Annotated in this window: 45 protein-coding genes and 2 pseudogenes (2 of these 47 only partly in view); 3 read left to right on the top strand and 44 right to left on the bottom strand. The window is 48.8% G+C overall.

From position 1 onward, the window contains the following. The 11 genes from MKX70_RS21630 to MKX70_RS21680 form a co-directional block, all read right to left on the bottom strand. Window positions 1-754 carry the 5' portion of a sensor histidine kinase gene (locus tag MKX70_RS21630; RefSeq protein ID WP_340840700.1) on the bottom strand. Its footprint begins 599 nt before the window's first position, so only the first 754 of its 1,353 coding nucleotides appear in the window; it begins with the start codon at window positions 752-754; the stop codon falls past the left edge of the window. Then, window positions 747-1,451, bottom strand: coding sequence for a response regulator transcription factor (locus MKX70_RS21635; protein WP_042236616.1), 705 nt, complete (start codon window positions 1,449-1,451; stop codon window positions 747-749). The genes MKX70_RS21630 and MKX70_RS21635 overlap by 8 nt, the downstream gene beginning before the upstream one ends. Window positions 1,452-1,517: 66 nt before the next feature. After that, on the bottom strand, window positions 1,518-1,778 hold the full coding sequence (locus MKX70_RS21640; protein WP_340840702.1) for an FAD/FMN-containing dehydrogenase: 261 nt from the start codon (window positions 1,776-1,778) through the stop codon (window positions 1,518-1,520). A 659-nt stretch (window positions 1,779-2,437) separates the two neighbouring features. After that, a complete protein-coding gene (locus MKX70_RS21645) occupies window positions 2,438-4,747 on the bottom strand; it encodes an ABC transporter permease (protein ID WP_340840703.1) in 2,310 nt (769 codons plus the stop codon). After that, window positions 4,741-5,442 (bottom strand): ABC transporter ATP-binding protein, encoded by a 702-nt coding sequence (locus MKX70_RS21650; RefSeq protein WP_340790197.1) that lies wholly within the window; start codon window positions 5,440-5,442, stop codon window positions 4,741-4,743. Before MKX70_RS21650 ends, MKX70_RS21645 begins: the two co-directional genes overlap by 7 nt. A 21-nt stretch (window positions 5,443-5,463) precedes the next feature. After that, window positions 5,464-9,345: an AMP-binding protein gene (locus tag MKX70_RS21655; RefSeq protein ID WP_340840704.1), complete on the bottom strand. Its 3,882-nt coding sequence runs from the start codon at window positions 9,343-9,345 to the stop codon at window positions 5,464-5,466. Further along, complete coding sequence (locus MKX70_RS21660) at window positions 9,266-9,712, bottom strand: 4'-phosphopantetheinyl transferase family protein (RefSeq protein WP_042236609.1); 447 nt, start codon at window positions 9,710-9,712, stop codon at window positions 9,266-9,268. The genes MKX70_RS21655 and MKX70_RS21660 overlap by 80 nt, the downstream gene beginning before the upstream one ends. Before the next feature lie 458 nt (window positions 9,713-10,170). After that, window positions 10,171-10,473, bottom strand: coding sequence for a MazG-like family protein (locus MKX70_RS21665; RefSeq protein WP_197072934.1), 303 nt, complete (start codon window positions 10,471-10,473; stop codon window positions 10,171-10,173). Between the two features lie 106 nt (window positions 10,474-10,579). After that, window positions 10,580-10,759, bottom strand: coding sequence for an aldehyde dehydrogenase family protein (locus MKX70_RS21670; RefSeq protein ID WP_231637899.1), 180 nt, complete (start codon window positions 10,757-10,759; stop codon window positions 10,580-10,582). Continuing rightward, complete coding sequence (locus MKX70_RS21675; protein WP_081956543.1) at window positions 10,693-10,836, bottom strand: MerR family DNA-binding transcriptional regulator; 144 nt, start codon at window positions 10,834-10,836, stop codon at window positions 10,693-10,695. The genes MKX70_RS21670 and MKX70_RS21675 overlap by 67 nt, the downstream gene beginning before the upstream one ends. A gap of 17 nt (window positions 10,837-10,853) precedes the next feature. After that, window positions 10,854-11,105, bottom strand: coding sequence for a hypothetical protein (locus MKX70_RS21680; protein WP_042236606.1), 252 nt, complete (start codon window positions 11,103-11,105; stop codon window positions 10,854-10,856). A 196-nt stretch (window positions 11,106-11,301) separates the two neighbouring features. Between MKX70_RS21680 and MKX70_RS21685 the strand changes: the two genes are divergently transcribed. Then, window positions 11,302-12,519 (top strand): NAD(P)/FAD-dependent oxidoreductase, encoded by a 1,218-nt coding sequence (locus MKX70_RS21685; RefSeq protein ID WP_042236604.1) that lies wholly within the window; start codon window positions 11,302-11,304, stop codon window positions 12,517-12,519. A 333-nt stretch (window positions 12,520-12,852) separates the two neighbouring features. On the opposite strand, the gene MKX70_RS21690 is transcribed toward MKX70_RS21685, so the two are convergent. The 21 genes from MKX70_RS21690 to MKX70_RS21790 form a co-directional block, all read right to left on the bottom strand. Then, window positions 12,853-14,730, bottom strand: a complete 1,878-nt coding sequence (locus MKX70_RS21690) for a beta-L-arabinofuranosidase domain-containing protein (RefSeq protein ID WP_042236602.1) — start codon at window positions 14,728-14,730, stop codon at window positions 12,853-12,855. A gap of 319 nt (window positions 14,731-15,049) precedes the next feature. Further along, window positions 15,050-16,297, bottom strand: a complete 1,248-nt coding sequence (locus MKX70_RS21695) for an MFS transporter (protein ID WP_042236600.1) — start codon at window positions 16,295-16,297, stop codon at window positions 15,050-15,052. Between the two features lie 241 nt (window positions 16,298-16,538). Beyond that, window positions 16,539-17,534, bottom strand: a complete 996-nt coding sequence (locus MKX70_RS21700) for an alpha/beta hydrolase (RefSeq protein ID WP_042236598.1) — start codon at window positions 17,532-17,534, stop codon at window positions 16,539-16,541. A gap of 608 nt (window positions 17,535-18,142) precedes the next feature. Continuing rightward, a complete protein-coding gene (locus MKX70_RS21705) occupies window positions 18,143-18,946 on the bottom strand; it encodes a phosphoenolpyruvate hydrolase family protein (protein ID WP_442950521.1) in 804 nt (267 codons plus the stop codon). Window positions 18,947-18,992: 46 nt separating this feature from the next. Then, window positions 18,993-20,213, bottom strand: a complete 1,221-nt coding sequence (locus MKX70_RS21710) for a Tm-1-like ATP-binding domain-containing protein (protein ID WP_042236594.1) — start codon at window positions 20,211-20,213, stop codon at window positions 18,993-18,995. A 108-nt stretch (window positions 20,214-20,321) separates the two neighbouring features. Beyond that, window positions 20,322-21,521: a phosphoenolpyruvate hydrolase family protein gene (locus MKX70_RS21715; RefSeq protein WP_042236591.1), complete on the bottom strand. Its 1,200-nt coding sequence runs from the start codon at window positions 21,519-21,521 to the stop codon at window positions 20,322-20,324. A gap of 209 nt (window positions 21,522-21,730) precedes the next feature. Continuing rightward, complete coding sequence (locus tag MKX70_RS21720; protein ID WP_340840705.1) at window positions 21,731-23,443, bottom strand: hypothetical protein; 1,713 nt, start codon at window positions 23,441-23,443, stop codon at window positions 21,731-21,733. Window positions 23,444-23,506: 63 nt separating this feature from the next. Next, window positions 23,507-26,608 carry a family 43 glycosylhydrolase gene (locus MKX70_RS21725; RefSeq protein ID WP_340840706.1) on the bottom strand — a complete coding sequence of 1,034 codons (3,102 nt, stop codon included), beginning with the start codon at window positions 26,606-26,608 and terminating at the stop codon, window positions 23,507-23,509. Window positions 26,609-27,443: 835 nt separating this feature from the next. Then, window positions 27,444-29,294 (bottom strand): sensor histidine kinase, encoded by a 1,851-nt coding sequence (locus MKX70_RS21730; RefSeq protein WP_340840707.1) that lies wholly within the window; start codon window positions 29,292-29,294, stop codon window positions 27,444-27,446. A gap of 20 nt (window positions 29,295-29,314) precedes the next feature. Next, a complete protein-coding gene (locus MKX70_RS21735) occupies window positions 29,315-30,757 on the bottom strand; it encodes a response regulator transcription factor (RefSeq protein ID WP_042236585.1) in 1,443 nt (480 codons plus the stop codon). A gap of 120 nt (window positions 30,758-30,877) precedes the next feature. Beyond that, window positions 30,878-32,485, bottom strand: a complete 1,608-nt coding sequence (locus MKX70_RS21740) for an extracellular solute-binding protein (RefSeq protein ID WP_156123483.1) — start codon at window positions 32,483-32,485, stop codon at window positions 30,878-30,880. Window positions 32,486-32,599: 114 nt separating this feature from the next. After that, window positions 32,600-33,496, bottom strand: coding sequence for a carbohydrate ABC transporter permease (locus MKX70_RS21745; protein WP_081956541.1), 897 nt, complete (start codon window positions 33,494-33,496; stop codon window positions 32,600-32,602). Continuing rightward, window positions 33,490-34,440, bottom strand: coding sequence for an ABC transporter permease (locus MKX70_RS21750; RefSeq protein ID WP_042236583.1), 951 nt, complete (start codon window positions 34,438-34,440; stop codon window positions 33,490-33,492). The genes MKX70_RS21745 and MKX70_RS21750 overlap by 7 nt, the downstream gene beginning before the upstream one ends. 144 nt (window positions 34,441-34,584) lie before the next feature. Continuing rightward, entirely contained in the window at window positions 34,585-35,262 is a 678-nt protein-coding gene (locus tag MKX70_RS21755) for a glutamine amidotransferase (protein ID WP_340841683.1), read from the bottom strand. An 87-nt stretch (window positions 35,263-35,349) separates the two neighbouring features. Then, complete coding sequence (locus MKX70_RS21760; protein ID WP_042236581.1) at window positions 35,350-36,159, bottom strand: AAA family ATPase; 810 nt, start codon at window positions 36,157-36,159, stop codon at window positions 35,350-35,352. Next, complete coding sequence (locus MKX70_RS21765; protein WP_340785968.1) at window positions 36,156-37,706, bottom strand: right-handed parallel beta-helix repeat-containing protein; 1,551 nt, start codon at window positions 37,704-37,706, stop codon at window positions 36,156-36,158. The genes MKX70_RS21760 and MKX70_RS21765 overlap by 4 nt, the downstream gene beginning before the upstream one ends. Before the next feature lie 167 nt (window positions 37,707-37,873). Then, complete coding sequence (locus MKX70_RS21770) at window positions 37,874-39,067, bottom strand: Ger(x)C family spore germination protein (protein WP_340785970.1); 1,194 nt, start codon at window positions 39,065-39,067, stop codon at window positions 37,874-37,876. Further along, on the bottom strand, window positions 39,064-40,152 hold the full coding sequence (locus tag MKX70_RS21775; RefSeq protein ID WP_340840708.1) for a spore germination protein: 1,089 nt from the start codon (window positions 40,150-40,152) through the stop codon (window positions 39,064-39,066). The genes MKX70_RS21770 and MKX70_RS21775 overlap by 4 nt, the downstream gene beginning before the upstream one ends. A 25-nt stretch (window positions 40,153-40,177) precedes the next feature. Then, window positions 40,178-41,929, bottom strand: a complete 1,752-nt coding sequence (locus MKX70_RS21780; protein ID WP_340840709.1) for a spore germination protein — start codon at window positions 41,927-41,929, stop codon at window positions 40,178-40,180. Between the two features lie 154 nt (window positions 41,930-42,083). After that, window positions 42,084-42,950, bottom strand: coding sequence for a hypothetical protein (locus MKX70_RS21785; protein WP_042236577.1), 867 nt, complete (start codon window positions 42,948-42,950; stop codon window positions 42,084-42,086). A 135-nt stretch (window positions 42,951-43,085) separates the two neighbouring features. After that, the gene (locus MKX70_RS21790) at window positions 43,086-43,949 is read right to left on the bottom strand and encodes an alpha/beta fold hydrolase (RefSeq protein ID WP_042236575.1); all 864 of its coding nucleotides are present in this window, start codon (window positions 43,947-43,949) and stop codon (window positions 43,086-43,088) included. A 187-nt stretch (window positions 43,950-44,136) separates the two neighbouring features. Here MKX70_RS21790 and MKX70_RS21795 point away from each other — a divergent pair, with 187 nt between their 5' ends. Then, on the top strand, window positions 44,137-44,709 hold the full coding sequence (locus MKX70_RS21795; RefSeq protein WP_042236573.1) for a TetR/AcrR family transcriptional regulator: 573 nt from the start codon (window positions 44,137-44,139) through the stop codon (window positions 44,707-44,709). 47 nt (window positions 44,710-44,756) lie between these two features. Here the strand turns inward: MKX70_RS21795 and MKX70_RS21800 are convergent, their stop codons facing one another. The 4 genes from MKX70_RS21800 to MKX70_RS21815 all read right to left on the bottom strand — a co-directional run bounded on the left by MKX70_RS21800 (window position 44,757) and on the right by MKX70_RS21815 (window position 47,583). After that, window positions 44,757-44,945: a hypothetical protein gene (locus MKX70_RS21800; protein ID WP_042213975.1), complete on the bottom strand. Its 189-nt coding sequence runs from the start codon at window positions 44,943-44,945 to the stop codon at window positions 44,757-44,759. A gap of 114 nt (window positions 44,946-45,059) precedes the next feature. Further along, the gene (locus tag MKX70_RS21805; protein ID WP_340785981.1) at window positions 45,060-45,212 is read right to left on the bottom strand and encodes an RCC1-like domain-containing protein; all 153 of its coding nucleotides are present in this window, start codon (window positions 45,210-45,212) and stop codon (window positions 45,060-45,062) included. Window positions 45,213-45,305: 93 nt separating this feature from the next. Further along, a complete protein-coding gene (locus MKX70_RS21810) occupies window positions 45,306-46,658 on the bottom strand; it encodes an MATE family efflux transporter (RefSeq protein ID WP_340785983.1) in 1,353 nt (450 codons plus the stop codon). Between the two features lie 244 nt (window positions 46,659-46,902). Further along, entirely contained in the window at window positions 46,903-47,583 is a 681-nt protein-coding gene (locus MKX70_RS21815) for a MarR family winged helix-turn-helix transcriptional regulator (protein WP_052416413.1), read from the bottom strand. 222 nt (window positions 47,584-47,805) lie between these two features. On the opposite strand from MKX70_RS21815, the gene MKX70_RS21820 reads away from it, so the two are divergent. Then, the gene (locus tag MKX70_RS21820) at window positions 47,806-49,395 is read left to right on the top strand and encodes a bifunctional metallophosphatase/5'-nucleotidase (RefSeq protein WP_042236571.1); all 1,590 of its coding nucleotides are present in this window, start codon (window positions 47,806-47,808) and stop codon (window positions 49,393-49,395) included. Window positions 49,396-49,546: 151 nt separating this feature from the next. On the opposite strand, the gene MKX70_RS21825 is transcribed toward MKX70_RS21820, so the two are convergent. The 8 genes and pseudogenes from MKX70_RS21825 to MKX70_RS21860 all read right to left on the bottom strand — a co-directional run. Then, window positions 49,547-52,843, bottom strand: coding sequence for a chitinase N-terminal domain-containing protein (locus tag MKX70_RS21825; RefSeq protein WP_340840710.1), 3,297 nt, complete (start codon window positions 52,841-52,843; stop codon window positions 49,547-49,549). A gap of 153 nt (window positions 52,844-52,996) precedes the next feature. Continuing rightward, window positions 52,997-53,122 (bottom strand): annotated as a pseudogene (locus tag MKX70_RS21830) (phosphonate ABC transporter, permease protein PhnE); the annotation flags it as partial. A gap of 1 nt (window position 53,123) precedes the next feature. Further along, a pseudogene (locus MKX70_RS21835) lies at window positions 53,124-53,270 on the bottom strand (phosphonate ABC transporter substrate-binding protein); the annotation flags it as partial. 92 nt (window positions 53,271-53,362) lie between these two features. After that, complete coding sequence (locus MKX70_RS21840; protein ID WP_042236563.1) at window positions 53,363-54,673, bottom strand: ABC transporter substrate-binding protein; 1,311 nt, start codon at window positions 54,671-54,673, stop codon at window positions 53,363-53,365. A 66-nt stretch (window positions 54,674-54,739) separates the two neighbouring features. Further along, window positions 54,740-55,567, bottom strand: a complete 828-nt coding sequence (locus tag MKX70_RS21845; RefSeq protein ID WP_042236561.1) for a carbohydrate ABC transporter permease — start codon at window positions 55,565-55,567, stop codon at window positions 54,740-54,742. A 12-nt stretch (window positions 55,568-55,579) separates the two neighbouring features. After that, entirely contained in the window at window positions 55,580-56,458 is an 879-nt protein-coding gene (locus MKX70_RS21850; RefSeq protein ID WP_340785989.1) for a carbohydrate ABC transporter permease, read from the bottom strand. After that, a complete protein-coding gene (locus MKX70_RS21855; RefSeq protein WP_340785991.1) occupies window positions 56,455-57,546 on the bottom strand; it encodes an ABC transporter ATP-binding protein in 1,092 nt (363 codons plus the stop codon). Before MKX70_RS21855 ends, MKX70_RS21850 begins: the two co-directional genes overlap by 4 nt. A gap of 46 nt (window positions 57,547-57,592) precedes the next feature. Continuing rightward, window positions 57,593-57,671, bottom strand: partial view of a glycerophosphodiester phosphodiesterase gene (locus MKX70_RS21860; protein WP_340840711.1) — the end only. It continues 656 nt past the right edge of the window; 79 of the gene's 735 nt are visible here — the last part of the coding sequence; its start codon lies beyond the right edge, outside the window; its stop codon occupies window positions 57,593-57,595.

Below are 57,671 nucleotides of genomic sequence, written 5' to 3' on the forward strand. Positions count from 1 at the left end.
GGCTTTGAATTGTAGTTAAGGGTGTTCGCAGCTCATGTGCCACATCAGCGGTCAGTGATTTCCTTAATTGTTCTTGCTTCTCCAATCCATCAGCCAAATGATTGAGTGTACGTCCCACGTCATCAATTTCTGTATTCTGATTTAACATTTCAACCCGGGAGCTGAGATCCCCCTCCCTCATTTTCGAAGCGATCTCTTTAATCTCTAGGAGAGGTTGGCTAATGCTCTTGGCCATATACCGGCTGAACAGATACGTCCCGACAATTACGAGTATCATTGCAGCCCATAATAAGGTATAAAACATTCTCAGAAATTGCTGATTCAGACTTTGCGACGTTTCTTTTACTGGTAGAAATTCCAATGTTCCTACTTGCTGATTTCCTTTTACGATTGTTTTTATAATGGTGTCTTGTGCAGACTGGAAATTCACTTGTATCTGCCTGCCCATTTGACTAGTATCCCAAATCAGGCGACGGTCTTGATCATAAACACGAACCATATAATCACTAATCATTGCTTGGTGCGAAATGGTCATCCAAACGTTTGTATTCCAGTGGCCGGTAGACACATTATAAGCGTCTTCTAAATCGTCCAGTAAACTTTGTATTTCTGTCTGCTGCTGGTTCTTCTGATATTGGTTAAACGAGATATTCATTACCAAGTTCACAAGTAAGACAATAGATAGAAGCGCAGCAAGGGCCACACCGACATGGGAAATAAGAAGCTTTCTGCTCAATCCGCCTCTATTAGACATCTTGACTCACCAAGAATTTATACCCCACTCCAAATACAGTGCCAATAAAAACAGGGTGTTTAGGATCATCGCCAATTTTTTGTCTAATATTCTTAATATGAACATCGATGGTCCGCTCGAATCCTTCATAGGTATCACCCTGAGTAAGGTTAACAAGTTCAAGGCGTGAGAACACTCTCTTCGGATGCTTCGCTAAAATTTCAAGTAACTTGAACTCCATAAGGGTAAAAGATACTGGCTCCTCGTGAATTCTCACCTCATAACGTTCCAAATCCATAGTTAAATCGCCTTGGGCATAAGACAGCAGTGACATATTCCCCAATTGAGGCTGAATGGTTCTTCTTAATAGACTAATCACCCGAGCGAGCAGCTCTCTTGGGCTGAATGGTTTAGTAATATAATCATCGGCTCCAATCATGAGCCCATTCACCATATCATCCTCACTGCTTTTTGCAGTCAACATGAGGATCGGGACGTTCGATGATTTGCGTACCATTCTGCATACTTCCTCTCCAGTCATGTCTGGAAGCATCAAATCCAGCACGATCAGATCGGGCTTTAAGGTTTCAAAAAGATGAATCGCGCCTCTTCCTGTATCAGCTTCGTACACAATATATTTATTCTTTTCCAAATAAGCCTTAATAACCTGCAAAATATTTTCTTCATCATCCACCACTAAAATTTTCACGAACTTCATCACCTACTTTGTTGTTAAAATGAGACAGACCTCATATCAATGAGGTCTTATCTTATCATGATCGGATTAGAAGTTCATCATACCCCTGCTATATTGAGAATTTTGCATCATTCCTGACATTCCCGTCCCGCTTGAAGTACTGCGATTTTCATGCATTTTCTTGATTTGTTCCTCTGACAGGTTGGGGTGCATTTCTTTTGCGAAAGGCAGCATTTTCTCAAAAAAGCCGCTGTCGTTATAATCATTGTTTGCTGCTGCGTAAGCGCCAGCGGTTCCAATCCCCATAACAAGTACCAATGCCGATAATCCAATCCAAAGTTTTTTCATTTGTATCTCCTCCTTATAGTTACACTATATACTGTAGTTATGAAGAACCAATTTGCAGCTTATGAAGAAGTTATGAAGATGATCTCTCGATAGCTAAGCCAGTCAATCATGTTTTTCTAACTACACAGTGAATATTCCTCGCGCTACCTTGCTACAATCAGAGCTACTGCTTAATGACCACAAATTCAACAGAAAACCCGCGCTGGGCGCGGGTTCAAATAGGACTATGTTCTTGTCCACCGACATGACAATACCTTTCGTTCGGTTCCTCATAAACAAAGCTAAAGTCCACCAACTCGTCCATGCGTTGCAGCAAGTTATCTTTTGGAATGAGTATATTGTACAGCTCGATATACGGGCTCAAGATAAAGCTTTGCTGCTCATGAAGCATGAAGACCACCAGCCTTTGAATGTGATCCTTTCAGTATATCGAAAAAAGAGACATCCTTTGTGTAGAATGTCTCTTAAAGATCTTAATGGACTTTTTCAGTGGCCTCCTTTATATTCGGGTTCTCTGCGAAACACATATCCTCCAAGTTACTCGTTCCTAATACCGTTAGGTTTATTCCAAGTGTCTAATTAACGTGGGAAATAGCACAGGAGAAAAAAAGGCTGTTATCCTAACCTCTCTTCAGTTGAAGAGTTCGCCGCTCCCCCTGCTATTCCACACTTTTTAACGCCCCTACCATATGAATCTTTTGAACTCGGGAGAGTACAATCATATTAACAGCAACCGCAATGACTACAGTAAACAGGATGGATAGAAAAATACTGTTATTCAGAATGACCGCACTGAAATCCAGTTCATCCCCCATACCCGCTTTTGCAAAAATCATCCGATGAAGTTCAAATCCCGCTGGAATGCCAATTACAATGCCGATAAGTGAAAAGATACTATTCTCCATCACCACAAAACCCCTTAATTCCTTCGGGTGAAAGCCGAGCACCAGCAATGTGGCCAAATCACGCTCGCGTTCCGCAAAATTAAGCATTCCCAGATTATATAAAACGATAAAGGCCAATACTGCCGCCGCAGCGATCATCATGACAGACAACGATAATGTGCTGTTCATACTGGTCATAAAATCCCTCGATTGATCGTCCGTTGCTACAGTTCTGGATACGATTCCTTCCGGCAATGGGGCAGAACCCGATCCGCTTAATATCGCTGTCGGTCTAAATGATAACCCTTTGGCTTGCCACGCCTCCCGGCTTACATAAACGCCTTGACCGATATTAACCTTCGCAATATCTGCCACTTCAAAATAGACGGATTGTTCAGGAGCGATCCGCACATGAATCTTGTCACCGACCTTGAGATGATAAATGTCCGCGGTTTTTTGTGTAATTAACGCACCGTCAGCTGTCAGGTCCAGCCTGCGCGCAGTTGAATCAAAGAAATGGATGAATTGAGAATGATCCTCCAGAACATGGATCGTTCCCATCTTCTTCTTACTGTCCGAGGACAAGACAAGCACTGTTTCAAGAATAGGCTCTGTCTGTTTCTGCTCCTGGAGTGATTGCAGGACTTCCTCTGAGATCCCGTCTTTAAGATAATGCTTAGTTTCATACAGATAGGTTTTTCCATATACAGAAGCAGCAACATTTTTGATCGTATCCCTCATGCCCAATGCGGTTAACAGAAGCGCCGTACAGCCTAAAACCCCTATGATGGTCATGAACAAGCGGATCTTATTGCGGAACATTTGTCTTAGAATCAACCTATACGAAGCGCTTAACCCGCCCCACCATGATTTGAACCGTTCCACAGCAATATGGCTTCCATTCTGGGCCAGCTTGGGTCTCAATAGGGCCGCGGGCTGCTCTTTCTCTGTTTGTAAACAGACGTACAAGGTAGCCAGCACTGTACTGCTAACCGCCAGCACAATAATCGCAACCACTTTCGGCCAATAGAGAATGATATGCGCGTCTGGAAGGACAAACAGCTCCTCAAAGAAATCCCATACCCTACCAGGAATCACCTTCCATCCGATAATTATTCCAAGGACTGAGCCTATGATACTAATCCATATTCCGTATGAAATATAATGGACAGCAATTTGTGTTCTTGTATAACCCATCGCTTTCAGCAACCCGATTTGCTGTCTTTGATTGTTCATCAGACGGATCATCGTGGTGAAGGTCATTAATATGACTACGGCGAAGAATACAAATGGAAAAAGATTTCCGATGGATTGGTATTGGGCAACCTTTTGCTTGATGGACATATCATTTCTGGTTTCAAGTCTGGTCACACTGCCAACTAGCTTGTTATCGAGCATGCCGCTAATCTCATTCTTCAACTGTTCATCGTCGGTGCCGCTCGCTGTAGTAATGAGCAGTTCATTGTACAGCTGGGATTGCCCGGTAATCTGCACGGTGTCCTGTGGCCTTACGGCAATAAATCCATATTGCTTATGGTCGGGAATAACCGCTGTCGCGTCAGAGGTTGTATAGATATACGCGGCACTTGTGCAGAGACCGGCAATTCGGAAGCTTGCTTCCCGGTCTTGCAGCTGCAGGGTAATGGGATCTCCTATGGCAATATGATTAGCCTTGGCAAAACTGAAGTCCAGCAGCGCCTCACCTTCCTGCAACTCACCTGCACCTTCTTGAACTGTGAACGTGCTGATCTCACCTGATTCCATTCCGTTCAGCTCCAGCTTGGCCTCAGGGAGATTGGCAACATTCACCTGAAGGTTCAGCCTTCTTTCGGCATTCTCTACCCCATCAATTAGCCGAACCTTATTAACATCTTCTTCACTAATGATACTGGAAAATATTTGTATATCCGAAAGGTTATTATCTGCTGAAATTGTTGCCGTGTATTCTTCCAAACTTCTCCATGTACTGTCAAGTCCAATAAATACTGCGACGCCGAGTGTTAACATAATAATGATGGACAGGAATTGAATCTTAGCGCCCTGAACATCCCGAATCAGCTTCTTATTTAAACTGGATTTCACCATACCAGTTCCTCCAGGCCAAGCGGCCGGGACTCAGTAACTGTCTCTTTTATTGCTCCATTATGCATATGAATCGTTTTTTGCGCCGCTTTGGCAATTTCAGCATTATGGGTCACAATAATTAGCGTCTGTCCCAGTTGAGTAGACACCTCCCATAATACCTGCATGACTTGCTTGCCTGTCACGGAATCAAGCGCTCCGGTAGGCTCATCGCACAGAATTAATTTCGGATTTTTGGCCAGTGCTCTGGCGATGGCTACCCGCTGTTGTTCACCTCCGGAGAGCTGGCTCGGAAAATTGTTCATGCGGTGACCAAGGCCAACCTTGGTCAGAACTTCTCTGGGGTCCAGCGGATTTAAGCATACCTGGGAAGCTAAAGACACATTTTCAAGAGCGGTTAAATTCGGCACCAAATTATAAAACTGAAAGACAAAACCAACCTGATTCCGTCTGTAATCAGTTAACTCGCGACGGTTGTATGAAGAAATACTTGTGCCGTCTATGATGATATTACCGCCTGAGCAGAGATCCATGCCGCCGAGCAGATTAAGAATCGTTGTTTTCCCTGCCCCGCTCGGTCCTAATATCACTGTAAACTCTTGTCTGTGAATAGATAAATTCACATCGTCTACCGCTTTGACTATGACCTCACCCGATTGATACGTCTTGGATACATGTTGAAATTGAATATATGGAATGATAATCACCCTCTACATTTATTAAGATACACTTGCGGGGGCGGGTACCAGCATTCTATTGATCACCGCCGCAAGCTCCTCCACATGGTCAGCATCGAAAATTGTCGTGTGATCCCCCTCAACATGCTCTTCCTTCCAAATGCCCGTACTGTGATTGGACCAATCCTGATAACTCGCTACCGCCTCATCCAAAGCGCCCACATATAGCATGGGAATAGTTATCTGCTGTTCATTGCTGTAACGAAATCTGGTATCCTCAAAGCTTCTGAATAGATTTATATAATAAATCAATTCTCTTGGCTTGTTGCTGCCAAAGAAAGGAATCAACCGGGCTAATTCCGGCGGGACGATTGAGATCAGCCGAGGCATAAGCTCAGGGCGTTCCTCCAGCAGTGAAATGACCTCATTCCATAGCTCAGATGTACTCCCAATACCTTCTGGAAGCCTCAAGCCCATAGACCGTTCCACAAAAAGCTGTTCCGCTTCAAGTGAGAAATGAAAGGTGTCTACTTCCTCGTTAACAGGCGGCATTGAGTTAATTAAGAGCAGATTCCGAATGTCTGTGTTTCTCTTAGCCATTTCGAACGCGATAGCTCCTCCTATGCACCATCCACCCAAATAATCGACAGAGCCCAAGGAATGTATCACTTCATCATATTGCTGTGCCAATTCATCCAGACGGACCATTCTTGGAGCAACATCCCGGTAATTTTTCTCGAATTTTATTGCATACACGTTGTAATCCGGATTCAATCTCAGCGAGAGCTGGTTGTATATCGCCACCTCGCCGCTTCCCGCATGAATCAGCACCACATTCTTGTCTGTTCTGCCTTTAGTCAACGGCACCAGCTGCCTGTGAAGCAGCCGTTCTGGTTGACCCATCGTTCCCCTGCGTTCACCTAGCATTTTTGCCATCTCGCTTAATGAGAAATGATTGAGTAAATCTTCCACAGAAAGCTTTACTTGATAGATGCGCTGAATTTCATGTAGCAGTTCCGGCAACTTGATGGAATCCCCTCCAGCGTCAAAAAAATTCTCATATACATGATTCAGTTCCTCAGCCTCCGGACCGATAATACTTCTCCATAACTCCAGCAAATGTTGTTCACCCGAATGGAGCGGTATGTCCTGAATATTCCCGAACCAGTTCTCAAGCTGTTTCGTGTCAACCTTGCCGTTTACATTTAAAGGGATACTCTCGACCTTAATAAAGGTGGTTGGAATCATATAATCCGGTAACAGCCGATGCAGCCTATCCCGCATTGCAGTAGCAGTCAATGCTTCACCACCATGAGTGGTATATACAGCGATCAGCGAACTTTTGTTTTTATTCGTTTTGACAAATACTTTGGATTGATGCACTTCGCTCAGCTGATTAACGGCATTCGCGATTTCAATCAAATCGATCCGGTACCCGTTAATCTTCAATTCAAATTGTATTCGGCCAACGATTTCAATGTAATCATCACCGGACATAAACCCTTTGTCGCCCGTTCTATAAAGCCTGCCTAGGCTTGGATGCATGAAGAAGGCCTCTTCGGTCTTCTCCGGATCCAAATAACCGTTCGCCAACCCTTCACCGCCGATACAGATCTCACCATAGGTGAAGTCATCTGCTAACCGGTTTTGCTTATCCAGAACGTATATGCTTTGATTTGCCAAAGGATATCCATAAGGGATTTTCGGTTTGTCGATACCAGTCGTAAGCGGATAATAGATGGACCAGATCGATGCTTCTGTCGCTCCCCCCAAACTAAGAATCTGTAAATCCTTTCGTTTAAAGGCACCCTGTATATCTTTGACAATCTGCACCGGAATGAAATCTCCGCTCATCAATATACAACGCATCTGATGAACCCTGCTGTCCAGCGTTTGAATGAGCATCTGCACAAGCCCCGGCGTTGAGTTCCATAGCGTTACCTCGGGCATGTAAACTCTATGTTCCTTAAACTCATGAATTCCCTTGCACAAAATGGTTTTGCAGCCTGTCATTAGTGGGGATAAAATATCAAATACAGATAAATCAAAAGAGAGCTCGGAAATATTAAATATCACATCTGCTGCCTCAACCTCTAAGCGTTCATGCAAATCATAGATGGTATTAAGCGCTGCCTTTTCATTGATGCTTATTCCTTTTGGCTTGCCTGTCGTTCCCGAGGTGAAAATTACATAGAGTTCGTCTTCGGCAACTTCTTCGGTAACTGCTGCCGGAACATAGATGACTTCACCGTCCCTTATCTGCAGCTCATTATGGATAGAGCTCGTTATATAGTTAATCCTCTCTTCTGGAAGTTCCGGATTTACAAAGCAGAATGAATCTCCGGATTTGATTACTGCCAGCATTTCAGCCATGGCAGGAACCCCTTTTGACGTAAGAATAGCAACACGGATCTTGGATAGCCGTTGTGCAGCTTTAAGCTTCATTATCCTGTTGACTATGATCTCACTGTTCCTATCCAGCTCTTCAAACGTCAGCGTCCGGTGCAGATCGGCAAAGGCTGCACGGTAAGGCTGACGCTTCAAGGTCTCTTCAAAGGCTTCCACAATCCGCCTGTGCTTCAGTGGCCTTATTGCTTTTTGGTTAAACTGCCTATACCTTTTTTCTGTTTTTTCATCCCGCTGTTGCTCCAAAGCTACGAGCACGCCATCTTCCTCACTCTGTAATGCGCGCAGAGAATGAATAAAACCTGTGAACATCGCAGCGATAAGTGAAGGCTCGAAAATTCGACTTAAATAATCCCAACTGACATTCAATTCACCATTGATCAGCTTTAGCTGGCAATCCAGATACACCTGAGGCGTCTCCGATATCCAGTAATGAAGCTTGAATAAGGAATCAAAGTTCGGAAAGTCGAAGAGCATAGAGGTAAACACATACGGCATTTGGCTGGAACGATTGCTTTTCTTGGCTAACTCTCTTAAGACCTCAACGCCTTCAAACGACGAATATCTGAAGGATTCATTGATAGTCCGCTGTAATTTTTGCACATTAGCCTGCAGGGAAACTTTGGGGTCTATGTTGGTTTTGATCAGGCTGGTGCTGGTGAAATCACCAATGACGCTTAAATATTGTTCTTTACGGGGTCTTTTGAAAGTGGTCATATTCAGGGTGAATTCCTTGTTCGCTGACCATCGCTGCAGTACAGAGGCGTAGAGTGCCAGAAAAACCGTGTTCAGAGACAACCCCAGCTTACCTGCAATGGCGTTCATACATAAATATTCATTCTCGGAGAAGCTGTATTCCAGCCTTTGGAAGTCGCTTTCCAGAAGCTGTTCGGAGTTCAGATGAAGCTCAGGTGCTTCCGGGAGCACATTCATTTCCCTTAACCAGTATTCTTTGCCTTTGTTGTATCTAACAGAGGCCTTCTCCTCATGATAGCTCTGATTGATGAAGATCAAACGATCCGACATATCCTCCAGACTGTAGTTAGAGTCCTCATACAAGCACCTCCACTGGTCAAACAGCTGAAACACACTGAGCCCGTCCGCTATTAACAGATCAAGACTAAAGAAGAGATAATATTGGTTCAACCCTGACTCCATACATTTAATGGTGAAAAACGGGAAGCTCGCGGAGCTGTAAAGTTTGTGAGATAATTCACTTCTATTCTGTTCAATAAATCGTTTCTTATATTCCTGGCTGCAGCCGGCTGCGTGCTCAACAGGAATATCATAGTGAAAGGGGGGATTGATCTGAAAAGACTGCAGGTCGAGAACCGAAGCTCTAAGCATCGGCTGGTTAATGATCAGTTCATTAAAAGCTTCGTTTAGTCGGCGCATGTCTCCGGTAAACTCCAATTCAAGATAGATATGAGTGCCCGTCTTACCGCGAAAGGTCTCGTTTCTGCCTAATAAATAAGCTTTCTGAACCTCGGTCATCATAATGTTCATGTTCCGCAACATCCTCTTTTAAATTAATTTTTGAGAAACATTCTTGGATCATTTCCACCGAAACAGCTATCGCCAGCTCATCCGTAAGCCACGATTGAATCGTTAAAGTATGATAGTCCCGGTGCTCAGCCATAAATAACAAATCATCAAACGGATGAATATGTATTTGTGTAAAGTCTATGTCTACTCCTCTAAGCAAATATTTCGCATAGGCCTCCTTCATTGTCCAGATCTGCAGCAAATCCATTCCATGATCCAGCAGACTCCCAAAGTAATGGGCGCCTGATATTTCTGATTTAGTTCTCATGATCGATTTCATTTCCGACCTTAGCGGACGATGTTTGAAATTGATAATTTTAAGCTCAAGCTGTATATTCACCCCTCCTAAATTCACATGTTCATATGAATACTTGAACATATGTATACTCACAACATCATATTAGCTCCATATTTTTCCTATGTCAATACTTTACACTTATTATTTATCCTTCCACATCTGAGGATAATTCCTCTCCCCATATGTACAGGCCTTGAATTCAGATAAGAATCTTAATTGTTGATATTCACCATTTAAACAACGAAAATCCTTTCCTTTTCATCCCGAAGGATATGGGGAAGGTTTACGCATCCTCTATCTGTTGAAAGCGCTATAAATCCTCCTGAAATCTAAAGCTTCTCCAATAGTTTTCTCCCCAGGCTTCTTGAATAATAACCTTCATAGATATCAAATTTAACAGGTTGAGAAGATAGTTAGCCATTTTATCCCTAACTAAAAGGCCCGCGAAAGATCGCGGGCCTTAAGCAATACTTCATGAATGCACTCCTTCTGGCTTGAGATTATTCCTTCACTTTTACAAGCACTCCATCTCTATTCTCATAGATCCTTTTTTCATTTTTTTCGATCTTTTTCATAATCTCTTCTTCCAAGTTAATCCCCAGAATCTCAGAGAGTCCAATTAGGTAAATGGCAACGTCCGCCAATTCTTCACCGAGGTCGTCTTTCTTTTTTCGGTAAGCTTCGCAGGCTTCAGATAGTTCCCCTTGGATCAGACAAAATTCTTGATAAATATCTGTAACATTAAACCCCTTCTCGATCTTATTCTGATACACTATTTTTTGAAGTTGTACTAAATCAATCATTGAATTCTCTCCTATTCCGTAGTTTATTGATTCAACCCCATATGCTTGCGTAAATGCACTAGCGGCGACATGGGCTGGATTCGCTGGTCATCGGTGATATTCTCAGTTATTGTATCGTATCGTGACCCAAAATGGTTTTGGGTTCTACATACTCTTGCAGGCCATATACGCCGAATTCCCTGCCAATCCCGGATTGCTTGAATCCACCGAATTTCATTCTCAATCCAAATCCTCTTGTTCGAATATCCTGTTGCCATGCTCGTCCCGCGTGATATGCGGCAGCAATCCTTCGTTCTCATAATAACGGATCGTATGCGCTGGACACCCGAGCCTATCCGATGCTTCTGTAATGGAGAATGACATGATTTCACTCCTCTAGGTCAAAATCGTTGCTGACATTGTACTACTCCGTCTTGACTTTTATCAAGCAAAGTTTCCTGTGTAGAGCTGCGAACAAATCGGGGATTGCGTATAATATCGTCCACATAATTATGGAGCGGCAGCATGACTGCTTGGTTCATAAGCAATTGCTCCGCTTTGGCATACAACTCAACCTGCTTCGCGGTGTCGAAGGTCTGCTCTGCCTGCTTCACGTACTGGTCGTACGCCAGCAATTCCTTGGCCTTGCTCAAATTCGCCTGATTGTAGGCGGCATAACGTTCCGGTCCACGGTCAATGCCAGCCCCTAACGGACATTGAGGTTGGTGAGAGGCTTCTACTTGTTTAACAAGATCGTCAATCAGTTCAAGGGTACCTCAGGACGTGAATCAGACAGCAGTAATGTGACCATACTAAGCGTCGAAATATGAATAAGGGAGAGCGACTGATATGGATCTGCAGAGTGGTAAATTGTACTGGCCCACAACGCTGGTTAATCCTCCTTCTTACCCTAAGCTGGAAGAGGATATCGCTTGTGATGTGCTGATTATTGGTGCGGGCAGCTCGGGCGCCCAATGTGCAAGTATCCTTAGCGAGCAGGGGATGAGCGTCGTTGTTGTGGACAAAAGAAAAGCTGGGGAAGGCAGCACCAGCGCCAATACAGCTTTGATTCAATACGCCGGAGAGAAAAGCTTTGTATCGCTGAGTCATTCCTTTGGCGAAGAAGCCGCTGCGCGTCATCTTAAACTATGTGAGCAGTCGATTAATGACATAGAGCAAGTAAGCCGGCAGTTACCCATTGATCCGGATTTCATCAGACGGGACAGCCTGTATTATGCAAGCTATAAGGAAGATGTCTCTGCTTTGGCCGAAGAACATGCACTCCTGCAGAAGCACGGGTTCAAAGTGGATCTATTGGATGCGCAGCATATATCCGGCCTGTATCCTTTTCAGAAGGAAGCGGCGCTGTACTACTATGAGGATGCTGAGATGAACCCGCTCAAATTTGTATATGGGCTTCTTGAGAAGGCCAGGTCTCAGGGAGGAATGATCTATGAGGATACGGAAATAACAGGAAGACGTTTCGAACAGGATTATGCCTTGTTTTATACCAAAGAACACCGCGAGATCCGGGCCAGACATGTTATTATTGCAGCCGGTTATGAAGACAGCGACTTCAAAACTGAAAAAAATGCTACACTGGCTAGTTCCTATGCTGTCATTACCAAGCCGGTCGCCGATCTTTCAAGCTGGCCTAAAAGAACATTAATATGGGAGACCGCACGCCCATATGTATATATGCGAACTACCCCGGATAACCGGATCATTATTGGAGGAATGGATAAAGATACTACTTTCGCCGAGACAAGGGATTCTAGAATCCCGGCAAGCAGAGACAAACTTCTTGAAGCCTTTAACGCGCTCTTCCCGGATATACCGGCTCAGCCGGAATACTATTTCGGAGCTTTTTACGGAGGAACACATGATGGTCTGCCTGTCATCGGCCGGTATGATGGCTATCCTCATTGTTATATCCTTATGGCTTATGGGGATAACGGAACGGTATATAACGGTGTTCTGGCCAAAATTGTGTCGGACATGATACTAAAGGGGGCCAGCCCGGATCTGGACCTCTACCTGCAGAGCAGACCCCTGGTTCACCGATAACTTATCAGTTGTCCAGCCGGTTGACGAAGGCATATACAAAGAAATCGCTCCTTTGGAAATGGTTTGGTGGTGCCTCCATTTTACCAAAGTGAGCGATTTCTATTTAGTTTAATTCCCTTTATATCGAAAAAAGCTTGGCGTCGTTGCTTACACTTTTGTACTCGTAAATGTACGAGTATAACAGGCTCTTTTTGCTGTTCCTTTCTATGCAATGGTGCACTTCGGACTCGGACTGTGGGTATTGCCTTTGAGATTGTGAAGCTGCATAGAGCAGCATTGACCGTCAGCGATACCCCCTGGCGGAGGTGCCAAATTTATTATTACGCTGAATCTTTAAGAAATAGGCGTATTAACTTTTTTTACCGTAAAGTACACCTGATACGGTTCATAACCTATATCCCGGATTCTTCTCAGCTGAATTCCCGGGTCCTGGTTAGCAGTCTTGAAGAAATAACGCCAGCTGCCCCACTCCCGTTCATTCTCCATGATGATTTCAGAGGACACATCCTCTGACGGTGTGAACAGAATCCGTTCGTTCTCGCAGATTCCGGCCAGCACTTCAGGACCAAACCGGAAGGCTCCGGTCTGTTCATCGTCCGGCAGAGGAATGAAGCGGATGCCGACCGGCAGAATGATGCTGATCCGGTCGCCGTCCTTCCAATTCCGCATGATACTATAGAAGGCATTGTGATCCGCAGATTTCCCGTGAAGCTGATCGTTCACATAGATAACGGCTTCCGACATGATCCAGTCAGGTATGCGTAAATGGATGGCAAATGCTTGGGCAGAGGCGGTATGGACTACGAAATCATATTTTTTATAATCAGGCAGGTTCTCGTGAAGTGCAGTAATCTCATTCAATTCCTGTTGTCCTGCGGTGTTCGAGGAGTCCAGCATGCTTCCGCTCATGTAATCCTGCGATTGCTGAATCCGGACGCTCTCTCCGCCCAGCACCGTGGTCAGCTCAGAACGGAAATACTGGCATACATAGACATCGTTCTGATCCTGATAATAAATCCCTCTGTTCAATGCTGCATTGGCTTGTACCATCGTTCCGTGACAGCAGAAGAAGCTATCGGTCTCCGAACTCCAATCCTTCCGCAGGCCTGCCTTCATCGGCAGGAAATAAGTGAGTAGTCCTGATCCGGGATTATTATGCTTATTGCCGGTCAGATGATATTCCTGGTAATAGGCTTGAGCCATAATTCCGTTATACATATTGTATTCGATATACTGCGCATAGGCCGGATGGGAAGTATGCCGGAACAGAAACTCAGCCAGACGAATCATGTTATACACTGTGCAGTGTTCCTGATTCTTATCCCCGAGGCGGGCCTTGATCTTCATCTTAGGCATCCACACTTCACCTGCCGTATTCCCGCCAGTTGCCAGCGTTCCCCGCTCTGAGACCGCACATTTCCAGTAGGCCGTGACAATGTCCATCCATCTCTGCTCGCCGGTAACCTCGTAAGCTCTGGCACAGCCGAGTACCTCAGGAATGGTAGTGTTGGCATGCATGTTGGTCAACGGGTCCTTGTTCTCCAGTAACGGGCGGAACAGTCTGCTGCGGTAATAACGCTCCAGCAAGGTCTTGTATTTATCATTTCCTGTAATATGAAGCAGGTCCGCCCAGGCTTCAAGCATTCCGCCTGTCTCCATGTCGAGAATATCATCGAATTTCTCTCTGGTGAAGGTACTGCTCCACTCCAAGAACCAGTCCGCGAAGCGATCGGCTATCTCAAGCGCCTTCTGACTGCCGGTGAACTGGTACATATCCACAAGTCCCATGAATAATTTATGGATATTATACTGCGGAGCCCATATCGCTTTGCCTTGAGCAACCCAATGTAAATATTTCTCCGGAATAGGCGCTGCCCATTGTCCACCGTTGTCCTTCTGGCATTCGGCCAGCTCGTCCAGGATGAGATCCGCTTTGAGTTTGAGTTCAAGATCACCGGTCTCATGAAACCGCATAGCTGCGGCAGACAGCCAATGTCCAAGGAAATGCCCCCGGATCTGACAGACGGGCGTCTCCCATCCACCATGTGCATCCTCTGGAATATCTCTGCCATCATATCTGCCTGCTTCGACTTTATAGTTAAACAGGAGATTATCATTCGTCAGTTTCATTAAATACCGCCGGTTTGCTTCTTCCCTGCGTTTCAGATCATTATCATGAAGAACGACGTTCTTGCCCTTAAGTTCTCTCACTGCTGCAGCCCCTTAATATACTGACATTGATTTTACAATGAAAGTATATAGCAGCGCTTCCATCAATCCAATGATTAATCCTAATATAAAGTTGATCCATACTGAGTAATAAACTGAAAGCCGGTGTTAAATAATTGCTGAATTCCCTTTCTTCAACTAATGGCCTTAGTTAGCCCCATTAAAAAAAGGAACAGTTCTTCTAGTCACTGAAGTGACTTGAAGAACTGTTCCTTTCAGGTAAAACCAGCCAGTCGGGCAACACGTAATATAGAAATAAGTGTACGACTGACGCCAGGCTGATCCAATTACCATGATGAGGCTATGCTTCTTGTGCAGCAGGAGCAAGATCCGGCGCTTTTTGATTCATGATCGGCAGCATCACCAGTGCGCCGAGGAGAAATAATACACCTGCTCCGCTAAAGATCGTGCTGAGTGAAAAGGAATTCTTAAGCGCACCCGCGAAGGACATGGACACAACCATCATCCCGACAAACATCGGATTCAGCACTCCGTTGACCCGGCCGACAATGGAGGTATGTGACCACTTCAGAATCATTGTACTGATTCCGATATGGATGCAAGGGAAAACAAGCCCATTTAGAAACTGGATGGTCAGCGTGAGCGGAATACTTGTCGAGAACCCGACAATCGTGGTACAAATGGCGCCTGTCAGCATGCCTATCGCCAAGAGAAGCTGAGGCGGAACCTTTTTGGCGAAGACGGCTACTATGCCTCCCCCGATCAGCATGGCGGCTCCATTCACCATCAGCATGTACTGGAGGAACTCCTCATTTCGGCCCAGCCGCTCTGTTACGATAAACAGATTGAGCGCTTGGGCTACTCCAACCGAAAGTCCAGCCAGAATAAACGCGAGTCCGAGCATCCGCAGTACCTGGCTCTGCCAGACATACCGGAAGCCCTCGATGAAGTCTTTGCGGAATTGGCCTTTGGCCGCGACTGTCCCGGCTGCCATTTGGTCCTCAGGCAGACGAACAAGGACGAGTGCAGACAGCAGAAAGACCACGCCCATTACAGCGATCGAGGTCTCAAGACCGAATGTGCTGTACACGAAAGTGCCCAGCATCGGCCCAAGCACCATGAAGATGGCCATCAGCGATTGGAAGAGCGCCATGCCCTGCTGCAGCTGTTCTTCCGGCACATGATACTTGAACAACCGCATGCTGGAAGGCTGGGAGAACTGGGACAGAATGGCCGAGATGAAAGCGACCAGGTAGACGGATTCCCAAGAACCGAAGTGAATGCTCATCAGAACGGCGAACACCGATACTGCAGACAGTGAATCACACCAGATCATGGTCCGCTTCGGCCGCCAGCGGTCGGCAAAGGTACCTCCGATGAATGAAAACACAAAAATTGGCGCGAATTCAGCTACGCTGATCAGGGAAATAGCGTAGGGATCATTGTTGGTTCTGTCCGCAACATAGAGAAGAATAGCAAAATTACGCACCCAGATGCCAATCTGCAGCAGCACGCTTGATAAAAGAATCGTCTGCAGGAACCGGTTATGGAGCAGGCTTGGCGGTTTTGCGCTTGTTTCATGTCTCATCAATCTAATTAACCCCCTATTGATCCATAAAGTACACTCATGCTCATTCCAGGCAGGGTTCTCCTTTCCCTTCCTAATTATACGGACTAGACCCGGATCCATAAAGAGTTTCGCAAAGAAATAGGAATGCTAAATTTTCTATAGGAGTAGAATCCTACAGCTTATTCAATGGTTACTCGCAGGCAAAAAACTGCAGCACCAGATCGGCACTGCAGTTTCATCAGGAGTCATCCTATTCGGCTTACTTCAATTGAATTTGCTTCATGTACTCCTTGAATTCCTCGGAGATTTCTTTGTATTTCGTATGATGCAGGTAATGTGAGCCATCCATCGGAATCATTTTGCCCTGTGCCGATAGTTTGACTTGCTCCTCATGCAGCGGAATCCACTGTTCATGGTCCTTGTTATTGGATTGAACAAAGAGCAATATCGGCAAGTCACTAGGGTAGGTGAGCTGTTCACCATTTTTGAAATTAGAACCGAGGTGACTGAGCTCATTCATCAGTGTTGGATTATTCGCAACCTGGTTGGAAATCAAGCGCATCTGTTCTTTGGTATGCTCATCGTAATCAAGGGATTTATACAAATCTCCGCCGAATTGTTTGAGCAACCGCATCAGACCTGAATCTTGCGCGAACTGCATGGCTTTCAAAGGTAATTTAACATCCATGCCCGGCTGATTGGGAACACTGCTGTCGATACCGACAAAAGCCTGAACTTCATCCGGATAGGCTTTTACATACGACACCCCGTACAGCCCCGTGATGGAGTGTCCCATCAGAATGTAACGCTTAAGACCCAATTGCTGCACAGCCTCATGAATTTCACTGATAATGTTCTCGGTAGTTCTTTCTTTATCCGTCTCATCGCTGAGGCCATAGCCGAAAGGCTCGATCGCCACTATTTTGTAATCGGGGGCCAATTCATCAATCACCAGCTTGAAATCAAGCACAGGCGACGGGGTGCCTTGCCCCGGAAGGAGAACGATCGTCTGCTCACCGCTGCCTTGAATCAGCACATTCATATTTTTTCCGTCTACATTGACGAACTGGCCGTACGATTCGATTTTCTTCTTCTCGGACCCGTTAATGATCGCATTCGCAACAAATGTAATGCCCAAGAACAGCACGAGCGCCCCGATAAAACCTCCAATTATTTTTAGCCATAATTTCCGTTTCTTACGGCTCTTGATCCCGCTTTTTGGTGTTGGCGTTGCTACTGTGTCTGCCACGTTCATCTTCTCCTGTCCTTGTATCTGTATAGCCGCATTGACGACATACCTGAAGTATAGTCAAGCAACATGTCCTCTTCATGACGGCAATATGAACGGAGTATGAACTGAAGATGATAAGGTTGATATTGAACGGGAAGAGTACATTCGGCCGGAGGAAGAAACTGCGTGTATAGGGTAAGGTAAATATAGGAGCATCGGCTCCGGGTTTGAGTCAAAAAAAGGGCCTGTCCTGAGTCATGAAATGACTTTTTGGGGACAGCCCCCTGTTTTTCATGTGTGTGGATCTACCCTTTGGGTATGCCGGATGATATAGAGAGCAGAAATAATTGGATTTTCTACACTTGCTGATGAGCGAATGACCCCTGCTTAATCAAGAGGTGGAAAAACAGCACTTAAATCATTCCGTTTCACCCAAAGTAGTGGAAGTCATCAATATTAGTTGCTGTTTTTCCACTTGCTTCCTTGAATCGCCAAGAAAGTGATGAATTAAGATACGTTTGTCTACTTGCTTGTTGCAGGACTTTCCGTCCGGCAGTTGAAGGCGATCTATAAACGGTATTTACCGCCGCGCTACGAGACAGCCTCTCTTCTGCAACGACTGGTATCCGTAGTTATTGCCGAATTGACTTGAAGGACTCGGTCTGCTGGGTAATGCCCTTCTCTGCCGCAAAGCGCTCAATGCTCGACGCGCCGAAGAACCCATCGATGCCCTTCGTTCTCTGAATGACATAAGCGGCATCCTCCGGCTCTGCAATCGGTCCGCCGTGGCAAATAATCATGATGTCCGGATTCACCGCCCGGCCTGCTTTAATAATAGCCTCAATTCGTTCTACACAGTCGTCCAGGGTCAATGCTGTTTTGGCACCGATCGTGCCTTTGGTCGTCAAGCCCATATGGGCAACCAGAATGTCAGCTCCCGCCTCCGCCATAGCTTTGGCCTGTACAGGATCGAAGACATACGGGGTAGTCAGTAAATCCAGCTCATGGGCAATACGGATCATTTCAACTTCCAGGTCGTACCCCATACCGGTTTCTTCCAGATTTTGTCTAAATACCCCATCAATCAAGCCTACTGTAGGGAAGTTCTGAACACCGCTGAAGCCCTGCTCCTTCAATTGCTTCAGATATACCTCCATGACCCTGAACGGATCGGTGCCGCATACCCCTGCCAGAACAGGTGTATGCTTGACAACGGGCAGCACCTCAGCGCCCATATCAACAACGATCTGATTGGCATCTCCATAGGACAGCAAACCTGCGAGTGAACCGCGGCCTGCCATTCTGTAACGGCCGGAATTATATATAATCAGCATATCCGCTCCGCCTGCTTCACTGCTCTTGGCCGTAATCCCTGTGCCGGCCCCGACACCGAGGAGAATCTTGCCCAACTCCACCTCTTTCTTGAATTTTGCCATAATTTCTGTTCTGCTTAGCTTGTTCATTCGTATATCCTCCTAATAGTTATTCAGGAATTGATGTATGCATGAGTTCGATCAGCTTGAGTGCTGCAGCCTTTGCAAAGGCCGGATCGTTGATGGCGCAATCCATCTCAATGACTTCAACCCTTGTGCGGTCAACATGCTGGCGCAGGGTATGGAATAACATCCGGTCCTCCTCCGGTCCGTAGAAGGGCTGCCCCTCCACATCAATTGCGGAAATGCCCCTAAGCGGCAGTATCAGCACGGTGCTCTCTTCGGCCATGTTCAGCTTCTCTGCCAGCTTCCTTCCGATCTGTTCATTCTCCGCCACTGTCGTTCTCATCAGGGTAACGGTCGGATTATGCTGGTAAAAGGTATGATCCTTGAATTTCTCCGGCACGGTATCTGCCGGTCCAAAATTGCACATATCCAAAGCGCCTACCGAAACGACCTGTGGAATGCGCTTGCGTCCTGCAGCCTCCAACCGGTGCGGCCCCGCATTCAAGACACCGCCGATGATCTCATCCGCCCACTCGGTTGTCGTCAAGTCGAGTACCCCTTCAATGAAACCCGCCTCGATGAGCGCCTCCATTGATTGTCCCCCGATACCTGTGGCGTGGAACACAAGCACCTCGTAGCCCCGTTCCTCCAGGTATTTTCTTGCCGCTGTCACACAGGGCGTTGTTACTCCGAACATCGTGGCTGCCACTAGCGGTTTCTTCTCCGGTGTATGCGTATGCTCAAATTTGAGCATTCCCGCCATCGCAAATAATGCGTTTGTGAATATTGCCGTGGAAATCGAATTCAAGCCTGCGACATCCACCACAGAGGGAATCATGATAATATCGCTTGTGCCTACGTATGGAGCTGTATTTCCGGATGCAACGGTTGATACCAATACCTTCGGAACGCCAATTGGCAGGGCTCGCATAGCCGGAGCGACTAGTGAGGTTCCGCCGGTACCCCCAAAGGATATGATACCGTCGAATTTCCCCTGCTTGTACAACTGGGGGATCAGCTTCTCCAATCCTTGGGATAGCAGCTCTGTAGCCAAAGCCCGGTCCTTCCTTGCTGCAAGCTCCTCTATGTCCTTACCAGCAGCGTACGCGATCTCCCGGTTAGACACATCCGGAACAAAGGCCGGCTCGAACACGCCCGTATGGATCATCAGGGTCCCCAGCCCAAGCTCTTCGGCAATCCTCTTGATGTATAGATACTCCTCACCTTTCGTATCAAACGTTCCAGCTATTGCGATGGTCTTCATTCTGCAGCCTCCTCATATGGATCATCTAGAACAGTGCTCAATCCCGGTAGCCGAGCGCTATAGACTAATCATACGGGGCTTACTTAAGGATGAAAACGCTTTTATGTACTATATTTTTGTGTTTAAGTTAGATCTGTACTGCTTGGGAGAGCAGCCCTTCAGCTTTTTAAACATTTTGCTGAATTGGGCATAATCCGGATACCCTGCCATCGCGGCCACCTCGGATAATTGAAGCTGCGGTGCCTGGAGCAGCGTTGCAGCTTTATTGATGCGGAAGCTCACCAGGTAGCTCTGAAAGCTGCAGCCCACCTCTTTTTTAAACAAGCTGCTTAAATAACTGCGCGATACATGAGCTACCTTGGCCAGATCCGCAAAAACAACTTCATCGCTGTAGTTATGTGCGACATACTCTTTGACAAACTCCACGTAATCATAATGCCTCGTGATGCCGCTGAGCATTTTGACCATGAAATCATCCTCATTCAGCTTGCCCAGTCGCTTGAAATCGCGGGTAATTGCGGTAATCGACTGCTCGGATGGAATCCGTTCAAAGGCAGAGCCGCCAATGTAGCCCATAATATCTGTGTTATTGCTGTACATGTACTGGACGTCGACGGGCGTCTTCACCGGACCACCGTAAATCATCTTAATTACATCTGGCTTAAGCTGCCCGCAGGCAGCAAAGATGCGCAGCGCCTTAGCTTTGGCTGCCTCTAAGGAGACAACCTTCCGCGCCCCTACTAATCCGCCTTCGGTCAGGCCGAGATGAGCACAGATTACATCTGCCCCCGCCTCGAGCATCTGGACCGCCTGGGACTCGTCAAATACGAAGGCCACCGTAAACAGCTCCTGCCGATGGGCCAGGCATATGGCCTCAACCTCCTTGTCATAGCTGATTCCGTCTTCCTCCAGGGCCTCTCTGAACAATCCGTCCATCAGGCCGACTGTCGGATAATTATTGACTCCCGCAAAGCCTTTGTCCTTGATATCCATTATATAATCAGCTATTTCTCTAGTGGGATCATTCGCATTCAGCCCGAAGAGCACGGGAGTATGCCTCACCAGCGGCACGATTTCCCTTGACCCGAAGTCCATCACCATATCATTGCTGTTGCAGAACGGTAAAAAGCCTGCAAGAGAGCTTCTCCCCATTTGGCGGAACTTGCCGGAGTTCAGCATTAATATAAAGTCCGCTCCACTCTGGGCGGCAACCTTGGCTGTAATCCCCGTACCTGTCGAGACACCAATGATATGATTACCCTCGTGCAGTTGTGATTGCAGGTTCTCCAGTATGGCTGTTCTGTTCAAGCTCTATCGCTCCTCATCTCTTCAGATTCCTCAATCTTAACCATCTTATATAAAAGAAAAAGCCAACCTGCTACTGAGAGCGCTTCAATCCTGTATCTTCTATTATAACAATGTAAAGGAGCTGAAAAACCACAACCCGCAAAGTTACTTTTGCGGGTCATGGTTTCTGTTTGGGTCCGTATTTGAAGGGGCTGTATCCGTATCTGCCGTTACTTTTTCTCCTGCGCCTGCTGGGTAGGACCATAATTGGCGGCTCCGGTGAAGTGAACATCATCCGCCGACGGATAGTACTTCGGGATCTGTAAATCCCGCTGGTACAGTCTTAAGTGCTCTCCGCGCGGAACAATATCGACAACATCACAGCCTCTCCAGGATACCGAATATTGTTCACCGCGCACCGTTTCTTTCACCACCGCCGTCTCCACAGGATGCTCCAGCTCCACTATATCCCCTGCCTTAACATTGCGGAATACCACCAGATTGCCCTCTCTTGAGGGTGCGCAGGCTATTCCATTAATCCTCCATTCGAGGTTCTGCCCCATCCAGTCGTACACCCGTACTGCAACATCATATGTCTGCTTGGGCTTGATGGAAATATAGCCTGTATCGGGGTAATTCATGCTCACCGTGGCTTCCTCTGTTTCTTTATCGACAGGGATATTAACGAGAACCATTCCACCGCGGTATTCCACCGCCCGGTTCCATATAATCTCCAGGGCCACCGGAGCCATGCCGACGCAGCAGCCCGCAATGGAGCGGAACTTGGACAATGAGATGGAGTTGACGAGGGAGCCGCCGGTGAAGCCGCCAATCATTCTCTTGTCAATCTCCCTGTAGGTGACCCCCTGCCCATCAGGTAAGGTATTGTCTGTCACTACATAAGATGCCACCTTGAGCTGATTCTCCACCAGCTGGTTCCGTGCAAAGAGGGTCATATCGTTCCAATATTCCTCGTACCCGGCCAGAATTAACTCATTCGCGCATTCGATCATATCCTTAATGCAGCAGGTTTCACAGTGCTCCTCCTGCTGCGGATGCCACTGGGCATATTCCGGTACCCAGCCGAAGGAGGAGGACAAGGAACGGATATAATCATAGATCCCTTTACCCGCGGTAATATACCGCCCGGCGCCTGTGATGCGTCCAAGACGGACGAGTCCGGAGGCAACCCAGCCTGCCGAATGGATATGGCCGAAAAACTCCATTTTGTAATTAAAATAACGCGAGGGTCCCAGGAGGTGGTTGGCAATGCCAACAGCCAGATCAAGCGCCACCCCGTCTCCGGTGATCTCATATCTGCGCACCAGGGAGTGAAGCACAATCGCATTGCGAATTCCCTGCTCCCCCCGTCCGGTGTGCCTGGACAGATCGAATCCGCCGTCTTTCAAATATACGTCATTGGGGAATTCATACACTGGCTCCTTTTCCTCATAATCACCTGACCAGAAGGTTCTGACCTTCCTTTCGATGACAAGGGAGCGTAGCCCTCTTACAAGCCCGGAAGCCCTCTTTTCCGGTTCCGGGTCCAAAGGGTTATTCTCCACCATCCTGTTCAGTGCCGGAAGAATATAGCCCATTTCGTGAAAGGAGCTGTGATTCGTATGCGTCCAGGAGTATGGCTCATGAAAGCGCAGCCCGTGCTCTCCCCAAGACTTCATAAGATGGCGGTAAAAGGATAACTGAACCTCAGCTCCCTCTTCGGTCTTCAGCATTTTCCGGACGGCGTCAATGGCTTCGTACCAGGAGCCAACCAGCTCCGCGTCGTCTACCCGGCAATGAGCAGCTTCCGCAGGCTTCTTATGAGGGAGTACAAGCCAATACGGAAGGTTATCCGCCTTCTCATCCACCATGGATGTCAGATACCCTAGAACAAGCTGCGCATTGCGTAAAGGCTCAAATTTCTCATACGTCGGAGTTGACATAACTATTCCTCCATAGCCCCCTCTGCTTCAGCAGATTGATCCTTCGATTCCTGGTGGGCAGTATTAGTTAGTAGTGTTAGTGTTAGTAATGTTAACCTTGAAATCGTCGAAGTCGATGGAGGCGTTCGCGTAACCGTCAATACCGAACAACTGGCCGGTCAGCTTGCTGCCGCCGGTATGGCGGAAGCTGAATTCTGTGGCCACCGGAGCAGGAGCATCGTTAATATAGACGGTATAAGTCTTGGCGTCCCAGTTAGCGACCATTTTGATTTTGTACCATGTGCCCAGACTGAAGTCCTTCACCTTTACCTTATTCGAGGCTCCGTTCTGCACGATGATTTTACCCGTATCAAACGCCGTGACCATGGAATAATTGCCGGTTCCGCTGTCGTTCCTCACCATGGCGCCATTGGCGTACGGGAAGCTGCTGTTGACTCTGGCACGGTATTCGATGACGACGCGCTGATCCGCCTCAGCTTTGACCTCACCTGTATATGGCAGGAAAAGATTGGCCTTGCCCGCTGTAGCGGCAGTCGTCAGCCGGAGGAATTTATTCCCGCCTTCCTCCTGCACAGTGGCGGTAGCGCCGCCAGTGAGCGCTTCGCTGACAATGCCGTAAGGGTATTTGCCTGCCGTGTCACCGGAGAAATCCCGGTAAGCGTTATAGAACACGCCACCCTGCGTAGTATTAAGCGAACCTAACAGGGCGGCTTCTGCTTCAGCAAGCTTAGTCAGCTCCCCGTCATACTGCTCCTTGGTCAAATCCGCGTTCCCGGCCAGTTCCTCCGCGTGATCCACTTCGGCCACGAAGGCGTTATACTTGGATTGACTATAGTTACCTAGCCCGTCTCCCAAAGGATAGGAGAAATTGACCATCTTGCTGCGGAGCTGGTTCACAATCTCATCCAGACCATAACCCGGAACAACTTCTACGGAAACGGTGGAGAAGAACTCACGTCCGGCCAGCTTCAGGGTAACAGGCACCTGAACTGTGCCAATCGAACTGAAATCAAGTCCTGTCAGCTCCCGGCTGACGACAGCGGCCTGCTTCGGCTTATTATTGTAAACGACATCCACAATGCCGGGCAGCTTGGGGCTTACACCAGAAGGAGTCCTCACTACAGAAGCTACTTGAATCGCATCTGATGCTGCAATTACCTTCAAGCGGAAGGTGACCTGCTTGCCGCTATATGCGGCTGTAATGAAGGCTGTGCCCGGTTTAACCGCGTATACTGAACGGGTGACTGGATCAGAATCTATCCGGGCCACTCCGGAATCACTGCTGGTATACTGGGCATTCTGTGTCACGTTTTGTACTTCATAGTTATTGTAATGTGCAGTTAGCTGAAGTGGTAAGCTGGTCTGCCCGCTGATCAGAATGGGCTTCAACCCGCTGAAGACTACGGACTGCACAGATTTAGGTTCAGCAGCAACATTAACTGCGGTTGTGGCTATTTTTCCGTTGTAAGATGCGGTAATGATGGCACTTCCAGCACCGGCAGCCTTAATCTGATTCCCAGCGTCAATAACAGCCACCTTCGGATCGGAAGAACTGAGGACAACTCCCGTGTTAACAGCGGAATAGGTAGTAGCTGTTACCTTATACAAGGGCAAGCTGCGGGTTTCCCCCAACCCCAATGTGAAGCCGGGAGCTTCAAATAGCAGCTCTGACGTATTCAGCCGGAACACATCCATACTGTCGATTTCGGCAACATTCTTCCCCTTGTAGAAGCTGATAGTGTTGCTGCCTTGCCCAAGATAGACCTTCGCCGTGGAAGCCCCCCAGCGGTTCAAGCCCGAATAGACGATGTTCAGATTGGCACCGGAGCCGCCGTTGACCGACAAGATATGGGAGGCCTCTCCCGCCTCCGGTGAGCCATTGGCATTACGCACAGACAGCACATAAAAACCCGCCTCCGGCACGTTAACTGTAAATCGGGCATAATCATTGGTGCTGCTGATATTGGCGACTTTCATCCCGCCGGAAGCGGAGGCTTCCCGCCGGACAGCCTGGAAAGATTCACCAGCCGGATCTTGCACCAGTATCGCTGATTCCGCTTCATAACGAGTCCGCACCGGCTCTCCCGAAGGCACTGCAAGCGGACTGTTCGGGTCGGCGGGTTCTCCCAGGTTCGGTGTATGGTCTGCACTCCAGGTGAACTTCTGTGCGCGGACATTGCGGGTCCAGCCTGAGCCCGGCCAGCGGGCGGTATGGTAGATAATCCAGTCCTCTGTACCGTCTGGAGAGGTGACGATACTGTGGTGGCCCGGGCCGTAGATGCCATTCGCACTGGAGAAGACCGGCTGATCGCGCTTGACCCAGGAGCCTGGATTCAGCGGATCATCGCCGAGCTTGGCGGTAATCAGCCCGAGGCAGTAGCTGTCTGTCCAGCTTCCATTGGCAGAATAGATCAGATTAATGGTGTCGCCCTTTATAGTGATCTGCGGACCTTCATTGATTCTGCCCGGGGACGTCTCCCAATCATATTCAGGCGTAGATATCAGTACCCGCTGAGAGCTGATGGTCCGCGGGTCGCTCATCCGGGCGATGTATAGATTCTGGAAGCTTCCGTCCGTATCTTCCCAGCCGGACCAGATGAAATAGTGTTGCTCACCCACCGTCAGCACCGTGCCGTCGATCGCCCAGCGGTCGGTGGGGTCAGTAATTTTACCTTTGAACTCCCAGGTTCCGCTTAGCGGATCTGCACTGGCGTTCTCCAGCACGTACATACGGTGGTTGGCGTTGGTTCCGTTGTCGGCCGCGAAGTAGATGTACCATTTGTACGCTCCGTCCGTATCTTTGAGATAGTGCATTTCCGGCGCCCACACATTGGAGCTATACATGGTTCCCTTAACCGGTGTCCAGGCCAGGCTCCGTTCGCCCGCTTCAATGCCGGTGATGGTCTTCGCCCTACGGATCATGATCCCGCTGGCATTGACGAATACGTTGTAATAATAGCCGTCCGTATGCTGGTATACCCAAGGATCGGCCCCCGTCTGCATAATAACATTGTAGAAATCGGACATATTATCCCCTCCTTGTACAGCGGCCGGCCCCGGTGAAGCTGGCGTTGACTCTTCAGCAGCAGCCAGCCCGCCCCATTGTGGCAGCATCAGCAGCAGTGCGAGACACAGCAGCAGAAATCTGGATTTTTTGCCATGCATGTGCAGCCCTCCTTCGATAGATAAAAACGCTTTCATTTTTTTCATCTCCCTCTTGTTTAGATTTTTTTGGGTTAGCGTCCTCATTCTACCTGCTGGAGAACTTTTAAAAAATGTACTATCTTAAATGGTTTTTGTAACCGCTTTAGAAAAAGTGCCTTCACTGTGGCAGGAAACCATAAAATCAACCGGAGGGTGAATCTGAGGTTATATTTGAAGCTTCGTCGTCACTGCGGTGAACATTTGGACTTCCGGCCGCTGTTGTCACCAGATTTCTTGATTAATACAGCTCTTCGCGGTGGAAATCCGGTGACAAAGGCGGTCGCTACCGCTCCTACAGTTCCATATTTCCCCTCCGTTTCTTTTGCTTTTTGGTTATTTCTTTAGTGCCTCTTATATGGAATAAATGATTAGTTGGATAAACGTATCTTAATTTGAATGCTTTGCAGCGTCTGAGAGAATTAGTTGGAGAAACGTCATTTAATTCCAGGCATTTCCTCTACTCTGCTCGATTTGCCGCCTAGTAACTGCTATTTTTCCAACTGTTATCCGGCAAGGGCTCCTCTGTTCAAGAGCAAGTGTAGTTAATCCAACTGCTATTTCCGGCGACAGGCGCTACCACATCCTTGTCCATACTGTTGCCAGCTTCTGAAGCTATGCAATCCAAAAAGACACCTCCCGATTATAGGAAGTGTCCTGGTTGCACATTCGATTAGCCTATCTGCCCTTCCCGGTAACGATCTGTCTGATGTACTCCAGGGGGAACCTTGGGAATCCAGCCGGATCATACGATTTATGGACGGGAATATTCTGTCTGCAGGATCGGCGTCATCATAGCTCACTTTCCCTCAGATTGTCTAAACTCTTCAATCGTATCGCGGTCATTAACCAACTGAGGAATTTTCACGGTCACGGTCGTTCCGTGGCCGAACCGGCTCTCGACTGTGAGTCCGTAGCCCTCTCCGAACAGCATCTGCAGCCGGTGATGGATATTCTTTAGCCCGATGCCTTGTGCCGGTTGTTCGTCTGATGCCCGCACCGGGTACTCCATACTAAGCTTCGTCTGGAGGGCGGCTAGCACTTCCGGTTCCATTCCTTTCCCTGTATCTGTAATACAGAAGCACACATCTCCATGCGCATCCATCCTTCCGCTAACCAGGAGGCGGCCGCCTTCGTCCATCCGCTCCAGTCCGTGATATACGGAGTTCTCCACAATAGGCTGGAGGATCATCTTAGGCGTCTTCATAGATAACAGCCTCTCCTCCACATCAAGCTCCATGGAGAATTTATTCTCGTAGCGGATTAAGATAATCTTCATATAGGCCTGAATACAGTCCACTTCTTCTCTGATCTGTACAAGATTATCCTTCTTGATGCTGTAACGGAAAATCTTGGACATACAGTAGGTAATTTGCGCAATCTCCCTGCTCCCGTATTCCAGCCCGATGCTGCTGATACAATTCAGCGTATTATAGAGGAAATGGGGATTAATCTGGCTCTGCAAGGCAGAGAACTCCGCCTGCTTCTGGCTCAACTCGGACTCATATAATCTGGCCTGGGTACCGAACATATCCCGGGCCATCTCATCCATCTCATCCATCATCCGGTTAATGTCGCGGGCCAGCAGGCCCACCTCATTGGTGAACCGGACCTTGATGCGGAAGCCCATATCCCGCCGTCCGACCCTCTTCATATCCATAACAAGTCCCATCAGCGGACGCATCAGACTGTTCATGAAGAAGCTGCCGATTACGAGCATAGTCAGAATAATGCCGATGCCCACAATAATGCTGACCTTACGCATCGGGGCCATGTCCGCAGTCAGTTCATGCACCGGAATCATACTAACAACCCGCCATCCGTCAGCCTGCTCCAGACCCTTCACCTGAACGAGAATCTCTTCTCCGTCAATGGTAGCCTTTACGCCGTTAAGCAGACTCTCTTTGTCCATAGATAGAACTTCCCGGAACAACGTGCCCCGTGCACTGGAATTCGTGGAGGCAATCACCTCGTCCCGGTTATTCAGAATATACAAGGTGGAGCTCTGCGTGAATTCCGTATTTTCTACCAGCCCCTGCAGCTTGTCCATATTGACCATCACGGTGCAGTAACCTGTAATCTGGGAGTAATAGATTCCCCCAATGTTCTCCACAATCGGCGCGATATAGAAGAACTGTTCCGTACCTGTCCGTTCGTCCTTCAGAATCGTGGTGAACATCCCCTGCTCCCGCAGCAAGGGGTCATCTTTATATTTCTGAATAAAAGTATCATAGGGGTTGATGAAGAAAATATCGCCGCTTGCCGAGTCCAGACTATGCAGCCGCCTTCCCTTGATGTCGTTAATGACGATGCCGTTCACATAGGAATTGAAGGATCTCATATATTCCATAAGATCCAGTGCATAAGGGCCGCTGTCGAATGCTCTTTTGTAGTCATCAACCTCCACGGAGAATTCCTGAATCAGCTTGCTGTTGACTGCAATGCCGGTGCTGACCCGGATATCATTGAACACAGTATCAATCTTGCGGCGGGTCTGTTCGATCATCTGGTTGCCGTAAGTGGCAGCCCGCTTCTGGGTTAAATTAGAGAAGCTATGGAAGAAATATATCTCCATGACTGTGAATATAACGATCGAGAAAAAAAAGATAAGCCATATCTGATGTTTTAATTTCACTTTACTGGTCTTCATGGCTTACCGCTCCGATCCGCTTAGCTTTTTCTGAATTTGGTGGGCGTCATCCCGCAATGCTTCTTGAACACTTTGTTGAAATAATAATAATCCACATACCCGGACTTAACGGCAATTTGCTCAATGGACAGGTCCGTATGCTTCAGCAGCTCCCGGGCTTTCCTGATCCTCAGCTCTGCCACATATTCGGAGAAGGTTCTTCCCAGATTGTTCTTGAACAACTGACAGCAATACACCTGATTAATGAAGAACTGGACAGACAAATCTTTCAGATACAGCTTCTGCTCAAAGTTCCGGTCGATATAGACGACCATCCGGTTGAAGCAGGACAGGATATCCCCTTCCTGCAAGGAACGGCTGCTGCCTTGCCGGATGACCGTAAGGACGTCATGCAAGAAGCTGCACAGAGACGCAAAGTCTTCGAACCGTTCCTTGATCTCGGAATAATTGAGGAATTCCAGTTCCATATCCCTCAGTTCTTCAGCATACGTGTTTATAAGCATCCCGACAGCCTGATTCCATAAGTAGACCACCTCACCCATACCCAGATGATGGTTCCTGAAGTATTCCTGCAGTCCTGTAATGAACACATCCATATCGTCAAGCGAATTCCCGTGAATGATCGTATAGAGTCCATCAATACAAGGTTTCATGAGATGAAGCTTCGGCTCATAGTGAACGGCTGCTGAAGTCTGCTCCAGAAAAATATGTGAGGCGGACAGGTCAGCTTCTTTAATCAGCTTGCTCACCTGCTGAAGCTGGCTGCTGATGCTGCTGATGCCCACACTTTGGATTCCCGTCTCCGTCAGTACCCCTTCATCCGGGGTCCACTCTAAGCCGCTTAGATGCTCTGCCATCCGCACGACCAGCAGCTTCCGGGACCCGGCTTCAACCTCCACTGCAGTTATGTTCCTGCCCCCAGGAGAGAGCAGCTTCCTGATATCCTTAATGTCACTCGGCAAATAGACCGCAAACACCTGGTAATAGCATACAGCCATGCTGGCCGGAAGCGGCAGGAACTGCCTGATCTCGGTCTCATCCCCCGAGGTCAGCGCATCCAGGAGAAGATTATTGCGGATTGCGTTTCTCCGGGAGAAGTGAGTGGCCAGCTTCGCAATGAATGTATCCGCCATATCGACATCCAGAGGTTTAAGGAAATAATCGAGCGCCCCGTAGCGTATCGCTTCCTGGGCGTATTCAAATTCCCCATATCCGCTTACGATGACAAATTCCGTGTTCAGCCCTTGCGCTCTGGCCCGCTTCATCAGATCCAGCCCAGAGATATCCGGCATCCGGATATCGGTAAACACCAAGTCCGGCTGCTGTATACACAGGGCCTCCCACGCTTTGTAAGCGCTTGTAAATTGTCCTGTAATTTCAAAACCGTATTTCTCCCAGTCAAAGGCGTTCTGAATTCCTCTTATCGCCCATGACTCATCATCTACAATCATGACCTTGTACATGGGTAGCCTCCTGAACCTATGAATTCCTCTGAATAATAGTGAAAATGTCCGGGAATAGCAACCGAAATTCGGATAAACCATGATAATGAACCCTCAATGGCTTATCCGAATATGATGAGATTATTTTTTGGCGGCTTGGCTCTCTCTGTAATTCTTCACATTTTCCTCTTGAACGGCTTTACCGCCGGCGTCCATATATTCTTTCACCAGCTTCTCGTACAGGGCGTCGAACTCTGCCGGCTTGGCAACGATCAGCCTGTCAATCATTTGTTTGTTCATGTCGCCCAGGGTTTTGCCGTACTTGATATTGGCTTCGTTCGGTATGCCATAGTTGTAGCTGCTATAACCGTCTGTTGTATTGATTGCATAGGAGTCAATAGCCAGCTTCTCGTAACTCTTGTCCCCGGCTGCCAGCGCTGCCGCATATGTTCTGACATTCTTTTCGGTATCGCCCAGCTCAGCGCCGTTTACAATCATCGTATAATCCATATTCAAATTGCTCATTTGCATTTTCTCGCCGGTCTGTGAAATCCCGTGCGGGATGCCGTCTACCAGCTTGTGGTTAACGCCTTCATCACCGAACTGCAGGAAGAACATCACTTCCCGGTCAGCCATCCAGTTCAGATATTTAATCGCCAGCTCCGCGTTCTTGCTGCTCTTGGGAATGAAGGAGAATATACCATTCTCATTATATACCTCTTTGAGGTATTTGCCTTCGTCATTCTTGAAGGTATCAATCGGAACATAGTTGGCCTCCGGCGAATTTTGCTTTAGCGGAACACGGATTTTTTGCGTCATCGGATAATCCCAGTTGGCAGCATAGAAGCCTACCTTGCCGTTGGTTACATCGGCATCCGCCTGCTTGGTTGTTTTGTCCAGGGCAAAATCGGGGCTGATCAGCTTCTCATTGTACAGCTTGTTTAGCCATTGGTAAGCCTCCTTGTTACCGGGCTTCAGCCAGTTCGTCGTGGTGATGAATTCCTCCTCGGGCATGGTCTTCCAGAACGATTGCACCAGGTTACCGAAGGTGTAATTCATACCGGCAGCTGCTGTAGCCCAAGGGATGACGCCGTCAACATTACCGGGGTTCTTGTCACGGAAGGCTACCAGCGTCTCATACAATTCTTCCCGGTTCGTAGGAAGCGGCAGACCCAGCTTATCCAGCCAATCCTTGCGGATGAACATTCCGTTCCAGGCCAGCAGGGTCCGCTTGCCCGGGATGGAGACCTGTTTGCCGTCATATTTGCCGTAGGAGAGCACCTTCTCACCCAGGTACGACTTCAATTGCTGGCCGTGCTGTTCCAGCAATTCGTCCAGCGTATAGAGTCCCTTGCTTTTGGCGAAGCGGGTGACCAGGGTCCCGTCGTAGGTGAAGGAAATATCAGGAGCCTGGTTTGCGGCCATTAACACATTCAGCTTGTCGACTTCCTGGGAACGGGGGACAGGAACAAATTCTACCACGGCGTTATTGGGCTTGCCGAATTTCTCATTAACGTATTGGGTCCATTTGTTGTTGTTCAAATCCGGCTGTCCCTGAACCCCGCGGTCGAACACTTCTACCGTCAAGGTTGCCGGAGCACCGGAAGGGGCCCCCGATGCAGTTGTTGATGCCTCTGACAATGATGTCTCTCCGCTCTTGTTGCCATTCCCTCCACAGCCTGCCGCAACACCGGCCAGAAGCGTCATACTGAACAGAATTGCTGCTGTTTTCTTTATACCCGTACTCACATTAACCACCCTTTCATTCCCCTGTTTGTTGAGATCATCCACGCTGTAGATCTTGTGCAACACTACGCTTCTATCCGTCCGGGAATCCCCCCCTTCACTCGGACTCTGCCGCCCTCAGCCTTTAATCGCTCCGGTCATTACCCCATCTACGAAATACTTCTGGAGCTTCGGATAGATCAATAGAATCGGAACGGTTGTAAACATCACGCTCGCTGCTTTTAAGGATTCAGGCACAATGAAGGAGCCTATACTTCCTTCTCCCCCCTGCTGGCTATCCAGCTGCTGATTGGCCGAAATGATCTGGTACAGCTTGAGCTGCATAGGGTACAGCTCCTTCTTCGTAATATAGAACAAGGCATCCTGGAAGCCATTCCACCGGTCCACCGCATAGAAAAGGCTTAATGTGGCAATGGAAGGCAGCGAGAGCGGAAGTACAATCCGGATGAGAATGCCCAGATCCGAACACCCGTCAATGGACGCTGATTCCTCCAGACTCTCAGGAAGCGAGGTGAAGAACGTTTTCAGGATGATCAGGTTGAAGACACTCATGGCGCCCGGCAGAATCAGACTCCATACCGTGTTCATCATACCGAGGTTTTTAACCAGAATATAGGAAGGAATCAGTCCGCCGCTGAAATACATCGTGAAGACGAGGGCTGACAGAATGAAATTTCTTCCCCACAGCCGCTTCTTCGTTAACGGATACGCCGCGCAAATGGTCAGGAACATGCACACGACGGTGAAGAAAATAGTAAGCACAATACTATATCCCAGCGTGTACAGCATATCCATATCGCTCAGAATGGTTTTGTACGTTTCAATGGTGAAATCTACCGGCCACAGCCCTACCTTCTGGGCTACAATTGCTTCGTTAGAGCTTAGCGAAAGCGCAATCATATATAAGAAAGGAACAATACATGTGAAGGACAAGGCCACAATGAATACTATAATCGCAACATCGGTTACACTCATTTTTTTGCCTGGACGCACGTTCTTCATCAGCTTCACCATATTCCATCCTCACCTAATTTCTTCGCGATATAGTTGGCGCCTATGAGCAGGGTCAGACCGACCACGGATTGGAACAAGCCTACCGCTGTAGCCTGGGAGAAGTCTCCCGAGCTGATGCCCACTCTATACACGAAGGTACTGATTACATCGGAGTACTCGCTGACCAGTGAATTCCCCATCACGAAGGGGCGGTCGAACCCGATGGACACCATCCGCCCAATCTGCAGGATCAGCAGAATATTGATGGTCGGCTTAATGCCGGGCAGGGTAATATGCCACATTTTGCGAAGCCTGCTGCACCCGTCCATATCGGAGGCCTCATACAATTCCTTATTGATTCCGGTGATCGCCGCCAGATATATGATGGTCCCCCAGCCGATATTCTGCCAGACTCCCACGAAGATGTAGGTGATCAGCCACGGAATTTTCTGCGACAGGAACTCAATCTTCTCTAGTCCGAGGGCAGCGATGAAATGATTGACCATCCCGCTGTTCGAGAACATCAGGTATACAATTCCCCCAATGATCACCCAGGACATAAAGTGCGGCAGATATAAGACGGTCTGGGTTAACTTCTTGAATCTGGCCTGCCTTACTTCATTGAGCAGAATGGCCAGCAATATGGGCGCCGGGAATCCCGCGATCAAATCCAGAACATTCAGAACCAGCGTATTCTTCAGTGCACGATAGAAGCTGTCCTGCTGGAAAATAAACCGGAACACATCGAGTCCAACCCACTCACTCCCCCTTATTCCTGCGAAGATGTTGTAATCCTGGAATGCCATAATCAAGCCATAGATGGGAGCATATTTAAAAATGGCAATGTACGACAGAGGCACCAGCAAAAGGACATAGAGGATGGCATCTCTTTTTATTCTGAACCAAAAAGTATTTCTCTTATTTATTCCGACACGATTCCGCTGATTGTATAAAACCGCTTTCATTTCTCTCATCCCTCCGGCTGTATTAAGGAGCTCTCATGTCCTTCATTATAGCTTCCGGGGCAAATAAGAAAATGTAATCCCTTAAATGAATTTGGTAATAACTTAAAAGGCTAAAGTAATATAAAAAAGAACAGCATCCTCCGGTTACGGAAGACGCTGTTCTTGCTGTACAATGAATTCTCCGTCAAAATCTGATGTCAAATCTGCTTCAACGACTTGACGAGGTTTGCCAAGAACGTTGAACCATTCCATAAATTCTGTGGAGCCCCAGTGCGGTGAGCAGTCGCTGGCAAAGGCTGCGGTTCTGCCTTTGCCGTAAGTGCCAACGGTAAGAATGGCATCACCGTTAGGGCTCAGCAGCTCCTCGGCATCGGGCTTGGCCGCCAGCTTGTTGTATCCCAGCAGCTTCGGCCACTCGCCGTAGCCTGCAAGCGGATGTTCTTTGGCGATTGCAGGAGAGAACCCTGACGGCATCTCAACCCGGTCATCGCCGTTCTGCATAATAACCGGCAGCACCTCGGCCAGTACCGTATTCGTGTAGTTCGCTTTACCTTCGATACCCATAAAGGTCAGGTAGCCTCCGACCATCAGCAGACCGCCGCCTTCTTCGACATACTGCTTGATGTGATCCAGAGCGTTGGGGATAATCTGCATCTGGTAGAAGGTAGGGTTCTGCAGCAGGAATGTGTTCGCTCCTACATCACTGATGACAATGGCTTCATAGGCTTTAAGCTCTTCAAGCGACTGGGGAAACCGGACCTGGACTTCATGGGCGGGCATATAGGTTACTTCAATTCCCTCTTTGCGCAGACAGGACAGCAGGTAAGTGGCCCCTTCCTCATACTTGGTGGATGTAAAGCTGTCATACTATTCTCCACTCATTTCACTATCTAAGAACCTCTTACACTCTCATTCAAACAACTGCTTATGCTTATTGAAAAACTGATAAAAGAATTGGACATTGTCCAGCTCAAACCATTCTGCTGTATGAAGCGGCCTTGCATCGAGATTGTATATTTTTGCCTGTAGTGTGCCTAGAACATAGGGTGAATGAGTAGCAATAATGAATTGGCTGTCCAAATAACGCGCCAGCTCATTGATTTGTTCCGCTATTTTTATCTGATTGGCTGGAGATAGTGATGTTTCCGGCTCGTCCAGTAAGTACAAATGCCCAGGCAGCAGATGTTCCTCGAAAAATTGCATGGATGTTTCGCCATTCGAATATTTCTCTTGCGAGAACTGAATGTCGTCCAGCTTCTTCTTAAATGCATACGTTGCTTCATATTCTGCTGCCTGTTCTTTGCTCATCCCTTTATTCATCTGCTCATATAACAGTCCCTCACGCAGTACGGAAGCTTGTTGGATCTTCTTGATCTCATATAAAATATCCTCTGATTTCAGATACCGGCTTCCTTCTGGAAGCCGCCTGATTGCACGCTCTTGCTCATCCTGCCCGAGCTGATAGCTGCTCCTCTCTATAAACCGCTGAGCATAAATACTATGCCCATAGCTGGTCATTCTTTCGGCTCCCGGAATCCCCAGCTTGCCCGAAATTACATTAAGTAACGTGGATTTACCGCTGCCGTTATTGCCATAGAGCACCGTGATCCGGTCAAACAGCAGCACCTCTCCAGCGATATGTTTAAATACATGGTCAGGGTAGATGTTGGGATTACGCTCGATTTCATCAGACAGCTTAAAGCTCCGCAAATAAATCATGGCTGTGCTCCTTCTTCTGTAGCTCCGCCATCGGCTACCGGTGAATCTGGCTTCAGCCGGAAGTCATCACGGGCAGCATCTATGAATAGCGGCTCGGCAAATCGTGAGCCGGAATCGTTGCCTGAGCCGCGCTGGTAAGCGGCAAAGCTGGTGTAAGGTTTCTTTTTCCAGAGCCAGAACGCCTCATCCGCACCAGCCTCAGCGTAATAAAGATTACCATCCACCGTGGTATTCCGGTTGCTCGTGTATTCGTTGCTGATAAAGACGCTGGAATCCCCAGCTACAATAATGTTCTTACTAATCGTATTGCCGCTTAAGTTCGCTTGCAGATACAATTGTCCATTGCCGTCGCCTAAGAGGTCATTCTTGTACAGCGTATTGGATACAACCGTACTATCGCTGGTACCGCCGCGCTCCCCGTCATAACCGCCCATTGCAATGCCGGTCAGGCGATTGCGGTAGATCAGGTTGTCTTGTACCGTGATGCCGCTGGTTAGCCGTCCCTTATGCTCGGAAGCAAGCTCAATCCCTATGTCATTGTCGTATACGCGATTCTCCGCGACAAGGATTGACCTGCCCCCGTCGATGTATATTCCGCCCGCTGCATTGCTGCCGTTCGGCACAGAAGCGCCGTATGACGGATTACTATTGGATGAAATCCCGTAGACTACATTGCCCCGAACCGTTCCGTTCCTTGCCTGATCTACCGCCATATCTCCGGCCGTGCCTTCAAAGCCGATCAGGTCAATCCCGATGTTGTCATTGTCATGAATGATATTGTTCGTAATCGCAAAAGCATCCACATTGCCATTCACAGCCAGCGCTTCACTGGAACCGAGGACCAAATCATACACTTCATTGCCGTCAATGGTCAGGCCAACCAGGGCTGTGTCTGCTTCAGTACCGTACACCGCTATACCGTGAGCATCTCTGCCGGAAAGCTCGTCCCCCTCAGGGTTGGCGGTATTGGCGATGGAATGAATGCGGTTATTCAGTAACGAGATGAACTTCCCTGAGCCGTGAATATAGATACCTGCAGGCACCTCACCTCTGGTTGACGTCTTATAATTGCGAATTTCCAGTTCCCTAATAGTTACATAGCCCGCCTGACCGATCTCGATAAGGCCTTCCAGCCCGTTAACCGGCAGGCCTTCCCCGTCAAGGACTGCTGTCTCATTAGGATATCCGGCGAACACGATAGATCCCGCTGCCGCTGAGCCTCCTCTTGAGATGCGCAGCTTCTGATGATACACGCCTCCGCGAATATAGACGTAACTATCCGGATCGGCATGATCGGCAGCATATTGTAGCGTCTTCCAGGGCGAATCTATCGTTCCCGGGTTTGTGTTATCTCCAGTTATAGATACGTAGTAGGTATTAGCGGCATCCTCCGGATTTGTGTTTACAGTTGGAGAAGCTGGTGTAATTAGCTGATTTGAAGAGATTGGGGAGGTTATATCAGGCAGCGTCGGTTTCTGGCTGCCGGAACATCCCCATGTCATAAGCAAACAAAGAATAATGGCGGATCGCCGGAAGTTACTGAGCATATTTGCTGTCCTCTCAACTATACTTCTATATGATTGCGGTAATTCATTCCATTGATTATCATAGTTGATAACCCTGATCAAGACAAACCAAGAGAGTCGTGTTCTATGTAAAAGGGCTATATAGCAAAAAAAAAGACCCGGAGAGGATCTGTGTGCGGTATTTCAGGTCAGTCTGTCGCTGTACCGGAGGCACCATACTCTTCAATTTGCAGCTTAACCTCAAGGTGTACCGGAAGCCCGGTGAACGTCTGATCCCAATGCGCCTTCACTTTCCGCCAAGCCTCAGGATGCTGAATTCTCAGGGTTTTACCGAATCCGCCGATGTCGGCATGCAGCTCATGCTGCATTTTGTCAATCACCGTCTCTACCAGCTCCCTTACCTCCTTCTCCAGCTCCATGGCATCCCGTCTCATAAAAGCCGCATCCAATCGGTTCCCGTCTGTTGAGAAGGTTTCGGCGTATCGGCCTTTCGATTCAATCTTTACATGAAACGAAATCTGCCCCTCCTTCACAACTGCCTTGATCTTGCTGCTCATCGTTTTCACCTCATAGGTAATCAGCCTGCCGGTGTCATCCTTGTGGGTTTTGAGCACACCGCCTTTACCCTTGCCTGTCAGCCAGACTACACCCTCCAGTTCCTTCTCGCTCAAAAAACCGCTGAGCTTGCCCGACTCACCGTCAATGATTCCGGCTCCGGCAAACTTCATTTCATTCTCCGCAGCAATGACATTCTGCAGCAGAAAGCTCTTCTTGCCGCGCAAAGGGCCAACAATCTTGGTAATAGTTACCGGGTCCCAGATGCGCAGGCTCCGGTCACGGTTGCCGAAGATGCCTTCGAGCACAAAGGCGGGTGTCTGGCCGGGCAGCACATTGTTCAGTACATCTTTGGCCTTTCCCTTGCTGACCAGAACCAGCACGCTCGGGCGGATATCATTATCCCGGCTGAAGAAATCAATCAGCTCCGACAGCTTCGTGGAACGGGCCAGCTTCTCGCCAATGACAATCACCTTCAGGTGGTGTCCGATCGGCTCGCGGTTAGTGCGCAGCGAGAGCTCACGGATGGCCTCGAAGATAGAATCGCCGGTCTCGGTCATATTGTAGAAATTTCTTGAAGCAGCCCCTTCTTTTTTGGAGCCTACTGCGCCTTGCGGCACAATAAATTGATAGGTCGCCGATATCCGGTCACGTTTAGAATAGTCTCCACCTTTACCATCGAACTTCTTTTCAATAACGGTCTCATCTGCCACATCCAGCGCTACCGCCACTTCCATATTCAAATTCTCAATCGGTGTACTGCTCCAGCAGGCCGTTAACAGCACAATTTGAGCGATGGACACAATCAGCAGAATGCAGTGCTTCATGAATCGGCTCTCCGGAAATAAGCAATGAGCAGCAGTGGCAGCGGGATCAGTCCGAAGAGCACGACTGCCCAATTGCCAAGTCCTGTACTAAAGGCAAATAAATTATTAATGTTGTGCGGCGCTTCCGTGATGAGATAAGCAACCGGCAGCAGCAGGAATAGACAATGATCCAGCTTGAGGTTGAAGATTTGCGAGACTCCCAGTGCAGCTCCGTAAAAAGAGATACAGAACGTACAGAAAATCTGCATAATCCAGATTACCAGCAGCAGCGACTCAAACCGTTCGAACAGCAGATTCACTTCAAAGCTGCGGATCAGGTCAATGAATGGCCAGGTCCGGGTAACCACTCCTTCTACAGAAAACGCCCCAATCGTCAGTACAACAGCCAGCAAATAAAAAATCATTGAGATCAGGGTTCCGATCACGAGAACTCTGCCAGCCCGTTTGGGCTTGTCCATAAAAGCAACAATAAACAGCAGAGCTTCGCCCGCTGTATAGGTTAGAGCCGTTGGCTTAATCCCTTTCCAGACCGGAGCGAGGCCTTCTCCAAGTACAGGCCGCAGATTGTCCAGCTCGAATACCTTCAGGCTGAGCAGGCAGACGCCGAAGAATATGGCGCCGGCCAAAGGAGCAACCAGTCTGCTTAGCCGTGATAAGGCATTGATTCCCCCTCTGCACAGATAAAGGGCGACCCACAGGAACAGGCCCGCTACTGCCCATGCAGGGGTACCTTCCAGGAGGAAGAACATGGTTACCTCCTGCATGGTACGAAGCTCATAGCCGGATACCGCGAGAAAATAGCCAAGAATCACCAGCCCGAGCAATACGGCGACCGGTTTACCGGTAATTTGGGTGCTGTATTGAAAAAAAGTCTGGCCTGGAAACCTCTGGCTGAGTTTAACGATAATTACACCTGCTGCCATTGAACAGAGCGCCCCAAGTATTACTGAAATCCACACATCGGGCGTGCCCGCAGCCTGTACGGTTGTCCGGGGAAGGCTGAATATCCCGGCTACGAGAATGTAATTTACCATAATAATGGTCGCTTGACTCGTTGTAATTTTGTCATGGGCTTTGTTGATCATAGGCCCACCTCCCTTTCACCGTGGCTTATCTTTTACGCAGCTTATCCTTGGGCTCCAAAAGTGAAGGACGGCGCTTCATCAACTGGAGCGGTACCCGGATAATAAAGTCGCGAAGATCACTCATCCGGTTAGGCGTGATTATGCTCAGATAAGGCACGCCGAAGCTCTTCAGCTTAATCAAATGACTGGCCAGCAGGAGGAAGAACAGCACTACACCATACAGCCCGAAGGTAGCAGCGAAGAACATCGCGAAGAAGCGGAGAAACCGCAGGGTGATCCCTGCACTGTACATCGGTACCGAGAAGGAAGAGATCGCTGTAACGGCAACGACAATAACCAGAATAGGACTGACAATCCCAGCCTCGACCGCCGCTTGGCCGATAATCAGACCGCCGACGATACCCATGGCCGGGCCAATCGGCTTAGGCAGACGCAGGCCCGCCTCACGCAGGATTTCGATCGAAATCTCCATAATAAGCGCTTCGATTAAGGTTGGGAACGGAACCCCTTGGCGTGAGCTCATGATCGAAATCGCAAGCTTGGTTGGAACCAGACCGGGATGGAAGGAGAGGAAGGAAATATAGAGCGCCGGAGCAAACAGTGATACGGAGGCGGCGAAGAAGCGCAGCATCCGCAGCAAGGAGCCGGAGAACCAGCGGTCATAATAATCCTCGGGAGATTGCAGCAGCATCCCGAACGTCACCGGCATGATTAACGCAAACGGTGTGCCGTCAAGCAAAATGGCAGCCCTCCCCTCCAGCAGTGCAGCCATCACCCGGTCCGGCCGTTCCGTATTCTGAACCTGCTGGAAAGGGCTGAGATAATTGTCCTCAACCAGCTGTTCGATATATCCGGATTCCTGCACATCATCGATATTAATCGTATGAATTCTTCGGGTGATTTCGGCAATCAGTTCATCATTAGCAATCCCTTTAATGTAGGTTAGTATCAGCTCTTTCTCGACTCTTTCCCCGACCGTAAAAGAAATCATCGCAAGATTGGTGTTCTGTCCGTGCCTGCGAAGCATGGCCGTATTGTCGCTCAGCGCTTCCGTGAAGCCGATTCGCGGGCCGCGCAGCAGCGCTTCCGAGATCGGTTCCTCCACATTTCTTGTATTCCCTTTAGACGTTCCCAGGATGAAGACCTCGTTCATTCCTTCGATCAGCAGCACCGCAGAGCCGAATAACACCTTTTTGAGCGACATATCCAGCTGATTGGTGAATTCAATTTCCGAGACCAGCATCACCTGATGGACAATAATTTCTTTCAGGCGCGCCGGATCAGGCGGAGTGTCCATCCCTTCAAATGGCCGTGCTGCGTTCATCAGCGGCCTTAGGATATTGCGGTCCATCCCATCCTTGTCGGTGAGGCCGTCCAGAAAGAATAGCGCTGCCTTCAATTGCAGGATGCCTACACGCAGCTCCCGTACATTTACATCCGACATATCCGCGCTGATCTCCCTAAAGGTCTGTAAATCCTGCTGAAATTGTCCGGTATAGGTTAACGTTGGCTGCTGATTTTTCTGCGAAGTAGTTGAAGGAACAATCTTATTATTTTTCACAGCATCACTGGTTTGCTCCGCTTCACCGGTATCCTCGGAGCTTGGCACGCCTCCGCCCTTCTGCCCTTCAGCCCGTCTTCCCCGGGTACTGGCCTTGCCTTCCTTAGCGCGAAGCCACAGCATGAATCTTGTCAAAATGACCGGAGCAATAAAAATAATAAGTGCCTGCATACACACACTCCAGCCGGGAATGTAACCCGTTATGTTCTTCCACAACACAAACACCCCCTCTGATCGTAACCCTTATTTTGGCCGATGCTGGATAATTCATGCACATATGCTAATTAAGACGAATTCAACCGTTTTTCTGAATCTATTTCACATCAAAAAAGCGAGTCACGGAGGACTCGCTTGTCAGGAATGGTGCTTATTATTTGCTGGTAAACATGCTGTAGACCGTTTCCTTATCATCCTGCACATAAACCACGTTGATTGTACTCACTTTCCAGTCCTGAAACGTTAAATAAACATATTCTGAGCCGGAAATTGTGATTATGAGGCCTGAGGATTTTTGGTACAGTTCATCACCGGGATCGAGATAGCTGTATTCAAATCTTTTTTTAAGATACTCTGCGTATTCCTTCCCGGTTAATTCACTCATAAACTTATCTTCCAAGGAATAACGGTAGGCAGCAACATATCCGGGTCCTTTACTAAAGATAAAAATAAGCTGCTTTCCGTCTTGCGTAGCAAAAGCACTCCGTAGTACGTTCGAGTAACTTTCTGATGCGAATGAGACGGTATCGAAGGATCTGAGAAGAGACTTACCCTTCATATCATAAACATACACTCCGCCCGTGGTTTCAAATATTACCTTATCTCTATCTGCATAAATAAGGTGCGGAGGCTCAGAGCCAATAAAGAAATCATCAATTTTCTGTAAGTCAATCTCTGGAATAATAACTTCATTTTGATTTGCGGCAGCCTGGGTTGAAGCGGCTTTGTCCCGATCATAATAATGCAAGAAAAAGAAACGAACATTTCTGTTTTTGATAATATCATGCTTCAAATCGACATATTGGAGCACATTTTCGTCCTTAATATATTTGGACACATTCATGTCTTGCTTCATATCAAAAGAATAATAATATTCCTTCAGAAATTCCTTACCAATCTCCTCGTATTTATCCATAGTTTTGGAGGAAGACAGCTCCATAGCGTAGGCACTCGGATTAATTTCCACGCTAAAAACAAGAAATAGTATGGTTAATACAAGAGAAATCTTTTTCATTCTCATTTTATACCCTCTATTCATTTTTTAGCGCGCTATTAACCCGATTATTCCATAATATTCCATATAATCAATATATGGGTTATATGGTAATGAAAAGTTTTTTGTCTTTCCATTCTCATGCTTATCCATTACGATATGCTATTTTAACTTTTTTTTAAGAAAACTCCGGATAAGGCTTACACTGAGCTCTAAATCCTCTTCGAGCGGGAAATGCCCTGTATCTAACAAATGAACCTCCACATCTTTTAAATCCTTTTGAAAGGCTAAGGCTCCCTCCGGTCCAAAGAAAAAGTCATTCTTCCCCCATGCAACCAGCACCGGCGGCTGGAAATCCCTGAAGTATTCCTGCCAGACCGGATATTGTTTCAAATTATTCTGATAATCGTAAGAGAGGGCCAGTTGAATGTCTTGATTCCCCGGACGATCCAGGGCAATTTGGTCCATATTCCAGTTATCAGGGCTTATGGCCTCAGGATTACGGGTTCCATTCACATACTGATATTTCGTCAGTTCCGGTGTCAGCAGATTAAGCATACCTTCAAGACTGGCCGGATTCCCGGGATCATTCCAAAAGGCACGCATCGGTGCCCAGGACTCTCCGATTCCTTCTTCATAAGCATTTCCGTTCTGTGAAATAATGGCTTGAACGCGTTCCGGATGCATACGGGCCAAACGGAAGCCTACCGGAGCACCGTAATCATGAACATAAAGGATATATTGGTTCAGGTTCAATTGTTCAACGAATGCATTGATCAGCACGGCAAGATTGTCGAAGGTATACGTGAATTCTGAAGTTGACGGCTGATCGCTGTTCCCGAAACCGGGATAATCCGGAGCAACGATATGGTATTCGCCTTCGAGTTCACGAATAAGGTTTCTGTACATATGCGATGACGAAGGAAATCCATGCAGCAGAAGAAGTGTAGGCTTCTCTCTGCTCCCTGCCTCGCGGTAAAAAATATTCAAACCATTAACTTGTTCATAATTGTATTGTATAGTCATTGAACTTACCTCCCCGTCTGTTACCGGTTAACAGAATGTCTGCTCCGATACTCAATAGTATACATACAGGTCTGTATAGTTACAAGTTATTTTTTTAGATTTATCATTTGCGTACGAACCGTGGGCCATTTATAATAGATAGACTGATCTGTATACTTTTTAAATACTGTGAACCGGAGGGAATCCTGTGGCTAATAAAAGTAAAAAAGAACATATCCTAACTGTCGCCTCCGATTTATTTAATAAACAGGGAATCCGGGCTACCGGTGTAGACCAGGTTGTCTCTGAATCGAACATAGCCAAAATGACGCTCTACAATCATTTCCGCTCCAAGGATGAGCTTGTCCTTGCTTATCTCATGAAGTACGATGACGAATGGAGAAAACGGTTCGAAGACTCAGTCAATAAGAGCGCAAAAACACCCAGGGACAAATTATTGGCTGTATTCGATATGCTCGGAGAATGGTTCGAAGAACCGGAATTTAATGGCTGCGTGTACATTAAGACGGCAGCGGAATTTATGGATCACTCCCATCCTTACTATGAAGCGGCCCGTAATTACAAAGCTTTTATGAAAAAATACATCGATTCTGTTCTTAGTGAATGTCCGTCTGTGAATCGCGAAGCTTTATCCAGCGGTCTGTCTCTGTTAGTGGAAGGCGCGATTACTGCAGCCATGCTGCAGACTGATCCTAAGCCTGCGGAGCATGCTCGGGAAACCGCCAGGGTGATCATTGATTATTATCTGCAAAGCAAATAATGAGTAAGCCGGTCCCAAAAGGGACCGGCTTCATTTAACTTTTTAAGTTAATCCCGTTTGTTCTCTACAGATTTCATACGGTTCTGATCGTCAGGCACACGGTCAACACTAAATTCCTGGCCGGCTTCTGCCTCGCCATGGGCGCTGACACTCCGGGCAAAATTGGTGAACTGCTTTTTGTGCTCATCTTGCTCGTGCTTTAGACGAAGAAGCTCCTGCGGATCCTGATTTGTCATTGTCTTAACCTCCCGGGGAATTCGAAATGCCGCGATTTACGATCATCTTTTATCAACTTTTCCATTGATTACAATGCCCTTATTCGTATGATTTATTCGTATTTCATCCTGCTCTCAATAGTCCTCCAGCTGTCCGAAAGGCCAGCTGCTTACCTCGCATTGACCATATCTATTGTCGCCCACAGCTATTACCGCCCCATCGGGCCTAAGCAGGACAGTGTGACGGTAACCAGCTGCTATGGAAGACACATTTTCCACCACATTCATGAATCTGGCTCCTTCATTGAAGATTTCGGTATTATTGCGGCTCCCTCTAGATTAGCTATCCTTGGCTGCCTTATCAAACGCTGATCCCAGATCCTACTGTGCTAAACTCACCAAATCCGGCTGCAATTTGTTCCGCAGAGTATACAGCATGATGGCTCCGACCAGGAACGCCACGACATCGGAAATGACCAGGGACCAGACTACCCCGTGGAAACCGTTCATCCGGTTAGCGATGTAGAGCACAGGAATCAGAGTAATTCCTTGAATAACTGACATAATGAAGGCGGCGGTCCCTTGTGCGGTTGCCTGGAAGATCCCCGTGAATAGCGTCGTCATACCTGTAATGAACAAAGACAAGAAGGTCACATGCAGGATGTAGCTGCCCATTTCAATCAATTGCGGGTCATTCGTGAATAGACCAATTAAGTGGTCGGAGATCAGGTAGACAATAACACCGAACAAGATAGCTAACGCCAGAATTGTTTTAATGGTGAATTGAATGGTATGCTTCATGCGCAATCGGTTGGCTGTAAAAGAGAATGCAATAAGCGGGACGACTCCCTCACTTAAGCCCATCAGAATTAATTCGGGGAATTGCAGCAAACGTGAGGATATCCCGAAGCCCGCAATAGCCTGCTCCCCATACTCAACCAGAAAACGGTTAAAGATAAGCGACATGGCACCCATGAAGAGACTCATCACAAAGACGGGAACTCCGATTTTGAATACATTGCCCAGAATGACCTTGGTAGCCTTGAATTGTTTCATGGAGATCGTTAAGAATGGACTCTTAAATCCTATATGATAGGCGTAGTAAGCACTCGCAACCATGTTAGAAATGACCGTGGCTGACGCAACGCCGATTATATCCCAGTGGAAGACGAAGATGACCAGCGCATCGAGAATAATATTCACGGCCACACTAAGCAGCATACCGATCATAGATGTAATTGCAGCTCCCTCCGAGCGTACAACACTCTCCAGCGTGAAGAACAATATTACGAAGGGTGAGCCTATAAGCATAATGGTGACGTAGTCCTTGGTAAATCCGAAGGAGTCAGGCGTTGCCCCCAGGCCGTGAACGATGGAATTGATGAGCGGGATTCCCGCGGCCATAGCGATAAGACCGAGAACCAGACTGCTGTAAAAGGCGAATGCAGAAACATGCTTTACATCAGCCGTATTCTTCTCTCCCAGCAAACGGGATATGAAGGCACTGCTTCCGACACCAATCAGGTTGCCCAGCGCCATAATGACTGCGAATAACGGTAAGGTTAAGGCAAGTGCGGTTAACATGGCAGTGTTATTTAACGTTCCAATGAAAAATGCATTCAAGATGGAATAGATGACACTCATTGAAGTTCCAAGCATCATTGGTATTGCGAAGTGCGCTACGGCTTTTGCGACAGGTGCTTGTTCAAAGTAATGGAGGTTTTCTGTATCCATGCGGTTCACCACTTTCTTCATGTATGTTAGTCTCTATATTAGTTAGAGTTCTAACTATTGATTGAATACGAACTTCTCGCCGCAGCAAACAAACCCGTAACAAATGACCATGCGGGTTTCGTGAGCGGGTGATGACTAATCGTCAGTTCCCAGACCCTATTTGATAAAATCTTTATTGCGCTGCCTTTGCCTTCAGCTCTATGGGAAAGACAGCGCCGCTGCTGCTGTTTAATAGAAAATGCTCTTACTTGTCATCCGAATCATTGGAGTTGTCCTTCGAGCCGTCTCTTCCATCTCTGGAAGGCCAGCCGAACCCGTTCATGCCGCCGCCTTGACCTTCCCGGCCAAATCCGGGGAATCTTCCGCTAAAGCGTCCGTCATCCATGTTTCCCCACATTCTGCTCATTTGTCCGCGCATGGCCATCAGCTTGTCGAATTCCTCTGATCCTATGCGCTCCTTAGCGGCCTGCATCCACATAGCCATTACGTCACGATCTGCATCTGTTCCAAGCTCTTCCTCTAAGGCTGAAATGACGCGGACCAGGTATTCCCCGAAAGCTGCCTGTTCTTCTGGAGACAGGACTGAAAATATGCTGCCGCCCTCAACCTCTTGCCCTTCTTCCTCCCGCCCTTTCGGCGTCAGGTAGATCAGCATAATGCGTTTATCAGTCTCGGAAGGCTGACGGGTAATATATCCGGCCTTCTCCAGTTTGGCAAGCAATTCATTGAGCGAGGATACACGGATGTCCAGCATATAGGATAAATCCTTGGTGCTGATTCCGTCCTTCATCCGGAGAAACGCCATGATCCTCCCTTGTCCCCGTGACGTATCTGCCATAGGGCCAACAGCGGCGTGGTTCTTCAGATGCTGTCTCTGCAACAGCCATTGCAGCTTCGCAAGCTTGTCGTATAATTCTGTATTCATACTCGTGTTGAAACCTCCTTCAATTGTTTTAATGGTACCTGTTAATTGATGTGCAGGTACCTGTTGTTAATAATATAACGGTACCTGTTGGATTTGTCAAAGGTATTTTACAGGTACCGTTAATATATTTCCTCCTCATCGAATACAGAGTTAACAATAATCTGGAACAAGCCCGTTATACTAAATGTACAACAATCCATGTACAAAAGGAGTTATGGCCCGATGACACCCTCACCATCCGTCTTTTTGACAATTCTACATACCAGCGATATTCACGGTCACCTGTACCCGACGGATTACCGCGGACCCGGCGATAAGCCGCTTAGTCTTGCCAAATTGTCGACCTTAATTGCGAGAGAACGGGAACTGGACCCTGCATTGATTCTGCTGGATAACGGAGACTTTATTCAAGGTACGCCACTAATGTATCATTACACCAAATTAGTCCGCCGCGGCAAGCATCCGGCAGCACGGGCACTCCGCGCGCTTGGCTACGATGCTGTTGTGCCCGGTAATCACGAGTTCAATTACGGTCTGGAGCTGCTTGATCAAGTAATCTCGGATTCCGGTTGCCCTTGGCTTTCTGCGAATATCGTGAGCCACGATGAAGGGCTGCCTGCCTATGGGCTGCCCTATCGTATCTTCACTCTCCCCCAAGGGATACGTATTGCGGTGCTTGGGGTCACAACGCATTATATCCCTAACTGGGAGAATCCGGCTAACATCGCCGGACTGGAATTCAAGGACGCCCTTGAGACTGCCCGGAGCTGGATTAATCATATCCGTAAAAACGAACAGCCCGACGCGCTTGTGGTCTCCTACCATGGCGGATTCGAGTGTGATCCGCTGACTGGAAATCCGACAGAGCCGTTGACCGGGGAGAATCAAGGTTATGCGATGTGCGGGCAGCTGACAGGTATGGATGTGCTGCTGACCGGTCATCAGCACCGGCTGCTGGCCGGAGAACTTAACGGTGTCGCCTTCGCCCAGCCGGGAAGCACCGGACAGGCAATGAGCAAGACTGTGCTGGAGTTCGTACCGGGAACAGAGAACGGCTGGACTCTGCAAAGCAAAACTACACAGCTGTTGAGGGTTGACGAGACGGTAAAAGCCGACGAGAAACTGCTTGCTCTATTCTCGGAGGATGAGGATGCAACGCAGAAGTGGCTTGATCAACCAATTGGTAAGACCAAGGGCGATCTGTCCATATCCGATCCGTTCTCTGCCCGGATGGCTGACCACCCGTTCACAGAGTTCATTAACCGGGTTCAGATGGCGGTGACTGGCGCCGGGATTTCCTGTGCGGTGATTTTCACCAATGAAGCCAGAGGTTTCAGTGAGAACATTACCATGCGTGACGTCGTATCCAATTACATCTATCCCAATACGCTCAAGGTCCTTCGTCTTAGCGGCCGGGATATCCGCGAGGCACTGGAGCAGAACGCCTGCTACTTCGAGCTCGATCCGGCACAGGGAGGCCTGCGGGTATCACGTGAATATCTGGAACCTAAGCCGCAGCACTTTAACTACGATATGTGGGAAGGCATTGAATACCTGCTGGATATCTCTAAACCTCCAGGGCAACGGGTTGTCAGGCTTGAACGGGACGGGAGGCCTCTGGATCCGGATAGCAGCTTCGATGTAGTGATGAACAGCTACCGCGCCGGAGGCGGCGGCAACTTTGACATGCTGAAAGGAAAACCTGTCTTACGGGAGATACCTACTGACATGACAGAAATTCTTACTGAATATATCCGGGAACATGGTGTGATCGCTTCCGTATGTAACGATAACTGGAAGGTTATCTATTGATATTGAAATGTTGAAATTGCCTTTCTGGTAGAATACAAAGAGCAGCAATTCTCCAGTGACGGGAGTGCTGCTCTTTTGACATTTCGCGGTTTTGAAAATGAGAAGGATTTGTCTCTACTCGCAGAAAAACCACTTTTGAGACAGCCCCTTCTTATCGGAGAACTGTTACCTTGATCGTATCACTGGAAGTCACACCTGCTGCGTTAATCAGCTCCGCTTTGTATTCATACACACCGGCAGCGCGTCCGCTGATTGCACTCACTGCGCTTTGCGCTGAGGGTGTATTGGCGTTCAGCGGCTGCGAGTCGATAAGCTGCCCGTTCTCATACAATCGATACTCAGTGGCGTTGGTCCCCCACCACAGGTTCATAGATACCTTATAGGTGCCGTCCCCATCCCAGTTATCTTCAGACAGTACCGGCTTGCCTGGAACGGAGTCACTGATGGTGACCGTAAGCGGCTTGCTCTTGGTTGTGCCATATTTGTTCGTCAGCTCCGCAGTGTACACATAAGTGCCGTTCACTTTGCCGTGAAGCTCTGTACCTGCCGTCTGGGCGGCCGGTGATACATCCTTCAGCGTTATGGAATCAATCAGTGTACCGTTCTCATAGAGCTTGTAGCTCGTGCCGTTATTGCCCCACCACATATTCATGGTTACCGTATAGTTTCCATCACTTAGTCCATAAGCATAACGGCTGTTGGAAGACAGCACCGCCTGTCCCGGCTCACCCGTTGCCAGCACCTCGCCGCCCGCAACCTGGAACGTGTAGCTCTTCTCAGCCATATTGCCGGCCGCGTCCTTCACGGTGTATTTCACGGTGTGGGACCCGGCGCCTACATCTGCGGCGCTCAGGGGTTGGTCTTCCGTAATCGGCTTTCCATCTAATAAAAGCTGCTGCGAAGCAATTCCTGAGAGTATATCGTCAGCAGTTAAATCAAAGTTGAGCTGCGACGTTTCTTCTACATCTCTCACCTCATGGCCGGATTCCTTCAGTTCGGCTACCGGTGGAGCCGTATCAATATTGAGGCTGAGTGTCTTGGCCTCTTCCGGCTTGCCCTTTCCCGGCACTGCATGGTAAGTCAGCGTATGTCGTCCGTCTTCCTCGATGTTCACAGGTGTGCTGTATACAGCTTCCTTACTGCGGTTCAGCGAGTAATAGACATCTGCTGTATCTGAGTCTACCTTCAGGGTAACCTTTACCGCCTGATTTATCCAGCCGGATTCATTAGGTTCAGCTGAGAGCGTTGCCGTTGTTACTGGAGCCGCCTCTTCTTCTACAACGGTGAAGTCACCGAGGCTTCTTGGCTTGAGCTGATAGATGCCTTTGAAGATTGCAGAAACACCTGTAATATTAAGCTTCTGGCCTTCTGTATAAGGGAAGCCGTCCTTGGTGATGCCTGTCCGGGCATCCACGCGCACATGATTGCTTGTCCCGTCATCGTTGACGGCGTCGAATTCAAAGGAACCGCTTGGCGTAGCGCTGATTATATTCGTCACCGTCACACCGTTCACTTGAAGCAGCTGGCCCTGGTTGGCATCATTCACCTTGCCGGCCGTAACCGGCTGCGGCAGTACCGCCGTACCGGTCTTCGCAATCTGCACGACTTCGGATAACTCAAGCTCTGTATTGTATAACGCGGTGGACGCGGTCACCTTGACCTTATCACCCGCGTGGAAGCCGCTCTGATTCTGAAAGACATATACCCCCCCAGTCTCATCCTGCAAATAGAAAGACTGTCCGCCGAAGATTCCCGGCTCCGTCGTCACGGTTCCCTCCACTGTTACCAATGACCCGGCTGTCTTAGCCCGGGAATCGCTGATGGAGATTGTGGCCGGAATCGGATCTTCTTCGGCTGGAAGCGGCTCTGCAGGAACATTGCCCAGCATCACCGATTCGGTCTTAAGGTTTGTGCTGTTCTGGCGCAGGCGCAGATTGGAAGCAGCTGTGGAGCCCGGTTTGATCTGTACCGTCAGATCCTTGTAGGCATGACCGTTCAGATCAGCGGTCAGATTAAATGAGGTGCTGTATCCATAGCTGCCCGGCCAGGTTCCGTCGGTATTCTGAATCTTGGCAATCTGGGCGCCGCCGCTTACCTGGTAGATGCCTACCTGGAAGCCGGATACTGTTGTACCTGCAGGAAGATTAACTGCACTTACCCGAATCTGGAAATTCTGCGCATTCGGCAGCACTGCCTGATGCGTGAAGCTGTAAACCGCGCTTGCAGTAGCAGCTGGTCCGCCGTAGGAGCCTGCTCTGAAGGTGCTGCGGTCATACCATTTGTAGCCGGCATTCGGCTCTGCCCAAGGCTCCGGCTGTGGCTCGGCGGATAGTGCCGGCTCCTCGAACGGCAGCAGTGCCGTCGGCTGATCCAGTGTCAGGCCATTCACCTGGGTGAAATCTGAATAGCTCTCCTGCTCGGCGAGCCAGTTGACGGTGTTCACCAGCAGCGTAGCATCGTCCACTTCCTTGAAGCCGTCGTAAGTTGTTTTCTTGGCACCGGTATCCTCCCGCAGGTACTTTGGTGTCGCATCCTCTACAGGAGAAGAATCACCGATGAAGGCGGCCTTGCCGGCTCCTTTTTTCGCTACCGCCACATAAGGGCCTTCTGCTACACCGCCGCCGTTATAGACCCCCTGGTCTACGGCATTGGCCCAGGCTGCACTGGTTGGAGGCAGGTAGACAATCCCTTTCGCGCGGGCCGGGTCCAGGATAGCCAGCGTGGAGCCGGCATGCATGGCTACCGCCGATACGCCCGTTGTAATGCCGAAGGCCTGAGCGGGAGCCACGATATTGGTCGCGCTAATGTCGCCAAGCGCATTGTACCGGAAGCGGACACCGAACTCTTCCGCCAGCCAGTCGGTGCTGACCACGCCCTGCATAGCAGCCGAAGCGGTCTCTTCGGCATTCATGCCTTTGGCCGGATTGTCCCACGCTCCGCGGCGGTAGCCGTTGAATACTTCAGAGCCGTCCCACCGGTTCTTGTTGCGGTCGGCGTTATAATGGTCGCCGATGAAGAAAATGCTGCCGCCGTTCTCCACATACTCTGCCATCGCATGCTGCTCGCTTGCTTTGTAGGGCACATTGGATTCGGCGACAATGTAGACATCATAACCGGAAAGATCATTCAAGGTTACCGGAGTCGTCTTGCGGAGTTCTTTTACATCATAACCTTCCTGGGCAAGGGCGTTCCCAAAGTCTGAAAAAGCGCCGTCAATCACCCAATCGGCCGCTCCCGCAGTCTGCTCATGGGTGTTGTCGAACAGAATCTTCTGGCCTGCATGCCCATTGACTACTTTGGCCTCAATGTACGGTGCAGGATCGTTTGGTCCTTCTGCGTATACCGTCGAACCGGTCCCGAACGCGAACAGCTGAAGTGGTACGGCTACCGCCACTGCAAGAGTGCAGTTCATCAGCCTCTTTTTCCAAACTGAATGCTTCTCCTTCATACCCTTCCTCCTTAAGTCATAGTCCGGCGAGCAATTACCATAAATGTCCACCTGCTTGCCGTCTACTATGCTATAGCAAAAGAATTAGAAAAAAGATAGATTTATGTAAACTGTTGTAAAATATACTTTTGGCCTATAAAAGAGATCAGTTGTGCCAACCAGTCTGAGAATGGACGCCTCTCGCATATTCATATCGAAGCGATAAATCGTAACCGAGAGGAAGATGGACATCAGCTACGGAAGGATTCCGAAACGAACTTTCTCAAATGTCGTATATCCTCTTTGCAGTAGGTCCGGCGATTAAGAGTGAACGGTAATAAGTTGCCTGTGTATCCGTAGGTTCAGTAGGCTTGTTGTCATTCCAGTCCTTCGGATTCTCAGAATCATTGGAGAGTCCGGCGCGCGTTGCGGTCAGAATAAATTGTGCAGAAACCAGCCGCAGTGAACTCAAAAAGCAGAACAGCGATTCTCCCGTCACCGGAGGTTCACAGCTCTGCTTGCTTTATACTTCATTCATTATCAGCGGTTCAGAATTGCATCCACCTCTTTAGCAAGGGTGTCCAGGCTTTCCTGTATCGGAAGGTTCTCCAGCCAGATATCGTTGATGCGTGTGCCCATCAGATCTTCGATTTCGTGATACGTACCGGTCATAGGACGCATTTTGCTGAATTCCAGCTCATCGGAAGCGACTTTGTAGCCAGGGAAGGCGGCAATGGTCTCTTTCATCAGCTCCGTGTCCAGGGAGGTTAGACGGGTCGGGAGATATCCCGTATTGGCAGAAGCATACGCCGCCTGCTCTGTATCCGACAGCCATTTCATGAATTCAAAAGCGGCCGCCTTCTCATTATCCGTTCCCGTATTCGCCAGATACGTATTCGATCCGCCGACCGGCACGCCCCGTTTGCCGTCTTCTCCGGTAGGGATCATGGATACGCCGAGATCTATTCCACTCTCCGCGGCCATACCGGCGAACGTTTTGTAGCCGCCGACACTGGAGAAAATCAGCGCTGTGCCCGGATTGGCAATGGAGGCATAGTAGGCATCCTTGTCTGTGACTCCGAGTACTTTGATGAGACCCTTGGATTCCAGATCCTCAATGAAGGTGATCAGCTTCACTGCGCCTTCGCTGTTGATGTTGGATTTCGTCTCATCCTCATTGACCACATGGGTATCCGAGTATGAATGCAGCAGCGCCTCCATCACCCAGAAGTCATAGTTGAACAGGTACATCGGCGGCTGGCCGGTAGCATCATATGCGGTCTGCAGATAGGCCTCCAGTTCGGCAAAGGTCGCCGGGCCGTTCGGATCCAGCCCTTCTTTAGCGGCAAGCGTCTTGTTTACATACATCACGGGAACACTCCGCATATGCGGAAAGGCATACAGATCCTCGCCCAGATACAGGTTGCCGAGGTCGCCGATTTTGAAATCCGAGGTATCGAACTTGTCCGTTTCCATGAACGGTTCGAGGTTGGTAATAATGTCACTGTCGGCAAATCCCTTAGTCATCGCCACTTCATCAATAAAAACATTCGGCAGCGTACCCGCTATGGCTGCAGCGTTGATCTTCTGCTGCATTTCCCAATAATCGCCCTGATATTCGGCATTCACATGAATATTCAGCTCGGCTCCCTTGGTCTCGTTGAACTGGTCCACCAGATTCTGGTTCACATCCTCCACGGCAGAAGTCCAGAAATTCAGCTCGAGGACGGAATCCCCTTTCTCATAGGCCGCTACACTGGATTCGGCTTCGGTGGTGGCACAGCCTGCAAGAACGGCAGTCAGTGCAACAGTGGCGAGCAGCGGAGTTACTCTTTTTCCCCATACCTTCATTATTCGTTTCTCCTCCATGAACTGCTGTATTTGGTATTCAACATGCAAGGCCGCAGGGTATTCCCGCTACTTCACTCCCATGTAGGTGAACGCTTTGATAATCTGCTTGCGTGCAATCAGGAAGACCAGCAGAATCGGCACAATCAGCATCATATTCCCGGCCATCACGATCTGCGGGCTGAGTCCCTCCACATCCTGGAGCTTCTGAATTCCAAGCGGCAAGGTCCGGACGGCATCGGTTGTGGTCCATACGAGCGGGAAAAAGTAACTGTTCCACGTCCCGATGAACGTCAGCAGCGCGAGTGTGGACAAGGTGGGCACAGCGGCAGGCATCATGATCGTATAGATGATTTTGAACTCACTGGCATTATCCAGACGGGCTGCCTCCAGCTGGGAATCCGGCACCTGCATGAAGGTCTGCCGCAGCATGAAGATGGCCGTACCGCTGGCAATGAAGGGCACGATGAGCGATACATACGTGTTCAGCAGTCCGGACTTCGCAAACATCACGAAGATCGGCAGGAAGATCAGCTGGCCCGGAATCATCATGGTGGCGAGCACGATGCCGAACAGCGCATTTTTACCCTTGAATTGATATCTTGCGAATGCATAGGCTGCCGGCACAACCACGACCAGCTGGCCGAGCATCGTCCCGAGTGTAATGATCAGGGAATTGCGGGTATAATGCAGAAAGTTAATCCTCGTAAAAGCATCCCGGAAATTCTGCCATTGCAGCGAATCCACCCAGAATTTCGGCGGCATCCGGAGCACCTCGCCCAGCGTCTTGAACGCGGTGAGGATCATCCAATAGAATGGCATCAGGAAGATCACGATCAGCAGAACGGATACAATGATCCGTAGTCCTCTGCCCGGCAGCCGGACCCAAACCTTCATTTCCTCACCCCCTTAGCGGTAATGAACCCGTTTATTCAGTGCTTTGAAGTAGAAAATCGTAATCAGCCCCACGATACCCATCAGCACGACCGCCATTGCGGAGGCGTAGCCGACCCGGTAATATTCGAAGCTCTGCTTATAAATGCTGAAGATCAGCGTGTTCGTGGCATTGGACGGACCGCCTTGTGTCATGATATTGATCGTCTCGAACACCTGGAAGGAGCCGATGATATTCATCAGGATCAGGAAGAACAAGGTCGGTGAAATCATCTTCAGTGTAATTTGAAAGAAAACGGAGCGCTTGGACGCATTATCCAGAGCCGCAGCCTCATAGAGATAACCCGGAATGGAGCCAAGGGCAGAGCAAATGATCAGTGCATTGAACCCGACAGATTTCCAGACCGAGACCAGCACCAGCGAGAACAGGGCCACATCCTTATCGGTCAGCCAGCCCACTGGCGCTGCTCCCAGCACAGACAGCAGATAATTGAACAGCCCCGTATCCGTGTTCATCAGCCACATCCAGATTAGCGATACGGATACCAGCGAGATGATATTGGGTGTGAAGCTCAGCGTCTGGATGAAGCGGTTCAGCGGCGTACTTTTCTGTAAAAAGAGCGCCAGCCCCATCGCCAGCACCATCACCAGCCCAACGTCCATCACCATGTACAGCAGCGTATTGAGCAGGGTATGGAGGAAATCCCGGCCGCTGAACAGCTCTGCATAGTTGCTAAGTCCGGCGAACTTCATCGGTCCGCGCATATTCCAGGTGAAGAAGCTTAAATAGATGTTGTAGAGAATCGGATAGAGATAAAATACGGTCAGGATGATCACTGCCGGAGCAACCAGCAGATAGGGAAGCAGCTTCACGGAGGGGCGCAGCCGCTTCATGCCGAATCACCAGTGCTTACGGCAGCGCTGATTCCGGACTGTGCAGCTTCCCGGACCCGCTGCTCCTGCGCGTCGAAGAATGCCAGATGCTCCTTCTTCACGTAGAGTCTCACGGCTTCCAGCTCGCGTTCCGGACGGTCGAAGCATTTCACCGAAATGATCAGCCCGTTATCCAGCTGCACTTTGTAGATAATCTCCGACCCGAGCAGCTCCCGGCCGCTGAGCGTACCCGTCAGGCTAACGGTATTGTCCGGCTCCATTCCCGGCTCCAGGGTAAACTTCGCCTTCTCCGGACGGAAGCCGAGATACCGGGCCTGCTGCGGAGCCAGCTTACGGATCTCTTCCCCACAGCGGTCCAGTGCGAGAATATTCATCGGCGGGGTGCCGATGAAACGGCTGGAGAACAGGTTGGCCGGATTGGAATACAGGTTGTGCGGGTTATCCTCCTGCATGACCTTCCCGCCATCCATCAGCACAATCCGGGTACCCATGCTCATCGCCTCCACCTGATCATGGGTTACGTAGACAAAGGTCGCGCCCAGCTTCTTATGCAGCTCGATCAGCTCTGCGCGCATCTGCTGCCTCAGCTTGGCATCCAGATTGGACAGCGGTTCGTCCATCAGGAACACGGCAGGCTTCTTCACCATAGCCCGCGCCAAAGCGACCCGCTGGCGTTCACCGCCAGAGAGAAACTCCGGCTTTTTATGCAAATGCCTGGTCAGTCCGACAGTCTCCGCAATTTCAGTAATCAGTCGCTTGCGTTCCTCCTTCGGTACTTTATTATTCTTCAGCCCGTATTCAATGTTCTTCTCGACCGTCATGGTCGGGTACAAGGCATAATTCTGAAACACCATGGCCAGATTCCGTCTGCCCGGCTCTACCTGGTTCATGCTTACCCCGCCGATGTGAATCGTGCCTTCCGTGGAATGCTCCAGTCCGGCAATCATCCTTAGCGTCGTAGACTTGCCGCACCCGGAAGGGCCGACCAGCACCGTGAAGCTGCCGCTCTCAATGCTCAGATTCAAATCCTCAATAATCAGCTTGTCGCCGTATTTCTTGGTTACCTTCTCCAGAACGATGCCGCTCATATTCTCCTCCTCCAGCCGGATTCTTAGGGCCGCTTCCATTCGTCTATCAGTTCTTCAGGCACTCTAGCGCAAGGTCCGGTTTATTGGTCATAATCCGCGTAACCCCCAGATTCCGCAAGCGGATC

The sequence above is a fragment of the Paenibacillus sp. FSL R7-0312 genome, from assembly GCF_038004445.1.
In the GTDB taxonomy this organism is placed as follows: Bacteria; Bacillota; Bacilli; order Paenibacillales; family Paenibacillaceae; genus Paenibacillus_AQ.

Excerpts from the sequence above, each read along its gene's own strand:
- MKX70_RS21850 (WP_340785989.1), bottom strand. The coding sequence starts at position 56,458 with ATGAAGCGGCTGCGCCCCTCCGTGAAGCTGCTTCCCTATCTGCTGGTT.
- MKX70_RS21820 (WP_042236571.1), top strand. The coding sequence starts at position 47,806 with ATGACACCCTCACCATCCGTCTTTTTGACAATTCTACATACCAGCGAT.
- MKX70_RS21855 (WP_340785991.1), bottom strand. The coding sequence starts at position 57,546 with ATGAGCGGCATCGTTCTGGAGAAGGTAACCAAGAAATACGGCGACAAG.
- MKX70_RS21665 (WP_197072934.1), bottom strand. The coding sequence starts at position 10,473 with ATGATTGATTTAGTACAACTTCAAAAAATAGTGTATCAGAATAAGATC.
- MKX70_RS21730 (WP_340840707.1), bottom strand. The coding sequence starts at position 29,294 with ATGAAGACCAGTAAAGTGAAATTAAAACATCAGATATGGCTTATCTTT.
- MKX70_RS21735 (WP_042236585.1), bottom strand. The coding sequence starts at position 30,757 with ATGTACAAGGTCATGATTGTAGATGATGAGTCATGGGCGATAAGAGGA.
- MKX70_RS21655 (WP_340840704.1), bottom strand. The coding sequence starts at position 9,345 with ATGTTGCGGAACATGAACATTATGATGACCGAGGTTCAGAAAGCTTAT.
- MKX70_RS21720 (WP_340840705.1), bottom strand. The coding sequence starts at position 23,443 with ATGTCAACTCCGACGTATGAGAAATTTGAGCCTTTACGCAATGCGCAG.
- MKX70_RS21695 (WP_042236600.1), bottom strand. The coding sequence starts at position 16,297 with ATGAGACATGAAACAAGCGCAAAACCGCCAAGCCTGCTCCATAACCGG.
- MKX70_RS21815 (WP_052416413.1), bottom strand. The coding sequence starts at position 47,583 with ATGAATACAGAATTATACGACAAGCTTGCGAAGCTGCAATGGCTGTTG.
- MKX70_RS21840 (WP_042236563.1), bottom strand. The coding sequence starts at position 54,673 with ATGAAGGTATGGGGAAAAAGAGTAACTCCGCTGCTCGCCACTGTTGCA.
- MKX70_RS21785 (WP_042236577.1), bottom strand. The coding sequence starts at position 42,950 with ATGAGAATGAAAAAGATTTCTCTTGTATTAACCATACTATTTCTTGTT.
- MKX70_RS21845 (WP_042236561.1), bottom strand. The coding sequence starts at position 55,567 with ATGAAGGTTTGGGTCCGGCTGCCGGGCAGAGGACTACGGATCATTGTA.
- MKX70_RS21775 (WP_340840708.1), bottom strand. The coding sequence starts at position 40,152 with ATGATCAACAAAGCCCATGACAAAATTACAACGAGTCAAGCGACCATT.
- MKX70_RS21645 (WP_340840703.1), bottom strand. The coding sequence starts at position 4,747 with ATGGTGAAATCCAGTTTAAATAAGAAGCTGATTCGGGATGTTCAGGGC.
- MKX70_RS21770 (WP_340785970.1), bottom strand. The coding sequence starts at position 39,067 with ATGAAGCACTGCATTCTGCTGATTGTGTCCATCGCTCAAATTGTGCTG.
- MKX70_RS21765 (WP_340785968.1), bottom strand. The coding sequence starts at position 37,706 with ATGCTCAGTAACTTCCGGCGATCCGCCATTATTCTTTGTTTGCTTATG.
- MKX70_RS21790 (WP_042236575.1), bottom strand. The coding sequence starts at position 43,949 with ATGACTATACAATACAATTATGAACAAGTTAATGGTTTGAATATTTTT.
- MKX70_RS21800 (WP_042213975.1), bottom strand. The coding sequence starts at position 44,945 with ATGACAAATCAGGATCCGCAGGAGCTTCTTCGTCTAAAGCACGAGCAA.
- MKX70_RS21675 (WP_081956543.1), bottom strand. The coding sequence starts at position 10,836 with ATGTCATTCTCCATTACAGAAGCATCGGATAGGCTCGGGTGTCCAGCG.
- MKX70_RS21810 (WP_340785983.1), bottom strand. The coding sequence starts at position 46,658 with ATGGATACAGAAAACCTCCATTACTTTGAACAAGCACCTGTCGCAAAA.
- MKX70_RS21710 (WP_042236594.1), bottom strand. The coding sequence starts at position 20,213 with ATGAAGACCATCGCAATAGCTGGAACGTTTGATACGAAAGGTGAGGAG.
- MKX70_RS21805 (WP_340785981.1), bottom strand. The coding sequence starts at position 45,212 with ATGAATGTGGTGGAAAATGTGTCTTCCATAGCAGCTGGTTACCGTCAC.
- MKX70_RS21825 (WP_340840710.1), bottom strand. The coding sequence starts at position 52,843 with ATGAAGGAGAAGCATTCAGTTTGGAAAAAGAGGCTGATGAACTGCACT.
- MKX70_RS21685 (WP_042236604.1), top strand. The coding sequence starts at position 11,302 with ATGGATCTGCAGAGTGGTAAATTGTACTGGCCCACAACGCTGGTTAAT.
- MKX70_RS21750 (WP_042236583.1), bottom strand. The coding sequence starts at position 34,440 with ATGAAAGCGGTTTTATACAATCAGCGGAATCGTGTCGGAATAAATAAG.
- MKX70_RS21635 (WP_042236616.1), bottom strand. The coding sequence starts at position 1,451 with ATGAAGTTCGTGAAAATTTTAGTGGTGGATGATGAAGAAAATATTTTG.
- MKX70_RS21725 (WP_340840706.1), bottom strand. The coding sequence starts at position 26,608 with ATGCATGGCAAAAAATCCAGATTTCTGCTGCTGTGTCTCGCACTGCTG.
- MKX70_RS21700 (WP_042236598.1), bottom strand. The coding sequence starts at position 17,534 with ATGAACGTGGCAGACACAGTAGCAACGCCAACACCAAAAAGCGGGATC.
- MKX70_RS21745 (WP_081956541.1), bottom strand. The coding sequence starts at position 33,496 with ATGGTGAAGCTGATGAAGAACGTGCGTCCAGGCAAAAAAATGAGTGTA.
- MKX70_RS21705 (WP_442950521.1), bottom strand. The coding sequence starts at position 18,946 with ATGGCAAAATTCAAGAAAGAGGTGGAGTTGGGCAAGATTCTCCTCGGT.
- MKX70_RS21640 (WP_340840702.1), bottom strand. The coding sequence starts at position 1,778 with ATGAAAAAACTTTGGATTGGATTATCGGCATTGGTACTTGTTATGGGG.
- MKX70_RS21760 (WP_042236581.1), bottom strand. The coding sequence starts at position 36,159 with ATGATTTATTTGCGGAGCTTTAAGCTGTCTGATGAAATCGAGCGTAAT.